Annotated in this window: 31 protein-coding genes (1 of these 31 running past the window's edge); 21 read left to right on the top strand and 10 right to left on the bottom strand. The window is 31.0% G+C overall.

Annotation, left to right across the window (positions count from 1 at the left end; genetic code table 11):
- The 8 genes from FDT66_RS06065 to FDT66_RS06030 all read right to left on the bottom strand — a co-directional run.
- The coding region (locus FDT66_RS06065; protein WP_222927909.1) for a LamG-like jellyroll fold domain-containing protein at window positions 1-7,805 on the bottom strand (7,805 nt) is incomplete at its 3' end.
- Between the two features lie 297 nt (window positions 7,806-8,102).
- Window positions 8,103-8,282 (bottom strand): hypothetical protein, encoded by a 180-nt coding sequence (locus FDT66_RS06060; RefSeq protein ID WP_138535252.1) that lies wholly within the window; start codon window positions 8,280-8,282, stop codon window positions 8,103-8,105.
- 25 nt (window positions 8,283-8,307) lie between these two features.
- A complete protein-coding gene (locus FDT66_RS06055; protein WP_138535251.1) occupies window positions 8,308-10,446 on the bottom strand; it encodes a T9SS type A sorting domain-containing protein in 2,139 nt (712 codons plus the stop codon).
- Window positions 10,447-10,462: 16 nt separating this feature from the next.
- Entirely contained in the window at window positions 10,463-13,354 is a 2,892-nt protein-coding gene (locus FDT66_RS06050; protein ID WP_138535250.1) for an alpha-amylase family glycosyl hydrolase, read from the bottom strand.
- A 69-nt stretch (window positions 13,355-13,423) separates the two neighbouring features.
- Complete coding sequence (locus FDT66_RS06045; RefSeq protein ID WP_138535249.1) at window positions 13,424-15,256, bottom strand: SusE domain-containing protein; 1,833 nt, start codon at window positions 15,254-15,256, stop codon at window positions 13,424-13,426.
- A 27-nt stretch (window positions 15,257-15,283) separates the two neighbouring features.
- The gene (locus tag FDT66_RS06040) at window positions 15,284-16,381 is read right to left on the bottom strand and encodes a SusE domain-containing protein (protein ID WP_138535248.1); all 1,098 of its coding nucleotides are present in this window, start codon (window positions 16,379-16,381) and stop codon (window positions 15,284-15,286) included.
- Window positions 16,382-16,402: 21 nt separating this feature from the next.
- Complete coding sequence (locus tag FDT66_RS06035; protein WP_138535247.1) at window positions 16,403-18,013, bottom strand: RagB/SusD family nutrient uptake outer membrane protein; 1,611 nt, start codon at window positions 18,011-18,013, stop codon at window positions 16,403-16,405.
- Between the two features lie 17 nt (window positions 18,014-18,030).
- Entirely contained in the window at window positions 18,031-20,955 is a 2,925-nt protein-coding gene (locus tag FDT66_RS06030; protein WP_138535246.1) for a SusC/RagA family TonB-linked outer membrane protein, read from the bottom strand.
- A 201-nt stretch (window positions 20,956-21,156) separates the two neighbouring features.
- Between FDT66_RS06030 and FDT66_RS06025 the strand changes: the two genes are divergently transcribed.
- The 17 genes from FDT66_RS06025 (at window position 21,157) to FDT66_RS05940 (ending at window position 51,385) form a co-directional block, all read left to right on the top strand.
- Entirely contained in the window at window positions 21,157-22,179 is a 1,023-nt protein-coding gene (locus FDT66_RS06025; protein WP_138535245.1) for a LacI family DNA-binding transcriptional regulator, read from the top strand.
- Between the two features lie 145 nt (window positions 22,180-22,324).
- Entirely contained in the window at window positions 22,325-23,695 is a 1,371-nt protein-coding gene (locus tag FDT66_RS06020) for an MFS transporter (protein WP_138535244.1), read from the top strand.
- Window positions 23,696-23,703: 8 nt separating this feature from the next.
- Window positions 23,704-24,360, top strand: a complete 657-nt coding sequence (pgmB, locus tag FDT66_RS06015) for a beta-phosphoglucomutase (RefSeq protein WP_138535243.1) — start codon at window positions 23,704-23,706, stop codon at window positions 24,358-24,360.
- A 58-nt stretch (window positions 24,361-24,418) separates the two neighbouring features.
- The gene (locus tag FDT66_RS06010) at window positions 24,419-26,725 is read left to right on the top strand and encodes a glycoside hydrolase family 65 protein (protein ID WP_138535242.1); all 2,307 of its coding nucleotides are present in this window, start codon (window positions 24,419-24,421) and stop codon (window positions 26,723-26,725) included.
- Between the two features lie 60 nt (window positions 26,726-26,785).
- Complete coding sequence (locus tag FDT66_RS06005; protein WP_138535241.1) at window positions 26,786-28,735, top strand: glycoside hydrolase family 13 protein; 1,950 nt, start codon at window positions 26,786-26,788, stop codon at window positions 28,733-28,735.
- A gap of 56 nt (window positions 28,736-28,791) precedes the next feature.
- Window positions 28,792-29,748: an alpha/beta hydrolase gene (locus FDT66_RS06000; protein ID WP_138535240.1), complete on the top strand. Its 957-nt coding sequence runs from the start codon at window positions 28,792-28,794 to the stop codon at window positions 29,746-29,748.
- Between the two features lie 2 nt (window positions 29,749-29,750).
- Entirely contained in the window at window positions 29,751-32,177 is a 2,427-nt protein-coding gene (locus FDT66_RS05995) for a glycoside hydrolase family 31 protein (RefSeq protein WP_138535239.1), read from the top strand.
- Between the two features lie 9 nt (window positions 32,178-32,186).
- Window positions 32,187-34,061, top strand: a complete 1,875-nt coding sequence (locus FDT66_RS05990) for an alpha-amylase family protein (RefSeq protein WP_138535238.1) — start codon at window positions 32,187-32,189, stop codon at window positions 34,059-34,061.
- 11 nt (window positions 34,062-34,072) lie between these two features.
- Entirely contained in the window at window positions 34,073-35,725 is a 1,653-nt protein-coding gene (locus FDT66_RS05985; RefSeq protein WP_138535237.1) for an alpha-amylase family glycosyl hydrolase, read from the top strand.
- Window positions 35,726-35,727: 2 nt separating this feature from the next.
- Window positions 35,728-37,839: a glycoside hydrolase family 97 protein gene (locus FDT66_RS05980; protein WP_138535236.1), complete on the top strand. Its 2,112-nt coding sequence runs from the start codon at window positions 35,728-35,730 to the stop codon at window positions 37,837-37,839.
- 481 nt (window positions 37,840-38,320) lie between these two features.
- Window positions 38,321-41,113, top strand: a complete 2,793-nt coding sequence (locus FDT66_RS05970) for a helix-turn-helix and ligand-binding sensor domain-containing protein (protein ID WP_138535234.1) — start codon at window positions 38,321-38,323, stop codon at window positions 41,111-41,113.
- A gap of 209 nt (window positions 41,114-41,322) precedes the next feature.
- Window positions 41,323-44,364, top strand: a complete 3,042-nt coding sequence (locus FDT66_RS05965; protein ID WP_138535233.1) for a SusC/RagA family TonB-linked outer membrane protein — start codon at window positions 41,323-41,325, stop codon at window positions 44,362-44,364.
- Between the two features lie 10 nt (window positions 44,365-44,374).
- Window positions 44,375-45,862: a RagB/SusD family nutrient uptake outer membrane protein gene (locus tag FDT66_RS05960; RefSeq protein WP_138535232.1), complete on the top strand. Its 1,488-nt coding sequence runs from the start codon at window positions 44,375-44,377 to the stop codon at window positions 45,860-45,862.
- A 10-nt stretch (window positions 45,863-45,872) separates the two neighbouring features.
- Window positions 45,873-48,023: a hypothetical protein gene (locus FDT66_RS05955; RefSeq protein WP_138535231.1), complete on the top strand. Its 2,151-nt coding sequence runs from the start codon at window positions 45,873-45,875 to the stop codon at window positions 48,021-48,023.
- Window positions 48,024-48,034: 11 nt separating this feature from the next.
- Window positions 48,035-48,952, top strand: coding sequence for a glucan endo-1,3-beta-D-glucosidase (locus FDT66_RS05950; protein WP_138535230.1), 918 nt, complete (start codon window positions 48,035-48,037; stop codon window positions 48,950-48,952).
- A 5-nt stretch (window positions 48,953-48,957) separates the two neighbouring features.
- Complete coding sequence (locus FDT66_RS05945; protein WP_138535229.1) at window positions 48,958-50,055, top strand: glycoside hydrolase family 16 protein; 1,098 nt, start codon at window positions 48,958-48,960, stop codon at window positions 50,053-50,055.
- A 316-nt stretch (window positions 50,056-50,371) separates the two neighbouring features.
- Window positions 50,372-51,385: a glycoside hydrolase family 2 TIM barrel-domain containing protein gene (locus FDT66_RS05940; protein WP_138535228.1), complete on the top strand. Its 1,014-nt coding sequence runs from the start codon at window positions 50,372-50,374 to the stop codon at window positions 51,383-51,385.
- A 45-nt stretch (window positions 51,386-51,430) separates the two neighbouring features.
- Here the strand turns inward: FDT66_RS05940 and FDT66_RS05935 are convergent, their stop codons facing one another.
- Window positions 51,431-52,051 carry a metallophosphatase domain-containing protein gene (locus FDT66_RS05935; RefSeq protein ID WP_138535227.1) on the bottom strand — a complete coding sequence of 207 codons (621 nt, stop codon included), beginning with the start codon at window positions 52,049-52,051 and terminating at the stop codon, window positions 51,431-51,433.
- Between the two features lie 22 nt (window positions 52,052-52,073).
- Window positions 52,074-53,072, bottom strand: coding sequence for a helix-turn-helix transcriptional regulator (locus tag FDT66_RS05930; protein ID WP_138535226.1), 999 nt, complete (start codon window positions 53,070-53,072; stop codon window positions 52,074-52,076).
- A gap of 259 nt (window positions 53,073-53,331) precedes the next feature.
- Between FDT66_RS05930 and FDT66_RS05925 the strand changes: the two genes are divergently transcribed.
- The 4 genes in view from FDT66_RS05925 to FDT66_RS05910 are tightly spaced (at most 48 nt apart) and all read left to right on the top strand, a layout consistent with a single transcriptional unit that may run on beyond the window.
- Window positions 53,332-54,732, top strand: coding sequence for an RtcB family protein (locus FDT66_RS05925; RefSeq protein ID WP_138535225.1), 1,401 nt, complete (start codon window positions 53,332-53,334; stop codon window positions 54,730-54,732).
- Complete coding sequence (locus FDT66_RS05920; RefSeq protein WP_138535224.1) at window positions 54,671-55,306, top strand: hypothetical protein; 636 nt, start codon at window positions 54,671-54,673, stop codon at window positions 55,304-55,306. Before FDT66_RS05925 ends, FDT66_RS05920 begins: the two co-directional genes overlap by 62 nt.
- Window positions 55,307-55,354: 48 nt before the next feature.
- Window positions 55,355-56,515, top strand: a complete 1,161-nt coding sequence (locus FDT66_RS05915; RefSeq protein WP_138535223.1) for an ABC transporter ATP-binding protein — start codon at window positions 55,355-55,357, stop codon at window positions 56,513-56,515.
- 17 nt (window positions 56,516-56,532) lie between these two features.
- Window positions 56,533-57,628, top strand: the 5' portion of a protein-coding gene (locus FDT66_RS05910) for a hypothetical protein (RefSeq protein WP_138535222.1). 554 nt of this gene lie beyond the right edge of the window; 1,096 of the gene's 1,650 nt are visible here — the first part of the coding sequence; its start codon is at window positions 56,533-56,535; the stop codon falls past the right edge of the window.

The raw sequence follows: 57,628 nt of genomic DNA, 5'->3' as shown, positions 1-57,628 counted from the left end.
CTATAAAGTTTTCCTGTTCCTTCAACATTGGAAAGACCAACATGAGTTTGTACTAATTGTCCATCACCTACCAATCTCATTTCTCCATCTAAAATAAAATCTTCATCAAACTCTAAGTACATATTATCTGGAATTATCAGTTTAGAGTTTTCTTTTATCCAAACACATTCTACTCTTGCATCTTCTGGAAGAACTGCATTTGTTAGAGATGTTTGTGCGTCTATGACCATTACTTTGTCTCTATCTGCAGCATTTCTACTTGGACCATTTAAGTTTACCCCAGTTAAGGTGCTGTTACCACCAATCCAAGATCCAGAAACGCCAGCATCTCCATTCCAGAAAATACCGTTGATTTCTGAGTATGTAAAATATTTTACACCTTCGAAATCGTAATCTACAAGATATAAACCAGCTAAATCACCTGAACCAATGGTTAGTGGAATGTATTCTACATTACTTGTAAAAGAATCGTTATCTGCAACTTTAAAAACTTTCACTGTGTTTTCTGTAGTTAGTGCATTATCTATAGTGGTTTTATCTACAGCGATTTGTGTTGTACCTACAGAACCTGTTTCTTTTGCTTTCCAAATTCTTGCCAATGTTTTTTCTGGAGCACAAATTAATTCTGTTTCTGTAACATCAGCTTCAAGCAAACTTTCGTTATTATTACCCCATACTAAAAAATCTTTGTTAGATTCAAAACCTGCACCAGGAGGATTTGTATCTGTTATGGTACCTGAAGGATAATTTGTGTTGTTTTTATTAGAAGTTGCTATTGCAGTTAAACCTATTGTAATGATTGCATCGTTATTTATAGATTTAGATTGGTATTGACCTAACGCCATTGCATCGTCTCTACCAATACCAGCAATATCATTAGAATAATTTGCACAAGTAGTATAGTTCCAAATTTTTGTATTTTGATCTGCTAAGATATAATCTCCTTCTACAATATCTGGGTCATTATCTGTAGCATCTAATGTAATACCATACTTAATAGCTAAATAAGACTCTATCTGTTGTTGTTTTAAAGATGTTGGTGTTTCGTTTACAATAATAATTTCTGCCAATTCACCATTGAAAAAATCTGATGAATTGTTAAAACTACCCAAATCAAAATTATCGTTTGTACCCGTAAAAGAAATAGACTGATTTTGAGTTCCAATTAAAAGTCCGTTTTTAGATATTGCTTGATTAAAACCAAAAGGAGTAGTTCCTCCACTATTTGAAGAACCTAAAGTATACAAGCCGAATTCACCTGTTAAACTAGGTATTGTTTCTGAATGACTAGATGCAGGAGTACCAATTTGTTGATTTAAATCTCCAGCTATAATCCCAGTAATGTAATTATCTGTAGCTGCATTTTCGTATGCTATATAATTTGTTGTGGCTGTTGTAGGATTAATGACATAGTAGGTCCACAGGTTAGTATATGTTTCTACACCAAAAATTCCTCCAAGTATTCTCATTCTATCATTTGTACCGTTAAAATCTATGGTTGGATTAAAATTAAGTCCAGCATCTATTTTTGTTGGTTCTACTCCAGAATCACCAGTTGCTGTAAAGCCATTACTAGATTGGTCTACCCAAGATGTTACGTCTGTAGTTCCTGTAACATCAATATCTGCTCTAAGCCATAAAACGTTACCTAGATCTCCAGGTGTAACAACATCATCATCTAAATCTCTATAATCTACATCATCTGTTGCTACATCTGAATCTGTGTCTGGTAAATCTGTTGATGGTGTGTTAATTTCATCATTAACATCGTAACCATCATTTACATCAGCACCTTCAAAATTATCATCTAAACCATCGTTGTCAGAATCTGTTCCGCTTACAGAATTGTCTGAATCTCCATTTTCTTGAATATCTGGAGTACCATCATTATCTGAATCTAAATCTACAAAATCTGGATTATCAGTTCCATCGTTATTATTAGTTACAGATAAGTCTACGCCAGTAATACCTCCACAAGGTGTACAATCTGTATCATATGCATCATCTAAACCATCATTATCTGTATCTACACCAGAAGGAGTAACATAGCCTAAGGTTGTTTGTGCTTCTACATTGTCTGGTATACCATCATTATCTGCATCAATATCTAAACTGTTGATGATTCCATCACCGTCAAAATCTGAATTATTAATTTTTGTTGCTTCTGTTAAAACATCTGCCGATGAAAAGGTTGTTGTATTTGAATATCTTACAGCATCCATAAGACCATCATAAAAACCACTTATATTTCCTGAAGTTCCACCTCCAATAGGACCTCCTAAACCTCCATCACTTCCATGACCTGGTATTGTTGTATAATCTGCACTTACATCTATACTTGAGGGAACACCATCTAAATACACTGTTAAAATACCACTACTAAAAGTTGCAGCTACATGATGCCACTCACCATCTACCGTTAATGATGTTGGGTGTGTTATATTTCTTTGATTACTTCCATTTCTTGTCGAAAATGTAAGAACACCATTGTCTATCCAAAGTGTAGCACCATGAGTACTTCCACCTTCTTCATAAATTATTCTTTGCCCTGTAACTACATCTGGTTTTATCCATGCAGAAAAAGAAATTTCTGTATAGCTAGATTCCATAAAAGTACCATCTTGACTGTATCTTATGGTATTTGTTGTACCATTAAAATCAGCAGAATTTGTTCCTTGAATTGCGTCTGTAGAATAACTAGGTGCTGCACCATTTGCTCTTTCATCGTTAGAGTTAATTGCATCATCTGTATTACCATCTAATGGCCAGTAGGCATCAGATGATGTTACAAAAGAAATAATTTGACTGTCTTCATTTACATCAGGAATTCCATCATTATCATCATCTATATCTATAGAATTTACTATACCATCTCCGTCTGAATCTACACCAACAATATTGTCTCTATAATCTAAATCTCCTCCAGAGTTTACATCTCCATCTGTATCTGTAAAAACACTTGTAAAAGTATTGTCATATTCTCCATTTACATCTGTATATCCTAAATCTGTATCACCAGTTTCTAAGGTGTTTATAAGTCCGTTAATACCAAACGCAGAAGGTGCTCCATCTGCAACTCCATCTGTATTAGCATCTGTTAAACCAGCACCAGATTCTACAATGTCAAAACCTCCTTCATTATCGGAATCTAAATCTAAATAATCTGGAAGATCTGTACCATCTGTATTTACAGGGGTTAAACCAGTACCATAAGCCAAATCTATTCCTGATAAGCTGTAACTGCCAGAAGGTGCTATATATCCAGCTGTTGTTTGTGCTTCAATATTATCGGGAATACCGTCGTTATCAGCATCTAAATCAAAGTGATTTGGGATTCCATCACCATCAGAATCTATATTAGAAAAAGCAAATGCTTCATCAAAATTTATATCTTCCTCTAAATCTGCTACTAAAGAGTAAGTTCCTGCTGGTAATGTGACTGAGTTACCAATTTTTAACCATATAGAACTAGATGATGCAACTTTAGGACCTGTACTTGATAGTTCTGTGCCACCAGAACCTGTGCCTGAATAAATACTTAATTTTCCAGTTGCTGTATTACCATTTCTTGCCGAAATAAAGCCTCCATAATCTACAATTGTTGTTTCTGTAAGTGTAAATGTTTGGTATAAAACACCATCTGATCCGTTTATTGTAAAATAATTTCCTGCAACACCTGTTGCATCAAATTCTGGACCACCATTACCATACGTGCTTCCTCCAGCACCATCTACTTTTACAACGTTGGTATTTGTTCCAGATTCTAAAATCCAGGGTGTTATTGATAGTCCCACATTATCACCAAATGTTGGTGCTGTAAAATTATTAAAACCTGAGTTTGCAAGTAAAGTTCTTCTACCTTCATCTGTATCTAAAATACCATCATTATCATCATCTAAATCTATGGCATTGCTAATACCATCTTGATCCACATCTATATCAAAAATAGCATCTCTATAGTCTACATCACCTCCGTTGAAAACATCTGCATCTTGATCTGGAAAATTATCTGTCTGAGAATCGTCAAAAGAGCCATTCACATCTATATAATTATCTCCATTATCATAAGCATTGTCTAAACCATTTATACCATAAACACCTGTTAATGTTAAATCTGCTTCTACGTTATCTAAAAAACCATCATTGTCTGAGTCTGTTTCTAAATAATCTGGTGTACCATCTAAGTCTGTATCTACAGGTGTTAAGCCTTCTGTATAAGCAGTGTCTACTCCAAAAATGTCAAAAACACCATCTGGAGCTGAATAGCCTTGAGTAGTTTGTGCTTCTATATTATCTGGAATACCATCATTATCTGAATCTAAATCTAAATAGTTTGGAATGCCATCATTATCTGTGTCTAAAATACAGGTAGATGGAATAACTCCTATGGCATCAATTTCAAAATCTACAATACTTGGAGGGTCATCTTTTGTGATTCTAATATATCTAAAAGCTACGTTTGAGGTGACAATTTCATCTTCAAAATTAACATCATCAGAATTTTCTGGTGGAGAAGGATGTGCTGTATAAGTAGCATCATCTGTAGATTCACTTAATACCATTATTGCTGTACCAGAACCTGCATTTCTTCTCCAGGTGATTTGATATTGTGTCCCAGCAGGATATTCTTGACCAAAATCAAGTACAAAAACATTACCATTTGTATTGATTTCAGCAGTGTTTCCATCTGGAGCTCCTGTAATATTACCTGGATTTGTTACTCCCGATTCAGATTCTAAAGTAGCGTTATATTCTGGAGGGCAAGTTCCACCAGAATTATCTTCTATAGTATCTAAAATTCCATCATTATCATCATCTAGATCTGTTGCGTCTGGAACTCCATCATTATCAGTATCTATAAATTGCGTTGTTGCATCTCTCCAATCTACTTCGTCTGGAGAGTCAGCAGCGTTTGTGTTTGGGAAATCATCATAAGGTGTATTGCCATAACTTCCATTCGTATCTATATAATTATCTGCGTTTTCTTGATTACTGTCTAAACCATTTAAACCTACAGAACCATTTAAAGATATATTTGCTTCAATTCTATCTGATGTGTCATCATTATCGGAATCTAAATCTATGTAATCTGGATTGTCTGTTCCGTCTGTGTTTTCAACAGTATAACTTGTTGCTCCTGAAGTGTCGTTGTTTTCATAAACGTCATACAACCCATTTGCACCAACACCACTTGTTGGTGCTACATAAGTTGCTGTACCTTGACCTTCAATATTATCTGGAATACCATCGTTGTCTGAGTCTAAATCTAAACGATTTATGATTCCATCGCCGTCGGTATCAACATCTAAACATCCAGTAAATGAGTTCCATCTCACGTGGTCTACTTCCGCTTCACCACCAGATTCAATGTCGTCTAAACTAATACGCAGATGCGTAGCCGAAGTACCAGTAATCGTATAGGTATATTCTACAAAAGATGTTGTTAAACTACTAATTACAAGAGGATTTGACGCATCTGAGCCATCTGCAGTATTGGCCTGTTGAATCCTAAACGTTGCAAAATCGGTAGTACCATCACCGTCTCTATCTGCTTCGAAAATTACGGTTGTACCCACAGGCAAAGATTGACCAAAAGCAACAACTAGTACGGAATTAGTAGTGTTAAATTCTGCCCCATCGTTGTCATTTGTTAAAATTCTATCTTGTACATCTACGTCTGAATTAAATGTAATTGCATCAACAGCATTGGTAGGAATTGCTCCTGCAGGAATGGTGGTGTTTTGACATTCATCAGAATCTAATATTCCATCATTATCATCATCAATATCTGTTATGTCTGGAATGCCATCATTATCTCTATCTAATTGACCTAAAACAGCGCTATCTCTCCAGTTTACATCATCAGGTAAACCATTTGAAGCATTATTACCATCATCTGGAAAATTGTCAGTTTGTGTATTGTCAAAGCTTCCGTTAACATCTGTATAACCATCTCCATTGTCATAAAAATTATCTAAACCATTTTCACCAACATTTCCACTTAGAGTAAGGTTTGCTTCGATAGTATCTGAAACATCATCTTCATCTGAATCTAAATCTAAATAATCTGGATTGTCTGTTACTGTAGCACTGTCTGAATTTACTGGGGTTATTGCTGTTCCTGAAGTTCCTCCAGAAACTATAGGATCGTAATTATCATCTAAACCATCTCCGTCAACGTCTGTAAAACCACTACCAACAGCACCACTTGGTGCTATGTAATCGTTTGTTGTTTGCGCCTCTATATTGTCTGGAATTCCATCGTTATCGGAATCTAAATCTAAATGATTTGGGATACCATCGTCATCAAAATCATAAACATCTGGTATTCCTCCAGTTCCTGTTGTGGTATAATTTGTTGTTGATCCATCACCAGTACCATCATCACTAGTATCTAAATAGTTTACTATTTTATCACCATCTTCATCTCCTAAAGGATTGTACGTTATGGCACCTATTGTTAATTCTTCTGTATCTAGAATACCATCATTATCGTCATCTACATCATTTAAATCTATTACTCCATCATTATCATTATCTGATGTATAACCTATATTACCAATATTTACATCTTGCCCTTCTATAGCTGATATAACTTTTGGATTGCTACCTTCTGACCTTGTGAAATTTGGTGGAAGATCTGGATCATTTTCATTTATTGTAATTGTGGTGTTTCCCCCTGGTACAAAACCTGTATAATTACCGTTTGAATCTGTTACAACTGTTTGGTAACCACCATCACTACCCAAAATAGAAACAGTAATGTTTTTTAAACCAGGTTCGTTACTATCTTTTGTTCCATTTCCATTTATATCTAAATAAACATTACCTGAAACTGTACCTATAGAGGTCGCAATTGCTCCTAAACCTCCAAAAATATCTGCTCCTCCACCATTTAAATTAGGAAAACTCGCTACATCTAATAAATCTGCATCATCAGCAACATTATCATCAAAGAAAGAAATACCATATACAATGTCATTAATTCCTATTCCTAAATCACTTAATGTAATTATAGTAATTCCAACAGATTGTACATTGTCTGTTATTCTAATTGGATTACCACCTTCGGTATTGTTAGCTAAAATATCGAAATCTAAATCTCCAGTAATAATTCCGTAATCTCCATTTTGTATGGTAATTACTGGACCAAATGTAAGAGGGTTTCCTAGTGCATCTACAGAGGTAATAGCTGCTGCTTTGTATGAACTATTACCATCTTTTTCTGAAGCAATAAAACCTACTTTATCTAAATTAGGTAGGTTAGGTACTTTAAAAGGTACATATGTAACATCTATACGTTCTATGTTTTGAGCTGTTGATGTTGCATTTTTAAATACATCATTTGCACCTCTGTTTATAATAGGTTCATCTAATAAATCTTCCATAGAATAGGATCCAAAAGATCCAGGAAGTGATGGTGCATAATTAAAATTACCTGTATTTTCTTGTGCGAAAATTCCAAACCTCTCATAACTAATACCTCCATTACCATTTACACGAACTATACTGTAGTTTGTTTGAGAAAATGTGTTGTCTAAAAAAAACTCTTCTCCATTAAATACTATTTTATCTAAAATAATATTATTTCCTTGTCCCCATTCGTATAATTGTCCACCTTCTGTATAAGTTGATGGAGTTGCAGGTTGTAAGATAGTTGTTGCGCTTGTTATTGGATTTTGAGCGAAAGATTGAAAACTTATAAAGAGAAGTAATGTAAAACTAAAAACTAGTCCTTTACTTATTTTTTTATTTGTTTGTAGAATTTCCCCAAATTCTAATACTTTGAAAAATTTTTTTTTCATTTGTATTTTTTATAAATTAATGGGGGAGTCTTCAAAAGTATGAAAATTAATTTTAAAGTTTTATTTTCCCCAAAAAACAGCACCTTTTAATTAATTTTTATACATGTGTTTTGTTTAATATCTTTTTTATTTAGATACTATTTTATTTATTGTTTTTCAGTTGATTATAAGTCATATAACTGCAAAATTAACATTTGTTTATAATATATACGTAATTTTTGATATTATGGTTTTGTTAAAAAAGAAAAAAGAGCAGATTTCTCTGCTCTTTTTTTAAATTAAAATATATTTTCAATTTTAAAAACCTGTTCCTGGTGCTTCAGGACTTTGTGCCTGTGCTTTTTGCGGATTTAAAATCAAGTATGTACCTAATGCAGTTAAAGCTGCATATTTTCCGTAATTACCAATCTTTTTTAGAGCGTCTTTACGAGAAATTTCTTGAGTATTTTCTACTTTATTTTTGATATTTTTTTTCATCTTTTAAAAATTTTAATTCTCGTATTTATTCTAAAATTATTTTTTTGTTTAGTTTACCATTTTCAGTTTCTAAGTTTACTAAATAAACTCCAGTAGCTAATTTTGGTAATTTCACCTCATTAGAGTCGCTAGAATTAAAAGTTGTATTTACTAACTTTTTACCTATTAAATTGTATAGTGATACAGTAGTTTTTCCTTCAGGTAAACCAGAAATTTTTAAAGTAGAACTATTCGTTTTAAAAATTTTAATAGAATTTAATAATAATTCATTATCTGTACTTAATACTGCTGATGTTTTTGTGTGTAAAAAGAACCTTCCTGTACCATCAACTTTTTCAGATAACGTTAGTTTGTATTCAGAGTTTACTTCATCTAAACGAGTTATGGTATTTGTAGTTTTATCTTCTAAGTAAACTTTTAAATCCGTTGGTAAATTTAATGCATCTGCAGTAAATGTAATTTCTTTACCAGCTTCTGCAGTTACACCTACTGGAATAATCATAGATTCAAAATCTTTATTTGGTAATGCTTGACGAACGAAATTAATTCCATTATTATCTTCTAACAGCTGTGTAAATACTGCTAGATTATTTTTGCCATTATTAGAAACTCCTGTAAAACTACCAATATCAAATCTACGATCTAAACCTTTTGTTTTGTTTGCAAAATAATTTATTTCGGTGTTTGCATTTTTAGTACCATCAGATATTTTTAAGTTGATAGAGGTATTAACGCTTTTGTAAAAAGTAACACCAGTTTGATGACTTTGCATTGCTTCTGTAATGCTAATGTTATCAGTTAAACTTATCACGTCAGAATTTACAAAAAAGGCTTGTCCAGGATGTATGTAGCCTGTTGTTAATGGTGTAAATGAAGTACCATTATAAACATAAATAGATTCATTTGGACCACTCAGTTGAGAGGCGTTTGCTGTTAAAAACGCATCAATATCAATATAAGAAGGATAAGGGTTTCCAATTAAATTCCACTTGTTTGCTCCAGAAAAACCTTGAGTGATTGTTAAAGGAGTATCATCAGTTTTTAAAGTTCCAGTAAAAGTATAAATACCAGAAGCACTTCTTAACATAGAATATCCTAAACCTGATGCAAATGGCGTATCTGCACCACCAGCTGTATAATATACCCAATTTCCATTAGCATCAACATCATTGTCATAAGTAGAAATACCTCTGTTAGTTGCTACTGAAACACCAGAGGCTATTGAGTTTGCTGTTATCCAAGCATCATTATATTCTTCACCAACAACTGGAGAAGAAATTAAATGCCAATTTGTATCTGCAATGTTTAAATTGTAAGAAATGTTTCCTGTTGAAGTACCATTTACAATTAATGAAGCACCAGAGTTAATATTAAAAGAAGACCCATCATTAACTAAATTATTTAAAATAGTAAGTGACTTATCAGAATCAATAATTACACTACCACCAGCAGCAATTGTTAACGATTTAATTGTTACGTTTTCAGAAATTTGTAAACTACCATTAGCTCCAACACTTACATCACTGCTTGTTAAATCACCTTCTAATACTAGTAGTCCGTTATTTATGTTAGTAGCTCCAGAGTATGTATTGTCTGCTTTGTATATAAGAGAAATATTTAAATTTTCTTTCGTAACTCCTCCTGTACCACTTATCACTCCATTAAATATAGTAGATGAAGCTGTTGCTGTACTTCCATTAATATCTAACCATCCTTGATTATTTATCGTTCCACCAAAAGTTAACCCACCAGTTCCATCAATTAAAATTTTTAAAGGATCTGTTACATCTGGGTCACCAATAATAGCATTATTTATTATATGAGTTGCAGAAGATTGATTTAATATTTGTGGGTCATCTCCACTAAAATCAAAAAAACTTATTTGATTCCCTGTAAAAGTATGAGGATCTGAGGCTCCTGCTTTATATAAGAACCTCCAGGTGCTGATATCTGAAGAGTTAACTTGCTCAGGCAAATGATTGTTGTCCCATTCTTGTTGTCCAAATACAATAGGTGAAGGATTTGGGAAATTCCACCAATTTACTGAGTTTTGCCATGAATTATCTCCTGTGCCAGAATCATTTCTCCAAGTTTGAAATGTTTGAGCTTGGAAAGCATAGCAAAAAAGTATACTAGCAATTGTTAAAAAGTAGTTTTTCTTCATGTTTTAAAGTTTTAAGTTAGTTAATAATTAATTTTTTTGTGTGAATACTATTTTTATCATTTTTAATTCTAACAAAATAAATTCCTGTATTTAAATCAGTAGTTGAAAATAAGTTATTTTTAATAGAATTTTCCGTGAATTTTTTTACTCTTTTACCCGTAATATCAAAAACTGAAACTTCAGAAACATTTTGTGATATACTAAAGTTTTTACTTGTTGGGTTTGGGTATAAGCTCATGATATTGTTTTCTAAAACATTATTTTCCGTAGATAATGTTGCTTGCTGATTTCCAAATACTTTAAATTCACCTGGTTGTAATGTTATAGTGCTTGCAGAATATGTAGTATTGTTAGTTTCATCCATTAAGTCAATCCAATTTCCAGTAAGAGGAAAATTTGTGTTTACTGTTTTTTGAACAACATCAAAATTGGCTAAAACAATTACATTTCTTAATTGTGTAGTTGGAATGGTTGTATTAAAAATATCAATTCTTGGTGTTAATGAACCAGAAGTAATTGTATAATCTCCTTCAAAAACAGGTTCATTTATTTTTAGTACATTCATTCTTGCCCAATCATCATAAATTTTCTTTCTATTTACGTTTGAAATCCAATTTTCAGACCATTGTGGTTGAGGTTTTGTATCTAATTTACAGTCTCCATCTGTTCCTCCTGGTTCATTCACAATTCCGTTGTTACAAGTAAAAATTGAATTTTGCATTCCTAAATCTGCAAAATGCCATAACATTTTTGGTCCTGGAATTGTTATGCTAAAAGCACCAATTGCAGACATTCTAGACAACGCTGTATTTAAGTCTTTTACATTATGGCTAGATACTGCACTGTTACCAAAGTTAACAGCTCTGTACATGATTCTTTCTTCGTCATGACTTTCAGGATAACCAATAAGTCTTGGTCCGTTAAATTGCGAACGAGATTTATGTCCAATTCCGCTAATATTAGAGTTTGAGCTATATCCCATTAATAATTGACTGTAAGGATCTGTCATTTTTCCCCACATCATAATTCCTTTTCCTTCTGCAAGACGATAATTTGCCCACTCTTTTTCTTCATTTTGTCCACCTAAATGTTCAAAAATAACATAATGTTCTGGGTCTAAAGACCATGAATAATCTGCGTAAGATTTTAAGACATCTACACGATCTTGTTGATAAGCGTTTGTACAAGTTTCATCACTTCCTGAGCAGTTTTGTGTAAAACCTTTGGTAAGATCCCATCTAAAACCATCAATATTAAAATTTTCTATCCAGTGTTTTACCACTCTTTTTGTGTATTCTTGTGTTAAAGCACTTTGATGATTAAAATCACTACCAACATTGTAGCTATGTCTTGCGGTTTCATTAAAATATGGGTTTTCACTACTTGGATCTCCCCAACCATCGTTATCTGGATCGTTCATCCACATTCTAACTAATGGATTTCTACCAAATGCATGGTTTAAGGCAACGTCTAAAATAACAGCAATTCCGTTTTGATGACAAACATCAATAAATTCTTTAAACTTAGCTTCAGTTCCATAAAATTTATCCAATGCCATATGAAATGACGTATTATAACCCCAACTTTCATTTCCTTCATATTCCATTACTGGCATTAGTTGAATAGCATTGATGTTTAAATTCTTAAAATAATCGATTCTATCTATTAAATCTTGATAATTTCTGTTTGCATCAAAATCTCTCACTAAAACTTCGTAAATAATTAAATCTTCTTCTTTTGGCGCATTAAAGTTAGTTACTTGCCAATTGTAAGGTGTTTGACCAGTTTGTAAAACAGTAACCTCTCTTTCTTGACCAGAAGGATAACTTGGTATGTTTGGGTATGAATTTGAAGAAATTCCTGGGTCATCAAAAGGTGATAAAACTAACGTTGAATATGGGTCTGCAGTTTTTACAATAGAAGGTGAATTTGCAATTGGTGTTTTATCGAAAACCCAATATTGATATGTTTCGATTTTTCCTGAAGTTAATCCGTTAATTTCTAACCAATATTTTCCTGTACTAGGATCTCTTTTCATTACATCTACAGCAGTAGGAGTGTAGTTATTAAAACTACCTGCAACTTGTACAAAATCTTTATTAGGTGCAGTTACAACTAATGTTGCTTTTGTAGCATCTGAAGAATAATTAATACCGTCTAATAATCCGCTTGGAATTGCTTCTTCAACAACGGTTGGAGCTACAATCACTTCAAAACTAGCCTCACCACTTTCTGTGGAGCTTGGTGCTGTACCTACAAATCTTACAGTACCACTTTCTGTAATGTTTGTAATGGTTGCATTACATGCAGGAAAACCACATGTACCAGTTGCAACAGAAACACTATTATAAAAAATTTCAAAAGTACCTTGAACAGTAACTGAACCTTGAAAGCTAATCTCCGCAGAAACAGTTAAGTTGTCTCCAGAGCTAATTAAAACTTGGTTTTTTGTTGGGTTTTTTATGGAAATCTGTACTTTTCCTACAGGAAAAATAAAATCATTACAACCTGATGCTTTTAGTTCTTGAGAACCGTCTGCATTTCTAAAAACCATTCCTATTTGAGCAGCATTATCTGCTTGTTCTTGTGTTAAGCCATAATATGTTTGTGGTGTAATTGTGATACTATACGTACCATCTCCATTAGGTGTCATTTCACCAACACCATCATCTTGCCCCCAGTTTCCAACAACGCTAAATCCAAAAGCATTTGTTTTGTCTCCAATACCAGAATGCATGTATACTTTAGAAGGATTGCTTAAACCATTACAATTACTATCTGTACTATTAATATCTACAGTAATTGTAACAGGTTCATCAACTTCAATAGCACTAACATTTAGTGATACTTGAGCTTTTAAGAGAAAAGAACTTATAAAAAAGGTGAAAAAAAGTATTTTTTTAATCATATTTATTAGTTTTAGTTTTTTAAGAAAAAAAGGCTATAAACATATGTTTATAGCCTTTTTGAACTACTTTTAATTTAAAACGATTGTTTTGTTTACTGTATCTATAGTTAATGTATAGGTTCCAGCAGTTCCAACAAACTTAAGGTTACTATCTCCATCACTAGCATTTTCAAAATTAGCATCTATAGTATAGCCCTCATTTTCAAAATAAGGGAAATTATAGCTTGTAGAACTCCATTCTAAAGTTCTATCAGTAAAGAATCTAAACGCGTCATTTGCAAAAGTAACTTGACCAGAATAAACTCCTGCTCCTGTACAAGGTAATGCAACTGGAGAAGTCCATCCCCAACCAGCATCAGGAACACCAGCACCAACTAGCCATAATTGATCAAATTCACATAATTTAATAGGATCACTTAAAGTAATTGTTTTGTTTACATCATCTATTGTTAAACCATATTGACCAGGAGTTCCATTGAATTTAAAATTGCTGTCTCCATCTGAAGCGTTTTCTAACCTAGCATCTATTGTATATCCTGCATTTTCGTAGTAAGGATAGTTGAAACTTGGTGAACCCCATTCTAAAGTTCTATCTGAGAAAAATCTAAAAGCATCGTTTGTTAAGTTGATGTTTCCTTCGTAAACACCAGTTCCAGTACAACTAATTTGTATTGGATTACTCCAACCCCAACCAGCATCTACAGCACCAGCACCAACTACCCAAAGTTGATCAAAGTTACAATTTGGACCAACAACTGCAGGACCTAAAGTAATTGTTTCAGCTTCCGTGTCTATTTCTAAGAAATATTCTCCAGCAGTTCCTGTAAATAAGAAGTTAGAGTCTCCATCATTTGCATTTTCAAAGTTGCTATCAATTGTGTATCCTCTATCAGAAAAATAAGGGAAATTATAACTTGGTGAAGCCCACTCTAAAGTTTTGTCTGTAAAAAACCTGAAATTTCCACCATTATCTGGACTTAATTTTATGTTTCCAGAATATGTTTTTCCTTGTAAAAGTAGTTCTACTGGAGAAGTCCATCCCCAACCAGCATCTACAGCACCAGCACCAACTACGTAAAGAGCAGGAGGTAAGGCAACGTCATATGGAGTTATTGTAAGTGTTATTGCATCTGAAGTTCTAAATAAATCACCAGCTGCAGTTTTTGCAGTTGCTTTTATTCTAAAGTCAAAGTCAGATGCTGTTCCAGCTGTACCTCCGTTATCTAAAACAAAAGTGTTTAATTCACCATGTTTCAAATCCAAAGATAGCTCAGAGGTGTTTCCTAAAATAACAGGATTGTTAAAACCAGCTCCACTACTTACCATTTGTAATTCATAAGATATTTCAATGGAACTCGTGCTTGTGATTTCTGGATCTTCCCAAGTAACAGTAGTTGCTACCAAATCTGGATCTACGTCTGATAATACAATACCTGTTGAACTATCAGGACCTGTAACTGTAGGCATTTCTACAGCGTATTTAGATACCTGAAATAAAATTACGTTAGATACTGCAGTTCCAGTATTTAATCTAAGAAAAATTGGCGTTGGTAAAAATGATTTTACATTCGCATTATTTAAAACAGTATTTAAATTATCTACTGTCATTGAAAAATTATTTTTCTCAGTTGTACCCAATACAATTGGACTTGCAAAATCTGCATCCAAAGACATTTCAACATCGTAAGTTGCTCCTGTATTTACTTCATCACTCCAAGTAATTGTAAATGCAGGGTTATTAGGCAAAGCAAAATTTAGGAAAATGTTGCTGATTCCTGGTGTGTCTAAAACAAACTCAGCTTCTGGGCTTGTTATTGTTAAGCTCTCTTCAGCATCACAAGCACTTAGTAAAAGTGTTAATGATAAAAACAAGTAGCTTAATCTTTTTATATAAATATTCATTTTTGTTTTTTATAAGTTATTTTGATATTATAAATTTAAAGGAATTAAGATATAACGACCTGTTAAATCATTAAACCATACATCGTAATTATCTTCCACAACAACAGGAATTACGCCACCTCCATCTGTAGCAATTCCAGAAAAAGAAGTAGAACTACCCCATTTAGCCCCAGCACCAGTTTCAAACTCTACATTTCCAGGAGTTAATTTTACGTTTTTAGCATACCATATATGACCATCAAATGCCAAGGCATTCATTGCGATATCTGTTGTACTAGAACCTTTAAGTGTTAAAGAAGCAGGACTTGTTTTTCCTGATGCATCAAAAACTTCAAAGGAAAAGGTATTGGTTGCAAAGTTTATCTCAAATGTATAAAAGCCTGCAGGAATTCCGTTTCCACCTCCATAAGGAAATCTTTCTGGATCTGTTCCTCCACCTAAATTTGCACCTACAGTTGTACCATCATCTGTACCATATTGCGGTTGCCATTCTCCAGGTGTTGATAATACTTTAAAGTGTCCGTTTTCTGCCCAAAAACCAGTGTAAAAATACCTGTTTGCATCATTAGGATCTCTAAAAAGTGCTGGATTATTATTGTTGTTGTCCCAACCAGGAGCTGTTGCATCTCCTACTAAATAATAATCATTAAAGGTATAATTAAAGTATGGGTAAACTTCTAGTAATACTGAGTTTGACGGTACTTTTTGACTATCTTGTGTTCCTAAACTTGCATTTACTCTAATGTAAACATTCTCCCAATTAAAAGGGTTTAAACCTGCATTACCTGCAGCTGTATTTACTTCACTTACAGATAATGTTACTGATGTTTTTCCAGTAACTGTTGTAGCTACAGTTGATTCAGCAAAATCTTCTGTTTTAGAAAATTCTATTGAATAGTTTACAGATGCTTGTTGTCCGTAGTTTGCCTCAGCCCAGTTTAAAGTAACTGCTGGGTTATTTGTGTTTACTGCATCTAACTCTAACCTTGCAAAGTTTAGTTCTTGTAAAACTGGGGCATCTGGTGTTCTGATTTCAAATTTTTCAGAACTATCGTCACAAGAATTGAACACTAATAATACAAGTGCAATTGTTGTAATAATTGAAAATCTTTTTATATTTTTCATTGTTTCAAAATTGTTTTAGAATTAATATCCAGGATTTTGTTTTAACTCTGGGTTTGATTTTAAACTTGCAGAAGGTATTGGATATAATTTTAAATCTGCAGATAATGCAATTCCATTGGTACCATTACCTTTCCAAGCCCAGTTGTAATTTCCACCAGTAAAGCGTCCAAAACGAATTAAGTCTTGTCTTCTATGAGCTTCCCAATGCAACTCTCTTGCTCTTTCATCAATTATAAATGATAAATTGATATCTGAAATTGTTAAATTATTTTGTGGGTTATTAGCTCTTGTTCTTAATGCATTGATGTAACCTTCTACATTTGCAACTGTAGCTCCAGCACCACCTCTTAAATGTGCTTCTGCGTACATTAAGTATACATCAGCTAATCTAAATAAAGGAAAATCTGTATCTACAAATGTTTGGTCTACACCAAAACCTCCTGTTGATTTTGCATTAGAAAATTTTTCTAAAATATATCCTTGATCTTTGTTTGAAATATCTGTAATTTCTTTACTTCTTCCTCCTGAAATTATTCCATTTCTGGTATCGTTGTTGTAAATACTAGCTTCAAATAATTCTACAAATTGTTTTCTTAATCTAAGTGCGCCTCCCCAGCCACCAGCGCCAACTCCTAAAGCTGCACCATTTACTTCTAAACTACCTACAGATCCGTTAACCATTACTGTAGTTGGTCCAAAGTTTTGTGTGAAAGTACCATCAGAAATTAATGGAAAAATGATTTCATTTTTAGCAGAATTTACATCATTATCTGCCATGAAATTATGAGAATATTGTGTTGCCAAAGTGTATCCTCCAGCAATTATTTTTTTACAATAATCTATACATTCTGTATATTTATCTTGACCAATATACACTTCTGCATTTAAGTAAATTTTAGCTAAAATCATCCAAGAAACTCCTTTGCTGGCTCTACCATGTTCGTTTAATAATGGATCTGGTAAATCAGCTTCAATTGCTTTTAATTCAGATTCTATAAAGTCAAAAAGTTGTGCTCTATCATATGCTTTTGGTGGCGTGTTAATTGGGTCTTCTTCTGTTGTGAAGTTTGCTTGCCCAAATAAATCCATCATGTAGTAGTATGACATTGCTCTTAATAAACGTGCTTCTGCTCTATAAGTAGTTATTTCTGCCTTAATTGCATCAGAAACATTTCTTTCTGCTAGTTTAGCATCTGTTGTTTCTCTTAAAAAGTTATTTGCAAAAGCGATTGTTACATGGCTTCTACCAAACATACCTAAAATAATAGGATCGTTTGCATTCCAAATATTACGTTGTATTTCTCTTGTACCTGGGTCATTTTCGTATGACCAAATCATTTGATCTGCAGATAATGTTTGTAGGTATAATAGTACTCTACCAAACTGACTTGTACCAGCATCTAAACCATCAATAAAAGAAGAACCTGGACCGTCTACACCCGTTAAAGAAAGGTTTCCATAAACTCCACCCAATAATTCTTTGTAAGCAGTTTCTTTTGTGAAAAAATCTTCACCTAATAAATCTTGATCGTCTTTTGGAGTTATGTCTAAATCTTTTGTACAAGATGACATTGCCATAACTATTACAAGAAATAACGTAGCTATTTTTTCTATTTTAAATATTTTTTTCATCATTAATTCTTTATTAATTAAAATTTAATGTTTGCACCCACCAAAAATGTTCTTGGTCTTGGGTAAATAGTGTTATCTATACCATTAAATACTTCTGGATCTAAACCAGAGTAATTTGTTACGGTAAATACATTTTGCATACCAGCCCACAAACGTATGCTGTTAGATGCAAATTTTTTGATTGGTCTATCAAAAGTGTAACCTAAAGTAATATTGTCCATTCTTAAGAATGATGCATTTTCTAAATAAATATCAGAAAGTATTACATCTGAAGTTCTTTGGAAATTAGTTTCTAACACAGAGGTTGGTAAATTTCCTAAAACAGCATTATCTTGTAATAAATCATACTGTGCTAATGATGAATTTACGTTGTTGTAATTATAATTTCCAATACTTGCTCTTAAGTTAAATGCTAAATCAAAGTTTTTATAATTGAAGTTAGATTGAAAACCTAAAGTAACATCTGCTTGTGGGTTTTCTTTCAAATATCTATCATCATTATTTATAATTCCATCTCCATTTAAATCGGCATAAGCTCCTTCAATTGGTTGGCCTGCATTATCATATAGTTGCTTGTAAACAAAGAATGAATTTGGAGCGAAACCTTCACTGTAAAGTTGAATAAAGTTTCCTGTACCTCCAGCAATACCTCCAGTTGTAATATCTTGATTTAATGCTAGTTTTTCAATTTCTCTATCCAAATATGTTGCGTTAAAGTTAATGTTCCAATCAATATCTTCTGTTTTAATAACATCTGCATTTAATGTGAATTCAATACCATTTACTTGTAAATCTCCAACGTTTTGTAAAACTCTGTTTGTAAAGTTAGAACCGTCTGCTACTGGAGCGTCAGATAATAAATCTGTTGAGTTTTTTTGGAAATAGTTAATAGAACCTGTTAACTTATTGTTGAATAAACCGTAATCTAAACCAAGTTCAATAGTTGCTGTATTTTCCCATTTTAAACTACTTCTTTCTAAAGGAAATGTTGCTTGAATTGGGTTTCCTCCAAAGATATATTGTGAGTTTTGGTTTCCAAAACGGTATCTGTCTAAATATAAATCTCCTGCAATACCATCTTGTTGTCCATTAACACCATAAGAAGCTCTTAATTTTAAGTCGGAAATAACATCGTTTCCTTTCAAAAATTCTTCATCACTTATTCTCCAAGCTAAAGCAGCTCCACCAAAATTACCCCATCTATTTTCAGGACCAAATCTTGATGTTCCATCTCTTCTGTAGTTTAAAGTTAATAAGTACTTTTCATTATATGTAAAATTAGCTCTTCCTAAAAAACCTACTAAAACTACAGGTGTATTTGCATAGGTAGTGGCTCCTTGATCGTTTGGATTTCTTCTGTTTCCAGTATCGCTACCAGAACCATTAAAAGTTTGGTAAGAATAACCAGCAGTAATATCTGCTTTAATTTTACCAAAAGTATTTACGTAGTTTAAATATCCATCTAAAGATTCGTTTAAAACTTCGTTTCTATATGCTGAGTCATTACCTACAAAAACGTCGTTAAAACTTGCAGGACTTTGTAAAGAACTTATATTTGTTCCTTCTCCAATAGATTTATCGAAACCAAGATTAACAGTTGCTGTTAACTCAGGTAAAAAGTGAAATTTATAGTCTACTTTTAAATTTCCATAATGTCTAAAAACATCTGAACTGTTATTGTTTTGTAATAAAGCAGCAACAGGGTTTCGTGTACCATTTTGCATGATTACTCTACCTTGAGCATCTCTTGTGAAATGTTGATAAAAGCCACCAAATGGAGATGAAGCATCTCTTACAGGTTGTGATGGATCATAACGTAAAGCAGCGCCAACTTGTCCTGCATCAGCAAAACGATTATCTTCAAAAGCTCTGTTATAGTTTAAGTTTACTTTTAAATGGTCATTAAAAAAACTAGGATTCATAGATAGAGATATTGTAGCTCTATCATATTGAGAAGTTAATATGTTTCCTTCAATATTTGCAAAACCTACAGATAGTCTTGTTGGAAGAAATCCAAAAATTTGACCTCTTGCAGTTAAGTTGTGTTGTGTAGAAACAGATTTTTGATAAATTTCATCTTGCCAATTTGTACTAGCTGTACCTAATAAACCAGCATCACTTGGTCTTCTATTATTTACTAAGTTTCTAAACTCATCTCCATTAAAAACACTTACACGATCTTTAATTTCACCAAAACCCATTTGGAAATCGTAATCTAAAGAATACTCACTTCTACCTTTTTTTGTAGAAATGATAATAACCCCATTTGCACCTCTAGAACCATAAATGGCAGTTGCAGAAGCATCTTTTAAAACTGAAAAAGACTCAATATCATTTGGGTTAATACTTGCTAAAACACCTCTAGATCCTCCAGCAGTTCCAGACATTGGTAAACCGTCAATAACAATTAATGGGTCATTAGAAGCGTTTAAAGAAGAACCACCACGAATTCTAATTAAAGAACCAGAACCTGGAGCACCACTTGTTGTAATGTTAACACCAGCAACACGTCCGCTTAATAAATTTTCTGGAGTAACAATATTACCCTTTGTAAATTCTTTAGCAGTAATAGCCTCAACAGAACCAGTAGCATCTTTAACAGTTGTGGTTCCGTAACCAACAACTACAATTTCATCTAATTGCTCTGCAGAATCCTCTAATAAAACTGTTAAGTTTAAATTAGTTCCAATAGTAATTTCTTTGTTGGCATACCCTAAATACCTAAATACAAGAATATCTCCTGTGTTTACTTTGGTAATTTGAAAGTTTCCATCAAAATCGGTTTCAGTACCTTTTGTTGTACCTTTAACTACTACACTTACACCTGGTAAAGGCTCTCCAGATGTTTTTTCTTTTACAATACCTTTTACTGTTTGTTGTGCAAACATGCTAAAAGATGTAGTTAAAAGAAGTCCAATTAACAATAATTTAAATTTTTTCATGTATAATTTGTTAAATAATAACTGTAAATTTGATTTTCTGTTCTTAACAATAAATTTACATTCCACCTTGTAAATATATATATAGAACATGTATTTTCAATATTTTAAAAGTTACGAAATCGGTTTCGTGTTGACAACTTTTTTCTTTAAATATCATTAATTCAGTAAAAAAGAACTTTAAAATTTTACTTTTCATAAAAAATGAAGCAAAAAATTACCATAAAAACAATTGCAAAGGAATTAGGTGTTTCGACCTCTACAGTTTCCAAAGCTTTAAAAGATAGTCATGAAATTAGTTCTGAAACAAAAGAAAAAATTCAGGCATATGCAAACCACTATAACTATAAACCAAATAATCTAGCACTTCAACTTCGTAATCAAAAAACAAAAGTAATAGGAGTTATTTTGCCTAAAATAGTTCATCATTTTTTCTCTACAGTGATTATGGGTATTGAAGATGGGGCAAATGAAAGAGGCTATAATATTATGGTTTGTTTCTCAAACGAATCTTATAAAAAAGAAGTAGAAACTTTAAAAGTTTTATCAAATGGTAGTGTAGATGGTTTAATTGTTTCTATTGCAAGTGAAACGCTTGAAAATAAAGACTTTAATCATTTTAAAGGATTGGTAACAGAAGAGATTCCTTTAGTACTTTTTGACAGAGTTGTAGACGAAATTTTGTGTGATAAAGTAGTTGTAGATGATGTTGGTGCTGGCTACAAAGCAACAAAACACTTATTAGATAATGGAAACAAAAAAATTGCATTAATAACAACACCAAATCACGTAAATGTCGGTGCTTTAAGGAGACAGGGATATGAAAAAGCCTTGATTGAAGAGTATATAAAAACCAATGAAAACTTTATAGTAGAGGTTGATGAGAAGAAAGATATTAAAAAACAAATAGAAAAAGTATTTGATGAAGATATTGATGCTGTTTTTGCTGTAAATGAAATTTATGCAGCAAATGCAATGAGAATAGCAAAAGAGAAAGGTTTTAAAGTACCTGAAGATATGTCTATAATAGGTTTTACAGACGGTTTGATATCAGAATATTCTTCTCCTTCAATAACTACGATTGCACAACATGGTTTTACAATGGGTAAACAAGCAGTAGCATTATTAATAGATAGAATTGAAAATGAGTCTGAAGTTTTTAAACCTAAAAAGATTGTAATTTCTAGTGATTTAAAATTGAGAGAATCTACGAAACCGTCGTCGTAACTTTTTTACTACATTTTTATCAATACGATAAAAAAAATATATATTTGTTGCATTATTAAGATTTATCAATAAATTACATTCCACAAAATTTATTAATTGATAAGTCGAAAAAACTTATCGTAATATTCATTTATAATATTCGATAATGGAAAAGCGTAAATTAAGCTTCTGGCAAATCTGGAACATGAGTTTTGGATTTCTAGGAATACAATTCGGATTCGCCCTTCAAGGTGGATTTATGTCAAGAATTTTTCAAACTTTAGGAGCAGGAAAGGAAGATATTCCTCTACTGTGGATTGCTGCACCATTAACAGGTTTATTAGTACAACCAATAATTGGTTATATGAGTGATAGAACCTGGAGTGTTAAGTGGGGTAGAAGAAGACCTTATTTTTTAATTGGAGCAATTTTAAGTTCTATAGCCTTGTTCTTAGTTCCTAATTCACCAGCTTTATGGGTTGCTGCTGGATTTTTATGGATTTTAGATGCTTCCATTAATATTTCAATGGAGCCATTTAGAGCCTTAGTAGCAGATAAATTACCACAATCACAACGTTCTTACGGATTTGTAGTACAAACATTAATCATTGGAATAGGAACATGGGTAGCTAGTAATTTACCTTGGATGGTATCTCAATTTGGAGTCAGTAATTCTGCTGAATCTGGAGTTGTACCAATGTCAGTTAAAGTTGCTTTTGCTATTGGAGCTTTTGTGTTTTTAGCGAGTATTTTATTCACTGTTTTTACAACAGATGAATATCCGCCAGAAGATATGGAAGAGTTTGAGCGAGAAAAAGCCAAAAAGAATAATTTTATTCCAGATATTTTAAATAATATCGGCAATATGCCAAGTACCATGAAAAAGTTAGGAATTATTCAATTCTTCTCTTGGTTTGCATTTTTTACAATGTGGAGTTTGGCAAATCCTGCTTTAACAGAACATGTTTATCGTTCACCAGCACCAATAGAAACAGACTATAACATGTCTGATTTAAGTGAAAAAGGAGCTTATGACATTGCAAACACTAAATTTCAAGAATCTTCAAACAGTGTTGGTTCTGCAATGGGAGTTTACGGTTTGTCTTCTATGGCTTTTGCGCTATTATTAACTTTATATACTTCCAAAAGAAATATCAACAGAAAATATGTACACATGGTTTCCTTATTATTAGGAGGTTCAGGTTTTTTATTAATGAATTATGCCTCACCAGAAAGCTTAAAGTATTGTTTTGTATTAATTGGCTTTGCTTGGGGAAGTATTTTGTCAATGCCATATGCCATGTTATCAAGTGCTGTTGATCCAAAGAAAATGGGTGTTATTATGGGGATTTTCAATATGTTTATTGTTATTCCACAAATTATTGCTGCTTTAGGTGGTGTTAACTTTGTTTCTGGTTTATTAGGAGAAGAAGCCATAAACGCAATGACAATTGCAGGAATTAGTTTGATAATTGCAGGGTTATGTAACTTTTTAATTACTGATAAAAATGCAATTCGTTATCAAGAAGAAATTTAATATTTAAAATGAAAAAAGGATTTATATTCGATTTGGATGGTGTTATTGTAGACACTGCCAAATACCATTATTTAGCTTGGAAAAATTTAGCCAACGAATTAGGTTTCGAATTTACCAAAGAACAAAATGAATTATTTAAAGGCGTTAGTAGAAAACGTTGTTTAGAAATTCTGTTAGAAATTGGTAAAGTTGAAGCAACACAAGAACAATTTGATACTTGGATGATTGAGAAAAATGTCGATTATTTAAAGTATATAGAAAATATGGACGCTTCTGAAATACTACCAGACGTTCCAAAAATATTAGATTATTTAAAAGAAAGAAAACATCCAATCGCATTAGGTTCTGCGAGTAAAAATGCACAACCAATTTTAGAAAAAGTAGGATTATTATCTTATTTTGATGCAATTGTAGATGGAAACAATGTTACAAAAGCAAAACCAGACCCAGAAGTATTTCTTTTAGCTGCAGAGCAATTAGGTGTAAATTCACAAGATTGTGTGGTTTTTGAAGATGCTGTTGCGGGTGTGCAAGCTGCAAACAGTGCAAAAATGATTAGTATAGGAATTGGAGACGATAAAGTTTTATCGGAAGCAGCATATAACTTCAACGATTTCACAGAAATTGAAACCAGTTTTATACAAGATTTAATCAATAAAAATTAAAAAACAAGAAAATAAATATAAAACTCTTTATATCTTTTCTTAAAATAAAATATATAAAATGAATCAAGATTATATCATACCCAATGATTGGTCAATCATCGAAGAAGGTTTTAACCCAAAAATGGTAAAATCGTCAGAAAGTCTTTTTAGTATTGGTAATGGTGCTATGGGACAGCGTGCTAATTTTGAAGAAAATTACTCAGGTGAAACTTTTCAAGGAAGCTACATAGGAGGTGTTTATTACCCGGATAAAACACGTGTTGGTTGGTGGAAAAATGGTTATCCAGAATATTTTGCAAAAGTACTAAATGCACCAAATTGGATTGGAATTAATGTTACAATTAATGATGAAAATTTAGATTTAAATCAATGTAAATCTGTTTCAAAATTTAAAAGAGAGCTCAATATGAAAGAAGGTTGGTTGTCTCGTAGTTTTGAAGCCGAATTACAAAACGGAATTAAAATCAAGGTTGATACAAAACGTTTTTTAAGTCTAGAGTTAGATGAGGTTGGTGCTATTAATTACAATGTTACACCTTTAAATGCAAATGCCACAATAACTTATTCTCCATACATAGATGCAGGTATAACCAATGAAGATACCAATTGGGATGACCAATTCTGGGATGTTTTAGAGGTACATCAAAACAACCAGCAATCATTTATAGAAGCTCGTACAATGAAAACACATTTTTACACGTGTACTTTCATGCAATCTCGTTTATTTGTTAATGATGATGAGGTTTTAACAGATTGTAATAACTCTAAAACAGATAAAACAGCGAGTTGTTCATACACTCAAAATATTAAAAAAAATCAAACCTATAGCATTCACAAATTTGGTGGGTATGTTGTAGATAGAAATCATAATAAAAATGAACTGGTTTCAGTTGCTAAAGATATATTAGACAAAGCTGTAAGTTTTGGCTTCAATGCTTTGCTTGAAATGCAAAAGCAGTCTTGGGCACAAATCTGGAACATGTCAGATATTACTATAAAAGGTGATGTAAAAGCACAACAAGGTATCCGTTTTAATATTTTTCAATTAAATCAAACGTATTTAGGTACAGATGCAACTTTAAATATTGGACCAAAAGGATTTACAGGAGAAAAATATGGAGGAAGTACCTATTGGGATACTGAAGCCTATTGTATTCCATTTTATATGGCAACTAAAGATCAATCTGTAGCAAGAAAATTATTAGAATACAGGTATAATCATCTAGAAAAAGCAATTGAAAACGCAGCAAAACTTGGTTTTAAAAACGGAGCAGCTTTGTACCCAATGGTAACTATGAATGGTGAGGAGTGTCATAATGAATGGGAAATTACTTTTGAAGAAATTCATAGAAATGGTGCCATTGCATTTGCAATTTTTAATTATCATCGTTTTACAAACGACTATTCTTACATTCCAGAAAAAGGATTGGAAGTTTTAATAGGAATTGCTCGTTTTTGGCATCAGAGAGTAAACTTTTCTACAGATAAAAATAAATACGTAATGTTAGGTGTAACAGGACCTAACGAGTACGAAAATAACGTAAACAATAACTGGTATACAAATTACATTGCAAAATGGTGTATTGAGTATGCTTTAGAAAATATTGAAGTTGTAAAAACAGACCATATTTCAGACTATATCAGAATTAAAGAAAAAGTTGCCTTTACTGATGACGAATTGATGGGATGGAAAAAAGTGGCAGACAATATGTACTTTCCACACTCGGAAGAGCATAATGTTTTCTTACAGCAAGATGGTTTTTTAGACAAAGAATTAATAACAGTTGCAGATTTAGATAAAAGCCAAAGACCAATTAATCAAAAATGGAGTTGGGACAGGATTTTACGTTCACCATACATAAAACAAGCAGATGTTTTACAAGGTTTTTACTTTTTTGAAAATGATTTTTCTACGGAAGAATTAGAACGTCATTTCGATTTTTATGAGCCATTTACAGTTCATGAAAGCTCACTTTCACCTTGTGTACATAGTATTCAAGCTGCAAAGTTAGATAGAATGGAGCAAGCGTATACATTCTATTTAAGAACCTCTCGTTTAGATTTAGACGATTACAATCACGAGGTAGAAGAAGGTTTACATATCACTTCTATGGCAGGAACTTGGATGAGTATTGTTGAAGGTTTTGGTGGAATGAGAGTATTAAATAACACACTTTCTTTTGCTCCAAAAATACCAAAAGGATGGGAAACATATTCATTTAAGGTAAACTTCAGAAACCAAATTATTACGGTAAATGTTTCTCAAAACGGATCTGTTTTTGAAATTGATGGAAACGAAGAAATAAACATTTTAGTTAACGGGAAATTAATTACAGTTTCTCCTAATAATTTAGTAACTGTTTAATCAGAATTTAAATAAAGACCTTTCAGTTTTTCAAAACTGAAAGGTCTAAATACACAATTGATGAGAAACGTAATCTTCTTTTTTTTATTAATCGGTTTAATTTCTTGTAAAAATGAAAAAACCAAAGAAAACATCTCTAAAGTTTCTATTTCAAACACAACTTTAGAAAGAGTTGAGCCACTAAATTGGTTTATTGGTTTTAAAGACACTTCACTTCAATTATTAGTAAAAGAACCTAGTATTGGTAATTTTACACCCTCAATTTCTTATGAAGGAGTTTCCATTGAAAAAGTGCATACTGCAAAAAGTGAAAATTATTTATTTATCGATTTAAATATTGATTCATCTACAAAACCTGGCAAATTTGATATTGTATTTACTGATAAAAACGGAACAAAAAAAACACATACTTACGAACTAAAACCAAGAGAAAAATCTGCTGAAGAATATGTGGGTTTTAATAGTTCAGATGTTTTGTATTTAATTACGCCAGATCGTTTTGCAAATGGAGATTCGTCAAACGATATTGGTTCTAAAACTTCAAAAATTAATGAAACTGGAGAATCTGTTCAATTTTTAAAAGAAAATAGTATCAACAGAAATGATGATTATGCACGTCATGGAGGAGATATCAAGGGAATTACCAATCATTTAGATTATATTAATACAATGGGTTTTACTGCAATTTGGTCATCTCCGTTGTTAACAAATGACATGCCAAAACAGTCTTATCATGGTTATGCAATTACAGATTTATATGAGATAGATCCAAGATTTGGAACTCTTGCAGATTATAGAGAATTGGCAGATAAAGCCAGAGAAAAAGGTATTAAATTAATTATGGACCAAGTTGCCAATCATTGTGGTAGCGAACATTGGTGGATGAAAGATTTGCCTTTTAAAGATTGGGTAAATTATCAAGAAAATTTCGAAAATAATGGCAATTTAATTACCTCAAATCATAGAAGAACTACCAATCAAGATTTGTATGCTTCAAAAATTGATAAAAAGCAAAATGCGGATGGTTGGTTTGTTTCAACGATGCCAGATTTGAATCAAAAAAATCCATTTATGGCAAAATACATCATTCAAAATAGTATTTGGTGGATAGAAACTATTGGTTTAGGTGGAATTAGACAAGACACTTATCCTTATCCAGACAAACAATTTATGAGTGATTGGGCAGGAGCAATTATGAATGAATATCCTAATTTTTCTATTGTTGGCGAAGAATGGAGTTACAATCCTTTATTAATAGGTTATTGGCAAAAAGGTGCAAATAATAGAGATGGTTACGAATCTAATTTAACATCTTCAATGGATTTTGCAATGCAAAGAAAAGTAGTAGAAGCGTTAAATGAAGAAGAATCCTGGGACAAAGGTTTGGTAAAAATTTATGAAGGTTTGGCAAATGATTTTCATTATGCATCACCAAAAGATATTATGGTTTTTCCAGACAATCATGATATGAGTAGAATTTATACTCAATTAAATGGCGATTTTGCAAAAACACAAATGGCACTTACTACATATTTAATGATGCCAAGAACTCCGCAAATTTATTACGGAACAGAAATTTTAATGGACGATTTTAAAAAACCTGGAGATCATGGTTTAATTCGTACAGATTTCCCTGGAGGTTTTAACAATGATGAAATAAATGCATTTACAGGTGAAGGTTTAACCTCTCAGCAAAAAGAAATGCAATCTTTCTTAAAGAAATTTTTAAATTATAGAAAGGATTCAAAAGCAGTTCATGAAGGAAAAACTGTGCATTTTGCACCTTTTATGGGAACTTATTTCATGTTTAGAATTTTAAATGATGAAGTTGTTGTAAGCATTATCAATAAAAATGAAAAACCAATTACCATTGATTTAAAACGCTATGCAGAAATTGGTTTAGAAGGTAAAACATTAAAAAATATAATTACTGACGAACAATTTATTTGGGGAGATGATATTGACTTAAAACAAAAAGGAAGCATCATTTTAACCACAAAATTGAATTAACTATCGCCTTAGGCACAGTCAAAAAGGTATTAAAATTATATTGAGAAATCTTACTTATGAAAAATCTAATTACTCTTTGCTGTTTGCTTTTTATATTTTCTTGCAAAGCTCAAGATACAGCAACAAAAAAATATGCTAATATTTCTGCAACAGTTTTAGAAAAAGCAGTTTTAGCAGGTGGAAAATTAATTCGTGTAAAAGATTTTCCTTCAGAAAACATATCACCAAGACCTGTAGATGTTTGGTTACCAGAAAATTATTCATCAAAAAAAAAGTATGCAGTTTTATATATGCATGATGGACAAAACTTATTTGATGCTACAACCACTTGGAACAAACAAGAATGGATGATTGATGAGGTAGCTACCAAATTAATGAAAGAAGGAATAACTAGAGATTTTATTGTGGTGGGTATTCATAACATTCCTAAAATTCGTTGGCAAGATTTGTATCCAGAAAAAGCTATGGATTTTCTAAAAAAAGAAGACAAAGAAGCTTTGTACTCGGAAGCAGCAAAAAACAATTTTAGTACCAATTTAAAAGGTGATGAATATTTAAAATTCTTAGTTCAAGAATTAAAACCTTACATAGATGCTACCTATTCTGTATACATCAATAAAGAAAATACTTTTGTTATGGGATCTTCAATGGGTGGTTTAATGTCTATGTATGCAGTAGCAGAATATCCAGAGGTTTTTGCAGGTGCTGCTTGTGTTTCAACACATTGGGTTGGTGCTGTTCCTAAAGAAAACAACCCTTTACCAGAAGCTATCTTTAGCTATTTAGAAAACAATTTACCAGATGCAGGTTCTCATAAAATGTATTTTGATTATGGCAACCAAACATTAGATCAATTTTATCCAAAATATGCTCCCAAGGTAGATACCATTTTTAAAAAAGGAGGATATTCAGATACCAATTTTAAAAACTTATTTTTTGAAGGAACCAATCACTCTGAATTGTCATGGCAAAAAAGAGTACACATTCCATTAACCTTTTTATTGAAAAAATAATAATGAAAATAAAAATTCTTTGCTTTTTAATTTTTACATCAATATCTTTTTTTGGTCAAAATGAATCTAGGTTTTTAGAAGATTTTATAAAAAAAGAAAACAAGGTTACCATTAAAGTGAATGATGGAGTTTATCATATTACTTATTACACTCATCAAATTGTAGAAACAACATTTATTCCTAAAAATCAAAGCATTAATAAAGAGTCTCATGCTGTGGTTTTAAGTCCTGAAAAAATAAAACTTGTTGCACATACTTCTAATAATAGAACAGTGGTTATTTCTGATGGAATTTCTTTAGATATTACGCACAAACCTTTTCAAATCAGTTATTCAGACAAGCAAAATAATTTAATTACTTCAGAAAAAAGAGGCTTTTTTACTTCAAAACACAATCCGTTAGAATTTGTAAAAGGGAATTTTCCTTATGAAAAAACAGAAAAAATTGAGTTCAATTTAACTAGTGATGAAATTTTATACGGAACAGGAGCAAGAGCTTTGGGTATGAACAGACGTGGAAATCGTTTGCCACTGTATAATAGAGCTCACTATGGTTATGAAGCACATTCAGAGCTAATGAACTTTACAATTCCTTTAGTAATATCCTCAAAAAAGTACATACTTCATTTTGATAATCCGTCCATAGGATATTTAGATTTAGACAGCGAAAAAGACAATTCTTTGACATACGAAACCATTTCTGGTCGTAAAACGTATCATATTATCATTGGTAATTCTTGGGAAGAATTAATTGAAAATTACACAAATCTTACTGGAAAACAACCTTTACCTCCAAGATGGACTTTAGGAAATTTTTCAAGCAGATTTGGCTATCATTCTCAACAAGAAACCGAAAACACGATTGCTAAATTTAAGTCAGCAGAAATTCCTGTAGATGCTGTAATACTAGATTTGTATTGGTTTGGAAAAGGTATTCAAGGAACTATGGGTAATTTAGAAGTAGATAAAGACTCTTTTCCAGATATGAAAGAAATGGTTTCTCGCTTAAAAGATAAAGGTGTAAAAACAGTTTTAATTACAGAACCTTTTGTTTTATCCACTTCTAAAAAGTGGGAAGAAGCTAATAAAAAACAAGTATTAGCCAAAGATACTATTGGTAACTCTGCTAAATATGATTTTTACTTTGGAAACACAGGTATTGTAGATATTTACAAAAAAGAGGGTAGAGATTGGTTTTGGAACATCTATAAAGAAATTTTAGGTTACGGAGTAAAAGGTTTGTGGGGCGATTTAGGTGAACCAGAAGTATTACCTTCTTGGGTAAATTTTGGTGAAGATAAAAAAGCAGATGAAATTCATAATATTTATGGTCATGATTGGGCTAAATTAATTTTTGAAGGGTATCAAAAAGATTTTCCCACTGAGCGTCCTTTTATTTTAATGAGAGCAGGTTATTCTGGTTCTCAACGTTTTGGAATGATTCCTTGGTCTGGAGATGTCAGTAGAAGTTGGGGAGGTTTACAATCTCAACCAGAAATTGCGTTACAAATGGGTATGCAAGGTCTAGGCTATATGCATTCAGATTTAGGTGGTTTTGCTGGAGCAAATTTAGATGATAATTTATATGTGAGATGGTTACAGTATGGAGTTTTTCAACCCATTTTTAGACCACATGCACAAGAAGATGTTGCAAGCGAACCTGTTTTTAGAAGCGATTTTGCAAAAAAACATGCTAAAAAAGCCATTGAATTACGTTACAAAATGTTGCCTTACAATTACAACTTGGCATTTGAAAACAATCAAAAAGGAACACCCTTAATGCGTCCTATTTTCTTTGAAGAAGATGATAAAAAATTAATGACAACTTCCTCTACGTATTTATGGGGAAAAGATTTTTTAATAACTCCAATTCTAAAAGATTCCATTAAAAATACAGAAGTAGTTTTTCCAAAAAATGCGAACTGGTTTAATTTTTATTTTGATGAAGAAAAAATTGAAGGAGGGCAAACAAAAACCGTAAAAGTTAAGCAAAAAGCAATACCAACTTATGTTAGAGGAGGTGTAATTATTCCACTAACTAAAATTGTACAAACTACAGATAATTACAATGGAAATTATTTAGAACTACATTATTGGTTTGATGATAGTGTAAAAGAATCTGAAAGAACAATGTATAATGATGATGGTTTAACAGCAAATGCTTTTGAAAATGGAGCATATGAATTACTAGAGTTTGAAGCTGAAATCGAAAAAAAATATTTAGAAATAGATTTAGAGGCTGAATTTGGTAAAAACTGGAAATCAACAGAAAAAGAAGTTGTTTTAGTACTTCACAATATCAATTGGAAACCAAAAAGAGTAAAAGTTGACAGTAAAAGAAAAAGAATTGATGTAGCTAATAATACATTAAAAATTCCTGTGAAATGGAATACCGAAAAAGAATTAAAAATAAAAATATCATTAAAATAGCAATCAATTATGAGGAAAATTTATGGTTTAGTTTCAGCTTTAGTTTTATCAATAAGTATTGGTTGTTCATCTGAAAAAAAGATAGAAAAGAATAAAATGCAAGAGGATAATCATAAGAAAACTGTTGTTTATCAGGTGTTCACTCGTTTGTTTGGTAACACAAATGCAACCAACAAACCTTGGGGAACTATTGAAGAAAATGGAGTAGGGAAGTTTAACGATTTTACAGACAAAGCTCTCAAAGAAATTAAAGATTTAGGAGTAACACACATTTGGTATACAGGTGTTCCTCATCATGACGTAATTCATGATTATACAAAATATGGAATTTCAAATGATGATCCAGATGTGGTTAAGGGTAGAGCAGGTTCACCTTATGCTGTAAAAGATTATTACAATGTAAATCCAGATTTGGCTGTAAATGTAGAGAATAGATTAGAAGAATTTGAAGCTTTAATTAATCGTTCACATAAAGCCAATTTAAAAGTAATTATAGATATTGTACCAAATCACGTGGCTCGTAATTACCAAAGTGTAACAAACCCTAAAGGAACAAAAGATTTTGGTGCAGATGATGATACATTAGTAGCTTATCATGTAAACAATAACTTTTATTATGTGCCTAATACACCTTTTGAAGTACCTGATTTTTTAAACGGATACAAACCTTTAGGTGGAGAAAATCATCCACTTTCTGATGATAAGTTTGATGAGAATCCTGCAAAATGGACAGGAAATGGTGCACGTTCACCAAAACCTAGTTTTTACGATTGGTACGAAACTGTAAAAGTAAATTATGGTATTTCACCTGAAGGAAAAAAAGACTTTGATGAACTTCCAAAAGGATTTGAAAACGAAGATTACAAAAAACATTTTGAATTTTGGAAAGACAAAATAGTCCCTAATTCTTGGATAAAATTTAGAGACATTGCTTTGTATTGGTTAAAAAAAGGAGTAGATGGTTTTAGATATGATATGGCAGAAATGGTACCTGTTGAGTTTTGGAGTTATTTAAACTCAAATATCAAAATGAAAAATCCAAATGCTTTTTTATTAGCAGAAGTGTACAATCCAAAAGAATATAGGAATTATATCAAAAAAGGAAAGATGGATTATTTGTATGATAAAGTTGAGTTGTATGATACCATAAAGCATGTAATGCAAGGTCATGGTTTAACAGATAACATTCCATCAATTCAAGAAGGTTTAAAAGATATTGAGCATCATATGTTACACTTCTTAGAAAACCATGATGAACAAAGAATTGCAAGTCCAGAATTTGCAGGAGATGCAAATAAAGCAAAACCAGCAATGGTGGTTTCTGCAACCATTTCTACTGCACCAACAATGGTTTATTTTGGTCAAGAGTTAGGAGAAGATGGTTCTGAGGATGCAGGTTTTGGTAGTCCTTCTAGAACCTCAATTTTTGATTATGTAGGAGTACCAGCATTTCAAAGATGGGTAAATGATAAAAAATTTGATGGAGGTCAATCTACTAAAGAAGAACTTAAGTTAAGAGATTTCTATAAACGTTTATTAAATTTTACAATTTCTTCTGATGCTTTAATGGGTGAATATGCAGATATACATCAATACAACAGGCAAAAAACATTAAACTATAATCAAAAAGTATTGTCTTTTGCACGTTGGTCAGAAAATGAAAAACTCATTGTTATTTCTAATTTTGATGCAATTGGTAATCATAGATTTGTATTAGAAATTCCTGCTGAGGTTATTAAAAAAATGAAAATAAAAGATGGTAATTATATGATGTTAGATCAATTATATCAGCAAAAATCTTTCAAATTAACAGTTAGAGATAACATAGGATTATTAACAGTACAATTAGCACCATTAGAATCTTATATTTTAAAACTTCAATAAAAAATCAAACCATGAAAAATATATTTTTATTATTTGTTTTTGCAACAATTATTAGTTGTAACGAAAAATCGTCAGACAAAAAAACTGAGAGTGAAACTAAAAAAGAATTTGTCTGGGAAGGTGCAAATGTGTATTTCTTACTCACAGATCGTTTTAATAATGGAGATACAACAAACGACCTTAACTTTGATAGAACAAGAGAAACAGGTGTTTTACGTGGATTTGAGGGTGGAGATATCAAAGGAATTACTCAAAAAGTTAAAGAAGGGTATTTTACAGATTTAGGCATCAATGCCATTTGGATGACACCTATAGTAGAACAAATTCATGGAGGAACAGATGAAGGAACAGGAGTTACTTATGGTTTTCATGGATATTGGACCAAAGATTGGACTAGTGTAGATCCTAATTTTGGTACCAAAGCAGATATCAAAGAATTGGTAGATGAAGCTCATAAAAGAGGAATCAGAATTTTATTAGATGCTGTAATTAATCATACAGGTCCTGTTACAGAAAAAGACCCTGTTTGGCCAGAAAGTTGGGTAAGAACAGAGCCACAATGTCAATATTCAAATTACGAGAATACAATAACTTGTACTTTAGTTAAAAATTTACCAGATATTAAAACAGAAAGTAACGAAAATGTGGAATTGCCTCCACAATTAGTTGCAAAATGGAAAGCAGAAGGACGTTATGAACAAGAAGTTAAAGAATTAGATGAATTCTTTAAAAGAACGGGTTATCCAAGAGCGCCTCGTTTTTACATCATAAAGTGGTTAACAGATTATATTACAGAATTTGGTATTGATGGTTATAGGGTTGATACAGTGAAACATACTGAGGAAACTGTTTGGCAAGAATTTAGAACAGAATGTGACTATGCTTTTGAGCAATACAAGAAAAATAATCCAGAAAAAGTTTTAGATGAAAATGATTTTTATTTAGTTGGTGAAGTGTATAATTATGCAATTTCTCATGGAAAAGCTTTTGATATGGGAGACAAGAAAATAAACTATTTTGATAAGGCTTTTGATGCACTAATCAATTTTGAGATAAAGTGGAATGCAAAACAATTGGAACAAAGTCAAGTTTTTGAACGTTACGATTCTATTTTACAAAACAATTTAAAAGACTATAGTGTTTTAAATTATATGACATCTCATGATGATGGTCAGCCTTTTGATAAGGAAAGAGGTATGCCATTTAAAACAGCAACCATGTTAATGTTAACTCCTGGAGCTTCACAAGTGTATTATGGAGATGAAACAGCAAGAGATTTAACTATTGAAGGCGCAGTTGGTGATGCAACTTTACGTTCTTTTATGAATTGGGACAAGCTTAAAAATGATGAGTTGACTCAGAAAATTCATAAACATTGGCAAAAATTAGGACAATTTAGAGCAAATCATCCAGCAGTTGGTGCAGGTAAACATACTAAATTAGAACATTACAGAGGACTTATTTTTTCAAGAGTATACAAAGAAGATAAAGTATTAATTGGTTTAGAGGTAAGTGCTTCAGAGCAATATGTTAATGTTTCTTCAGTTTTTAATGATGGAGATTTGTTAAGAGACGCTTATTCTAAACAACAGTATGTGGTAAAAAACGGACAAATATTGGTAAAATTAGGAGATGCTAATATCTTCTTATTAGAAAAAATATAATTATGAAGAAGTTAATAGTTTTAGTTTTTAGTTTATCAACATTACTATCTTGTAGCGTTGCTTCATCAGGAGTATCATCTCCAAATGAAAATATAAAAGTCAATTTTCACTTAAATGAAATTGGTAAATTCTTTTATACAATTACTTATAAAAACAAAGCTATTATTGATACTTCATTTGTTGGGTTTGAGCTTACAAACGCTCCAAATTTAACCAAAGGTTTTATTGCGAAAGTTAGAAAACCAGAAGAAGTAAGCGAAACTTGGCAAATGCCTTGGGGAGAGCAATTAAACGTTGTAAATCATTATAATGAGGTTTTAATAGAACTACAAGAAAGAGACAGTTTACAAAGAAAAATAAATCTTGTTTTTAGAGTTTTTAATGATGGAGTTGGGTTTCGATACGAATTTCCAGAACAAGAAAATCTAAAAACAGCATTTATTAAAGAAGAGCATACTGAATTCAATTTAACCAAAGATTATAAAACATTTTGGATTCCTGGAGATTGGGATATTTATGAGCATTTGTATAGTACAACAAAACTATCAGGAATCGATGCAAAATCTTACATCCCAAAAACCAATTTAGCACAATCTTATATTCCAGATAATGCAGTAAATACACCAGTTACTTTAGTTGGTGATGATGGATTGCATTTAAGTTTTCATGAAGCAGCCTTAGTAGATTACTCTGGTATGACTTTAAAGGTTGATACTCAAAACCTTTCTTTTAAAAGTCAATTGGTGGGTTCAGAAAATACAGACTATAAAGTGAAAAGAGAATTACCTTTTCATACACCTTGGAGAACTATTCAAATTACAGATAATGCACCTGATTTAATTACATCAAACTTAATTGTTAACCTAAATGAACCAAATAAATTAGGAGATGTTTCTTGGTTTACTCCATTGAAATATACAGGCGTTTGGTGGGAAATGCACTTAGGTAAATCTTCATGGGATTATGGAATGGAAATGGTTGATGGTACATGGAAAGATACAGGAAAAGCACATGGTAAACATGGAGCTACAACTGAAAATGTAAAACGATTTATTGATTTTTCAGCAAAAAATAATATTGGAGGTGTTTTAGTAGAAGGTTGGAATACTGGTTGGGAAAGATGGATTGGATTTGAAGATAGAGAAGGCGTATTTGATTTTGTAACTCCATATCCAGATTACGATTTAGAAGAAGTAACTGAATACGCAAAAGAAAAAGGTATTCAAATTATCATGCATCATGAAACATCTGCTGCAACAGAAACCTATGAAAAACAACAAGATACTGCTTATGCTTTAATGCAGAAATACGGTATGCATGCTGTAAAATCTGGTTATGTAGGTAAAATTTTACCAAAAGGCGAATATCATCATGGACAGTATATGGTGAATCAATACAATAGTGCAGCAATAAAAGCTGCTAAATATCAAGTAGCTGTAAATGCTCATGAACCAATTAAAGCAACAGGTTTACGTAGAACATATCCAAATATAATTTCAAGAGAAGGCTTAAGAGGACAAGAATTTAATGCGTGGTCTGGAGATGGGGGTAATCCTCCTGAACATCTACCAATTGTTGCCTTTACAAGAATGTTAGCAGGTCCAATAGATTTTACTCCAGGTATTTTTAATATAAAATTTGACAAATATCGAAAAGATAATCAAGTAAATACAACTCTTGCGCAACAATTAGCTTTGTATGTAGTAATTTATAGCCCTGTACAAATGGCTGCAGATTTGGTAGAGCATTATGAAGCAAATCCAGCACCTTTACAATTTATAAAAGATGTAGGTGTAGATTGGTCTGAAACTAAAGTTTTAAATGGTGAAGTAGGTGATTTTGTAACCATTGCAAGAAAAGAAAGAAAAACCGAGAATTGGTTTTTAGGCAGTATAACTGATGAAAATGCAAGAGAAATTGAAGTGAATTTTAATTTTTTAGATGCAAATACTACTTATGAAGCTAAAATATATAAAGATGGAAAAAATGCTCACTGGAATGATAATCCTTTAGATTTAGAAATAGAAACTATAGAAATTACTAAACAAGACAAACAAATCTTTAGCTTAAAAGCAGGAGGTGGTCTAGCAATTAGTATTAAGAAAAAAAATTAATCCTTAGTTACTTTGTTGTATTCATTAATCATAAAATACGCCCAAATAATAACGCACAAACCAACGAAAATAGAAAAATATAAAACAATATTATCTGCGCTCACGATTTATAAGTTTTAAGTAAATCATTACGCCTAATAAAGTTGGAGCCCAAAGTCCAAGAAAAATACCATGTAATTTATTACCAGTTAAAAAAAGATATTCTGCAACAAGTATAATTAAAATGCACAGAAGTAGCATAAGAAAGTTGGAAGTTCCAATTTTTTTAATAAAATTCATTCAGTAAAAATATTTTTTTAAATGTACTTATAATTTTTTCATTATAAAATTTTATTTTTATTTGCCTACAAGTTAAAATTAGGTTTTTAAATATGTTCTTTGTAATTTCATCATATTAAAAACCATACAATTCTTTTCCGTTTATATTTACTTAATTGTTTTACAGGTTTTTATGTTTTATTTAAACCAAACATTTATATAAATGAACTCTTTAAAGCAATTTTTATCACTGTGTGTTTTTTTATTAATAACACAAATTTTTGTTTGTCAAGAAATATCTCCAATAAAAAACTTTACTACAGAAGATTACAAAGCACAAAATCAAAATTGGGGAATTGCACAATCTAAAGACAATTTAATTTACGTTGCAAATAATGCAGGTCTTTTGGAGTATAATGGAGAGCATTGGCAACTGTATTCTCATTTTCCAAATCCAGCATTAAGATCTGTTCAAATTAAAGAAGATATAATTTATACAGGTTCTTTTATGGATTTTGGCTTCTGGAAAAAAAACAACAAAGGCTTATTAGAATATACATCTATAGTTGAAAAATTTCAAATTAAATTAAAAGAAGGAGAAGAGTTTTGGGAAGTAAACTTTTATCAAAATTGGATACTTTTTCAATCTAAGACAAGAATATACTTTGTTAATATTGTTTCTAAAGAAATTAAAATCATAGATTCTGAGAATATAATTTCTGATCTTTTTGTGTTAAATGACAAAATATTTTTCCAAAAGAAAAATGTAGGCTTATTTACACTAGAAAATGGTGAAGAAAAATTACTTTCTGATGCACTTTTTTTTAAGGAAAATAAAATTATTAACTGTTTTTATGAGCGCAAAGAACTTGTTTTTTTATCTGAAGAAAATGGCTTTGTAACTTTAAAAGAAAATGGTGTAAAACAAATACAGTCAGATTTAGATACCAACAATTTTTCCATTTTTACCGCAATTCAGCTTTCAGATAAAAGCTTTGCAATTGGCACAATTTCTAACGGAATTATTTTTATGAATTCTAAAAAAGAAATTACATCAGTTATAAACCAAAAAAATGGCTTGAGTAATAACACAGCACTTTCGTTATTTCAAGACAATGCAAATAATGTATGGGTTGGTTCAGATAATGGAATTAATTTTATAAATATATCATCTGCATTTAAAATTTTTGAAGACGATGATGGTTCTTTAGGTACTATTTATACTTCTTTGTTTTTTGAAAATGTTTTGTATTTGGGTACAAACCAAGGATTGTTTTACAAAAACGAAAACAAAAAATATACATTAATAAAAGGAACAGAAGGTCAAGTTTGGTTTCTAAAAGAAATTGACGGAAATATTTTCTGCGGACATGATAAAGGAACATTTATCATAAAGAATAAAAATATTGTTAATGCTTTAACAGATGCAGTAGGAACTTGGAGTATTAAAAAAGTACCAAATAAAAGCTCTTTATTAATTCAAGGAAATTATCAAGGAGTATCTATTCTAAAAAAACAAAATGGAATTTGGCAGTTCAAAAATAAAATTAGTGGTTTTAATTTTTCAAGCAGGTTTTTTGAGTTTTATGATGATAAATTATATGTAAATCACGAAACAAAAGGGTTTTACGAGTTAAGTATTAATGAGGATTACAACAAAATTCTAAACAAAAAGCAAATAGAAGTTCCAAGAGAAGGTTATGGATCTAATGTTTTTTCTTTTGGTAATAATTTATTTTATTCGTCTTCTTCTGGAATATTCAAAAAACAAACAAATGGAAATTTTGTAAGAGATACTCTTTTTACAAACATTTTAAAAAACACAAAAAATTTATCAACTATAAAAAAGCTTCCTTTTAAAAACAACGTTTTATATAGTTTTTCAAATAACAATATCATATTTATAACATCAAATACAATAAGTTTAAATCCGCAAATTAAAAAAGTACCAGTTTCAGGATCTATTAGAAACAACGTTTTAGGGTTTGAAAACTTAACTCCAATTAATGAAGATGTTTATTTAATAGGAACTTCCCACGGATATTTACTGTTTGACGATTCTGTTGAACAAACCAATGAAAATGTTTCTATATCATTCCAATCTGTAGTAGTTAATAAAATAGACGATTTAAAAATTAATTTGGTATTAAATGAGAAGGCTGTTTTAGAAAATAAACAAAACAACATACAGTTTACTTTTAGCATTTCTAAATACAATAAAATTATTAAAAATGAATATCGGTATCAATTAGAAGGCTTATCTCAAAACTGGTCAAGTTGGAGCGAGAATTCTACACAATTATTTGAAAATTTACCTTATGGCGATTATAAATTCAATGTGAGAGGAAAGTATGGAAACATAGTTACAGACGTAGAATCATTTTATTTCTCGATACAAAGACCTTATTACCTAAGTAATTTATTCGTTATTTTTTATCTTTTATGTATCAGTTTTATAATTTTATTAATAAATATTTATTACAAAAGAAGGTATAAAAGAAGAAATTCGCTCTTATTGGAAAAGGCTAAAAAAGAATTAGAATTAAAGGAATTAGAAAGTACTCAGAAAATCATGAAACTTAATAATGAGAAATTAAGAAATGATATAGAAAGTAAAAACAGAGAATTAGCAACCTCAACAATGAGTATTATAAAAAAGAATGATTTTTTAAATACCATAAAAACCGAATTAATTGAAGGAGGTCAAAGAAACATTACCAAAGTCGTTAAAATTATTGACGATAATTTAAATAATACGGATGATTGGAAAATGTTTCAAGAGGCATTTAACAATGCTGATAAAAAATTCTTAGATAAAATTAAAGCAAAGCATCCAGAACTAACACCAAACGACTTAAGACTCTGTGCTTATTTACGTTTAAATTTATCTTCTAAAGAAATTGCACCACTTTTAAATATTTCTCCTAGAAGTGTTGAGGTTAAAAGATATAGGCTAAGAAAAAAAATGAATTTAGATCACAATGCCAACTTAACAAATTATATTTTGGAAATTTAGCACCTTATCAGTACTTATTTTCACCTATACATTACCACAACATTGCTGTTTTATTGGCTTTTAAAGAAAAAATAAATCTCTTTATTAATAGGCTTAAACGTTATTTATTTCTTAAAATATTGCTGTGTATGTTTTTTGTTGTGGCTAATTTTATGTATTTAATAATAATTAGGCTGTAAATTTATCAAAAATTAAAACTCTTTAAATTCATGAGAAAACAAATCACATTATTACTCTTAATTTTTATAGGTTTTTGTGCAACTGCGCAAACTGTTAATGTAAAAGGAGTAGTTAAAGACTCTTCAACTGGAGATTTACTTCCAGGAGTAAGTATCATAATCAAAGGAACAAATAAAGGAACACAAACTGATTTTGATGGAGCTTACAGCTTAACAAATGTAAATACTGGTGCTATTTTAGTATTTAGATATTTAGGTTATAAGCAAAATGAAGTTGTAGTAAATAGTACTACAATAAATGTTTCTTTAGATGTTGAAGCACAAGCTTTAGACGAAATTGTTGTAATTGGTTACGGTACACAACGTAAAAAAGAAGTAACTGGTGCAGTTTCTGTAGTTTCTAGTGCTACAATTGAAGACTTAAAACCTACAAGAATAGAGCAAGCACTTCAAGGGCAAGTTGCTGGTGTGAACATTACTCAAAACTCTGGTTCTCCTGGAGCTGGTTCTAATATTAGAATTAGAGGTGTTTCTACAAATGGAGATAGTAGACCTTTAATTTTTTTAGATGGAAGAGTTATTGAAGATTTAAGTGTAGTAAACCCTTCAGATATTGAGTCTATCAATATTCTAAAAGATGCTGCAGCTGGTATTTACGGAGTTCGTGCAGCAAATGGAGTTATTTTGGTAACCACAAAATCTGGTAGAAAAAATACTGATTTTAGATCTACATTAAACATGTCTGTAGGTTTTCAACAAACAACAAGAGAAATTCCTTTATTAAATGCAACAGAATATGCTTTGTTAGCAAATGAAGCTTTTGCTGCAAACGGTGAAGCTTTACCATTTTCTAATATTAGCAGTTTAGGGCAAGGTACAAATTGGCAAGATCAGGTTTTTGAAACTGCTCCAATGTATGCTATAGACTATACTTTAAATAGAGGAACTGAAAAATCTACATATTCATTAGGTTTATCAGTTTTAGATCAAGACGGAATTGTAGGTGGAGGAAAATCAAATTTCAACAGAAGAAATATTAGATTTAATTTTGATACAGACATTACAGATAATTTAAAACTAAGTTCATCAACGATTTATACAAATACAAATAAGAAGAATTTAATAGAAAATACTTTAGGTTCAGTATTATTTAATGCTGCAAATATGCCTCCAACAACTCCTGTGTTTACAAATGGTGATTTCTCACAACCACCAGCTATAGGAACAGGTATAGAAGTAGCAAACCCATTAGCTCAAATAAGTAATGCAGAAAATAGAACAACAGTAAATAAAATTTCAGGAAGTTATGGTTTAAACTATACATTCTTAGATTATTTTTCTGCAGAAACAAGGTTTCAGGCTAATTATGCAGTTTCTAGTGCAAAAACATTTAACCAATTATATAACTATGGGAATGGAAACGTTTTTAATGTAGATATACCAAATCTTGTAGATTTTGAACAAAGTTTTTACGATTATACTTTTGATACTTTTTTCAAGTACGAAAGAGTTTATAATGATGTTCACGATGTAAAAGCAATGATAGGAACATCCGTTTTTAAAACTACAGGTAGGTTTAATAGAATACTTACAAGCAGTGCAACAGGAACAAGTTTAAGCAATGTTGTTACAAATGGAACAATTGCAAATGGTGATGGTTTAGAAATTTTTAAAAATAATAATAACGGTTCAAACCTAAGTTTCGATAGTCGTTTATTATCTTACTTTGCAAGATTACAATATGGTTACGATAATAAATATTTAGTTTCTGCAGTAATAAGAAGAGATGGTTCATCTAATTTTGGTCCAGAGAATAAATTTGGATTTTTCCCAACAGCATCTGTTGGTTGGGTTGCTTCTGAAGAAGATTTCTTAAAAGATTCAGAAATGTTAAACTTCTTAAAATTCAGAGCAAGTTATGGTATTATTGGTAATGATAGAATTCCAGGTTTTAGATTTATATCTGTACTAAATGGAGAAGCTGAATATGTTTTTGATGATACACTAGTACAAGGTACTGCAATTGGTCCTATTTCAAATCCAGAAATAAAATGGGAACAACAAATACCATTAGATATTGGGGTTGATTTAGAATTATTCAATAAAGTAAATATTACGATGGATTATTTTAAGAAAACCACTAAAGACCTTTTAGTTCAAGCGCAAACATCTGGTATTATTGGTGTTTCTGCACCAGGTTCTTCAGTGCCAGTTATTAACGCAGGAACTGTAGAAAATAATGGTTTTGAATTTTCAATAGGTTATAAAGAAATCATCTCAGAAGATTTTAACTTTAATGTAAACTACAACTTTACAACTTTAAATAATGAAGTTACTTTCGTTGGAAACTCAACAGGAATTATTGAAGGAGGAAGTTTTGGAGTAGGTCAAGAACCACCATCAAGAATGGAAGCAGGTTTTCCTATAGGATATTTCTACGGATATAAAACTGATGGATTATTTCAAACACAAGCAGAAGTAAATGCTCACGCTCCTCAAACAAATGCATCTCCTGGAGACATTCGTTTTGTAGATGTAAATGAAGACGGAGTAATTAATGCAGATGATAGAACTTACATAGGTGATCCAATTGCAGATGTAACTATGGGATTAAACTTCTCGTTCAATTATAAAAGATTAGACTTTAATGCTTACGCATTTGCTTCAATTGGTAATGAAATTGTAAGAAATTACGAAAGAAACCTACCATTAACAAACAGACCAACTTATTATTTAGATAGATGGACAGGCCCTGGAACAAGCAACTCTTTTCCAAGAGTTACAACAGGAGCTACTGGTAACGCTTTATTTTCTGACTTTTATGTAGAAGATGGTTCTTTTTTAAGATTACAAAGTGTTCAGTTAGGTTATAGTTTAGGAAATGAAACGTTAGAAAAATTAGATTTTGATAAAGTAAGATTTTACTTATCTGCAAGTAATTTATTTACACTTACTAAATATAGAGGTTATGACCCAACTACATCAAATGGAGCACCAATTGGTGGAGGTATAGATCAAGGTTTTTATCCAAATCCAAAAACCTTTTTATTAGGTATAAATGTTAATTTTTAATACAAAAAAGATGAAAAAAATAAACATAAAAATATATACAGTATTAATTTTACTAGTAACAATAAGTTACTCTTGTAGTGATGATTTTGTAGATGTAAAATCACCTTCAGATAACTCAGAAGATTTTTTCAATACTCAAGAAGATTATGAAAATGCACTAATTGGTGCTTACGATTTATTGCAAACTACTTACTTAAATGTTCTTTTAGGCGAAATTGCTTCAGACAATACATTGGCTGGAGGAGAAAGCGCAACAGACGTTTTAGGAATCCAAGAAGTAGATGATATGACACATACTCCTTTAAATGCTCAATTAAGAGACATTTGGGGATGGATGTTCTCAGGAGTAAACAGAGCAAATTATATTTTAGAATTTCAAGATAATATAGATTTTTCTGGAAAAGATCAAATCATCGCGCAAGCAAGATTTTTAAGAGCTTACTATTATTTTGAGTTGGTAAAATGGTTTGGCGATGTTCCTTTAGCTGTAGATAAAAGATTATTATTTGGTGATCAATTTGAAGTAGATAGAACTCCGAAAGCAGAAATATATGAACAAATAGAAAAAGATTTAATGTTTGCCGCTGCAACTTTACCATACATTCAAGCAGAAACAGGTAGAATCACAAAAGGTGCAGCTCAAGCTTTATTAGGTAAAGCATACTTATATCAAAATAAATTTGATAAAGCTGCAGATGTTTTAGAAGATTTAATTTCAAACGGACCACATGCTTTGGTAACAGACGCTACAAAATTCATGAACTTGTTCGAAAATGAAAATGAAAACAGTATAGAGTCTGTATTTGAGGTACAATATACAGAAACTCAAGGAGCAGGTTTTGGATGTTTACAATGTAGTGAAGGAAATGTAGCTGTTGGTTTTAGTGGAGTTAGAGGTTATAACGGACCAGATTTTTCATCAGGTTTCAGTTTTAATGTTCCTGTACAAGAATTAGTAGATGCATTTGAAATGGGAGATAGAAGAATAGATATTACAATTTTAGATATTGAAGCTTGGTCTCAACAAACTGGTGCAACTTTCGAAAAAGGATATGAGCACACAGGATATTTTAACAGAAAATACTTACCAAGAACAAGAAGCGCTGAAGCTCAGGGAGACAGAAATTTAACAAACCCTAATAATTACAGAGCAATTCGTTTTTCAGATGTTTTATTAATGGCTGCAGAAGCATTTAATAAAAGTACAACACCAAATGACGTTAAAGCACAAGGATATTTAAACCTTGTTAGACAACGTGCTTTCGGTGATATGTTGCACAATGTTTCTTCAACTGGAGCAAACTTAACAGAAGACATTTATAAGGAAAGAAGAGTAGAGTTAGCAGGAGAAGGACATCGTTTTTTCGATTTAGTTAGAACTGGTAGAGCTGCTCAAGAAATAAACGGTTTTGTAACCGGAAAACATGAAGTATTTCCAATTCCAGCAATCGAAATTCAGTTAGCTGGAAATAGATGGGCTCAAAATCCTAATTACTAAAAAATTAATGATGAAAAAAATTAAAATAATATACAAAATTGTAATTGCACTTTTAGTAATAAGTGCATGTACAGATAACGTTAGAGACTTAGATTTTTTAGACTCTATTCAGCCACCAACTAATGTTGCTGCAACTTACAGTATTACGCAAGATAATTCAGGTTTAGTTACAATTACACCAACAGCAGATGGAGCAAAAGAACTTCAAGTATTTTTTGGAGACGGAACTACAGATTCTGAAACTGTTACTAACGGACAAAGTGTTCAAAGAACTTATAGCGAAGGTACTTTTGATGTAAAAGTAGTTGCTTACAATGCTCTGGGTGATACTTCTGAGGTTACACAACAATTAATTGTTTCTTTCAAGGCACCACAAAATTTAGTTGTAGTTATAGAAAATGATAAAGCAGTTTCTAAACAAGTAAACGTAACAGCAAATGCTGATTTTGCAACCACATTCGAGTTTATCTCAGGAGAAACAGGTGCAACATCTGTTTCAGGAAATATTGGTGAAACAATTTCATACCAGTATCAAACAGCGGGTACATATTCTGTAAGTGTTATTGCAAAAGGTGGTGCTATTGCAACTACTGAGTATACAGAAGAATTTGTAGTAACAGAAATTTTAGATCCAACAACTGAAGCGCCAGCTCCACCTTCAAGAAATGCAGCTGACGTAATCTCACTATTTAGTGATGCATATACGAATGTAAATGTAGATACTTGGAACACGTCTTGGAGTCAAGCTTCATTTGAAGATGTGATGATAAACGGTAATGCAACTAAAAAGTATACATCATTAGGTTTTAATGGTATCGAAACAACATCAAATCCTGTAGATGCAAGTGCAATGACGCATGTTCACTTAGATGTTTGGACTCCAAATGCTACAGAAATCAAATTGAAATTAGTAGACTTTTTAGGTGATGGTTTTGATAACGGTACAAATAACTCTGAGGCAGAAATAGCTGTTGCAACAACTACTGGCGAATGGACTAGTATAGATATTCCATTAGCAGATTTTACAGCTGCAGGAATAACATCTTTTGCAGATATTAATCAATACATAATTACTGCAACTCCATTTGGTTCTTCTATAGTGTTTGTAGATAATTTTTATTTCCACAAACCACCATCAGAATTACAAAAATTACCAGTTAATTTCGAGTCAAGTACTTTAAATTATACTTGGACAGGTTTTGGAGACCCAGGTTTTGGACCAATACCAACAGCAATTATATCAAATCCAGATAAATCTGGAATCAATACTACAAATACAGTATTAGAAATTGAAAAACCTTCTGGCTCTCAGGTTTGGGCAGGTGCTTCTATGCCTTTAGACCAAGCAATAGATTTTTCTGCAGGAACAACAATTACTGTAAAAGTTTGGTCTCCAAGAGTAGGAACAGATATTTTATTAAAAATGGAAGACCCAACTTCACCACCAGATGGTAATGGAAATCCTACAGTTTTTGCAGAAGTAAAAGCAACAACAACAGTTGCTAACACTTGGGAAGAATTATCTTTCGATATGACAACTTTTGCGAATTTTAGTACTAGTATTCCTTATAAGAATGTAATTTTATTTCCAGATTTCGGAAATATGGGACAAGGTGAAAAGTTTTATTTTGATGATATTGAAATTGCATCCATAAAATTACCAGTAAGTTTTGAAGTTCCTGGTTTAACATATACTTGGGTAGGTTTTGGAGACCCTAATTTTGGGCCACTTCCAACTGCAATCATCTCTAATCCAGATGCAACTGGAATTAATACGAGTGCAACTGTTTTAGAAATCCAAAAACCATCAGGTTCGCAAGTTTGGGCAGGTGCTTCAATGGCGTTAGATGGTCCAATTAACTTTGACTATGGAACTAAAGTTAAAATTAAAGTTTGGTCTCCAAGAGTAGGAACTAAAATTTTATTTAAAACAGAAGACCCTAATTCTCCAAAAGACGGAAATGGAAATCCAACTGTTTTTGTGGAAATTGAAGCAACTTCAACAGTTGCTGGTCAATGGGAAGAGCTAACTTTTGATTTAACAACTTCAGCATCTTTTAACACTTCCATAAATTACGAAAATGTAATTTTATTTCCAGATTTCGGAAATGGAGGTCAAGGTGAAAGCTTTTATTTTGACGATTTAATTTTAACAAACTAAAATTTTATAAAATGAAAAAAATAAAAAATCTATATATAATACTATTTTCTTTAACTATTGGTTTTTATGGTTGTCAAGAAAATGATTATGAATTCGGAGAAATTGTAGCTCCTTCCAACATTGTTATTACAGCTAATATTGTAGGAGCAGATTCAAACAATCCAAATGGAGATGGAAGTGGAGTAGTGAGTTTTAAAGCAACTGCTGATAATGCAGTATCTTATCAGTATATTTTTAATGGAAATACAAACGTAGCAACTTCAGGAGAATATACCTACAGTTTTAGTACGTTAGGTTTAAACACTTATACAGTTACTGTTGTAGCTACTGGAATTGCAGGTACTAGTTCAAGTAATTCTATTCAAGTAGATGTTTTATCAACATATTCACCACCACAAGAATTATTAGATAAATTGTATGGAACAGGTTCTAAAACTTGGAAAATTCAATCAGCAAAACCAGGACATTTCGGTTTAGGTTCTGTAGGTGGACCTATGAACGAATTTTATGGAGCTGGACCTAATGAAAAGGCAGGTGTTGGAATGTATGATGATAGGTATATTTTTAATTCTGATGGAACGTTTACTCATATTACAGACAGTACAAATGATGCAACAGGTTTAAATACAGATGGAACCATTTTTGGGCGTGATCCATATATTATAGACGATTTAGGGTCAACAAATGTATCTCCAAATGGAGCAGATATCGAAAACTACGTATACAGTGATTATACAGCAACATTTAGTTTAACAGCTCCTGGAGGAGTTGAAACAATCAATTTAACAGGAATTGGCTTTATAGGATACTATACAGGTGGTTCTCATAGCTATCAAATTGTAGATAGAGGAGTTCCTAACGAACTGGTATTAAAAACTACAGATGGTAATGGACAGTTTGATTGGTGGTTTATCATTGTTTCAGAATAAATAACATGAAATTACTAAACGTAAAACATTATTTAATAATAGCACTTTTCTCTTTCCTTTCTTGCGGAAGCTCACAAGGAGGTGAAGGTGTTGTTATTGATGATACTGTAATTCCCACAAACTTATCTATAAACATTACAGTTGTTGGAACAAATTCAGCAAACCCTTTAGGTGATGGTTCTGGAGATGTAAAACTAGCTTTATCTGCAAAAGATGCTGTTCGTTACAAAGTAAAGTTTGGAGATGGAAACGAAGTTGAATCTACTTCTGGAAATTTAGATTATACTTACACGACTTCTGGAACAAACAAATACACAATAGAAGTTATCGCTTTTTCAAAAACAGATAATTTCGTGAGTGATTTTATACAAAAAGAAATTTATGTTTCTCCTGGAGGCTTAAAGTTAGTTTGGTCTGATGAATTTGATACAGATGGAGCTCCTGACCCAGCAAAATGGACCTATGATATTGGAACGGGTAGTAATGGTTGGGGAAACAATGAATCTCAATATTACACAGATAGAACAGAAAATGTTACAATTAGTAATGGAACTTTAAAAATTAAAGCAAAAAAAGAAAATTTTTCTGGAGCAAACTACACATCAGCAAGATTAAAAACTCAAGGTTTATTTGATTTTACATACGGACGAGTAGAAATAAGAGCAAAATTACCTTCAACAGGTGGAACTTGGCCTGCATTATGGATGTTAGGATCTAACATTAATTCTGTTAGTTGGCCAGCTTGTGGAGAAATTGATATTATGGAGCATATTGGAAACGATATTGGAAAAGTACAAAGTGCAACTCATACACCATCTAGTTTTGGAAATACACAAAATAAAGGTGCTATCAATTCAAACACTACTACCACTCAGTTTCATGTTTATGAATTAAGATGGACTGAAGAAAAACTAGAATTTTTATTTGATGGAGAGCTTTTTTACACTTACAATCCATCTGTAAAAAACTCTAACACTTGGCCATTCAATAAAAACCAATTTTTAATTATGAATGTTGCTATAGGTGGTACTTTAGGAGGAGCAATAGATGCTTCATTTACTGAAGATGTTATGGAAATAGACTATGTGAAAGTTTATAAATAGTTGATTTTTATTTGATTAAAAAAGGTCGAATACTTTTTGTTCGGCCTTTTTATTAAAATTCCAAATTCTTTTAATTGATATATAAATACACTTTTATTTAAAAGTAGTATTGTATTTCTATACATATTTTTCAAATGTTTTATTGAATATTTTTTAAATAGTAAATACAATTTAATCAAAAATCAATTTCAAATAATTTTTAGCAAGCTTTAAAAACAAACAATTTAATTTATTGAATAATAGGTGGTTATAAGTTGTTGGTTTACACCAGTATTTAAAACAACATTTAAAATATAACTAATACCAAATAATACGTATGAGAACGAGTTTTACAATTTTAATTCTTTTTTCCATTTTAACTATAAATTACAGTTGTAATAAAAAAAATAAAAGCGATGTAGTTTCAGTTTCTGGTAGAAAAATTATGGTTAATCAAAAACCTTATATCATAAAAGGAATTTGCTACCATCCAGTACCAAAAGGAAGTGATAAAAGAGATTTTAGCAATCTTACACAAGATTTATCCTTAATGAAAGATGCTGGCATAAATACTATTAGGGTTTATGAACCTATTGATGATGTTAATGTTTTAGACGAAATAAATAAAGCAGGAATAAAAATTATAATTGGTTTTGGGTATAATCAAAATGGAAAATATGATATTCTTTCAGGAACGTATATCGATTATGTGAATAAGTACAAAAATCATAATGCAATTTTGATGTGGGAACTAGGCAATGAATATAATTATCATCCAGTTTGGTTTGAGAATGATATTAAAAATTGGTATAATGCTATGAACACTGCAGCAGAAATAATTCATCAAAATGATAATCATCATCCAACAACCACTGCACATGGAGAATTACCAGATGCTTTAGCGCTTGAAATGAGTCCAAATATTGATGTTTGGGGAATGAATGTTTACAGATGGGATACACCTGAAGAAATTTTTAAACAATGGAGTGAAATAAGTACCAAACCTATGTATTTATCGGAAACAGGAGGTGATAGTTATATGACAATATCCAAAAACACCTATAAATTTGGAATTAATGAAAAAGCACAAGCAGATGCTACTTATAATATTTTAAGAAAATCATTTGAAAATACCGCTATAAATTCTGGAGTAACTTTATTTTCTTTTACTGATGGATGGTGGAAAGCAGGTAGCAATCATACACAAGATGTTGGAGGTTGGGCTCCAAATAGTTCTGGTGTTCCTTATGATGGTACTCCAAACGAAGAGTTTTGGGGAATCGTAGATATTGATAGAAATAAAAAACAAGCATTTAAAGTTGTTCAACAACTTTATAAAGAACAGCAGTAAAGTAAGTTTTAAAAGGTTATGAAAAAAACGTTTTTTAGTGTTATTTTAAACTTCAACTAAAATAGGAGTATTCGCACTCTTATATTTATGATCTAATAAAGAAGCATTCACAAAAATAGTTTCATTTCTAATAGTTTTTCCATACGCTTCATGAATATGTCCAAAAACATGTAGTTTAGGTTTAATTTCTAAAACTTTCTTTTTGAGTTCTTCACAACCAGCGTATGTTTCATTTTTTGTAAGATCTAAAACTTTATAAGGAGGTCCATGAGTTATTAAAACATCTATATTATTTGGTATTAAATCCCAATGTTTTTTTATTTCTTTACCTCGATTTCTATTGAAAGCCCAATTAAAAAATGTAGGTTGAATAGGAGAGCCCCAAAATTTTATTCCATCAATTTCACAACCAGAATCATTTAAATAAATAAGATTCGGATAATTTACTGCGATATTATTTTGAGCGGCTTCTTCAAAATAAAAATCATGATTTCCAGCAATAAAAATTTTGTGTTTGTGTGGTTGCTTTTGAAACCATTTTACAAAAAGATCAATTTCAGCTTTTCTGCCTCTTGAAGAAACATCACCAGCGTGAATTAAAACATCACCATCAGGAATTCTAAAATTATGGACACCATGTGTATCTGAAATTAAAACGATTTTCATATAAAATCAAAATTAGAACTTTTTATTTGTAATTTCTAGTTGCTTGATGTAATTTTCCTAAAATTCTGTTACGGAATTTTTCTGGTTTTAAAACTTCTATCAGCTCCCCAAAACCAAGAATTTTACGTTCTAATTCAAAATTGATTTGTACAAAAATGTTAAAAATAACTCCATCATCTGTATATTTTATAACTCTTTGCGATTTATGAAAAGGTTTCGTAATAACATAAGGGGCATTCTTTTTTTCTATCCAAAATTGAATTCTTTGTGGTCTTGAATTTGAAACTGTAGCTCCAATTACATCTTTATAATAAATGTCTCCATCAACATTATTATCAACATATTCTATATTTTCCTCTAAAGAAGTTTCAATAATTCTATCTAAAGCCAATGTGTAATATTTATTTTTATTTAAGCATAATAAAAACCAACGATTGTTAAATTCTTTCAATAATTGAGGGTGCACAATCATATTACTTGCATTATGTGCTTTAAAAGATTGATATCGAATTTTTAAAACTTTTTTTTGCTGAATAGCATTGTAAAGAGGGTCTATAAATTCCAATCCTTTAAGTTGTTCATTTTTGTCTAAATGAATAATCGATTTTTTGTCTTTTTGTGATGAATAAACAGAATCTTCCAAACGTTGTAAAACACCATTCATTTCTTTGAATAATGAAAAATCTTTAAACTGACGCAATAATTGAATGGCGTCATTCATAATTTTTACATCATTATCTGTCACAGGAATGTTCATAATACTATAATCTTTATCAGTATATTTATAAAAACGTCTATTGTAAACTTCAATTGGCGCATTATAACCTAATTTATCACTTCGCATTAACTGAATATCTAACTGAATAGTACGTTTGCTCACGTTTACATCTTTGCCTTCATACTCATACAAAGCGTCAGAACAGGCTTCAATTAAATCCTCTAAAGTCCATTTTTTAAACTTGTTCCGCAAACAATAATCTATGGTTTTATATCTGATAAGCGCATTTTTGTTTGATGCCATTTTATTTGTTTTATACTTTACAGACTGTCAGTTCGAGTGATTTCGCTTTTTTTGCGAAATTGTATCGAGAACAATTTAATTGTAAAATTTTTAATAAAAATAGAAAATAAACTTAACTACGCAAAAAGATTGCGTATTTGTGTAAGATGTTTGTATCGGAATCATGAAAAAGAAGTTTTTTTATGAAAGTAATCGCTCTGTGAAACGAGGAGTTCACAGAGCTTCCTAAGGGAATAAAAACATTAAAATGGAAAATAAAATGAATATATCAGGAAAAGAAATTATCGAATTAGGTTTTAAACCAGCAAAATGGTTTCCAGAAGCTATTGAATTTATCAATGCAAACAAATTATCCGAAATTGAGATTTTAGATTATTTGAAACAGTTTAAACCAGCACCAACAATTGGTTTATTGGAAAATCCTGCTGAATTGATTATCAATATAAAAGCAGAAAACGAGTTGGAAGAAATTAATGTGAACTCTGTAGTAACTTCTATGGAAACATTAATGAAAACACCAACCGTTGTAAATGGTGCAATTATGCCAGATGCTTGTCCAACAGGACCAGAAGGAACAGTTCCTGTAGGTGGAATTGTGGTGGCGAAAAATGCCATTCATCCAGGAATGCATAGTGCAGATATTTGTTGTTCTGTACTATTAACAGATTTCGGAAAAGCAAACCCAAAAGATGTTTTAGATGCAGCACATTCAATAACCCATTTTGGACCAGGAGGAAGAGATAGAAATACGCAATTTCGTTTTCCTATGGATTTATTGGCAGAAATTGAAGGAAATACTTTTTTGAACAATCAAAAATGTATTTCTGCAGCAAGAAGTCATTTAGGAACACAAGGAGATGGAAATCACTTTTTGTTTGTAGGGAAATCTAAAAATACAGGAAACACGATGTTAATTACACATCATGGAAGTAGAGGTTTTGGCGCGAATTTATATGGAAGAGGAATGCATATTGCAGAAAAATTTCGAAAAGAATTATCTCCACAAACCTTAAAACAAAATGCATGGATTCCTTATGAAACAGAAGAAGGAAAAGCATATTGGGAAGCTTTGCAAATTATTAGAAAATGGACGAAGTTAAACCACGAAGTTTTACACAACGCAACTTTAGAAAAGTTAGGAATCGAAAAAGAAAATAGATTCTGGAATGAGCATAATTTTGTTTTTAAAGACGGCGATTTGTTTTATCATGCAAAAGGTGCAACTCCTTTAGATGCAAAGTTTATGCCAGATATTACAGGACCAAGATTAATTCCATTAAATATGGCTGAACCAGTTTTAATTGTAGAAGGAAAAACAACTAAAAGCAATTTGGGTTTTGCACCTCATGGAGCAGGAAGAAATGTAAGTAGAACACAACATAGAAAAAGTAAAACAGGCACAAATGAAGAAATTTTCGAACAAGAAACCAAAGATTTAGATGTGCGTTTTTTCTCAAATGAAATTGATATTACAGAATTACCATCCGCATATAAAAATGCAGAAACCGTAAGAAACCAAATGGAAGTATTCGGTTTAGGAACTGTTATTGATGAAGTAATGCCTTATGGTTGTATTATGGCTGGAAACTGGCAGAAAAATGCGCCATGGAAAAATAGGAGAAGACAAGATAAAAGGAATAGAAATAATGGAAGAAGTTAAAGAAAAAGCGATTGAACTTTTATTAGACATCATCTCAAAAGAAGATTTTGAGATGATGCTTTATGAAAAAGTAAAATCTGAAGATTTAATCAAAAATAGCTTGCTTTTTGAGTTGGTAAATATCAATTATAGATTAGAAGGTTTTAAGAAACCATTATTAGAAATTCTTAGAAAAGAAATTTCTGAAGAAGTTTTTATCATTTACAATATTAAGTTGTATTCAGAAAAAATAAAAGATGAAAATAATACTAAAACTATACTTCATTATTTTAGTAAAATTTATAATTTATTTGATTTTGACCAAGAATATAGCTTAATGTGGGATTTTTATAATATCAATGAAGAATTAGATTTAGTTGAATTTGGATATGAAAATGAATCTGAAGTTATTATGAATTTAAAGAAAATATGTTCTTTAGTTTGTAAAGAATTTGATAGATTATCAACATTAAGTGGGAAAGTAACTTTTTTGATTAATGGTTTTGAAAAAGAAGATATAGAAATTTTATCTATAAAAAATAAATTTATGACTAAAACAATTCCTCATAAAAAATGGTATGAATTCTGGAAGTAAAAATATATTTCACTACTTTTAAATCAAAATTGCAAGAATTCCAAAAACATGATACATTCTCAAGAAGAACTCATAGAAAAAGCCATTTTATTTTTTAAAAGAGGCGATTTTTCTCTGGGTTACAGAACCCTTTTAGATGCTGGTTTAAATACAGATTCAGAAAATATATTTTCTAAAGTTTTAGACTTTGTAGCCATATATGAACAAGAAAGTAGTGAAAATAAATCTTCACTACTTTCTTTGTTTGAAAAATGTGCGACTGAAATAAGAAGCGTTAAAATTGAAAACAAAAAATTACTTGGGCAAACAATTTTAAAAGCAGAGAATATTACTAAAAACTATAATAAAGGAAGGTTTGTTTTAGGTCCAGTAGATGTTACCTTAAAAAAAGGAGATATTTTTGGTTTGGTTGGAGAAAACGGAAATGGTAAAACCACTTTATTAACTGTTTTAGCTTCTTTGATAAAACAATCTTCAGGAAATTTATCGTATTCATTTTCTACTGAAAATAAAGACAAATATGATGTTTTATCCAAATTAGTTTACATACCACAAAGAACACCAGTTTGGTATGGAAGCGTTTTAGATAACTTAAAATTTGCATTGATTCATCATGGAGTAAAAGGAAATAAAAACGATTTATTGGTTTTAATGATGGTTGCCAGATTTGGACTTTGGAAATACAAAGATTTAAAGTGGAGCGAACTTTCCTCAGGTTATAAAATGCGATTTGAGTTGGCAAGAACCATGCTCCGAAAACCAGAAATTATTTTGTTAGATGAACCTTTGGCTAATTTAGATATTTTAGCACAACAAATTATTTTAGAAGATTTAAGAATGATTTCTAAATCACCAGTAAACCCAATTGCAATGGTGTTTTCTTCACAACAATTATATGAAGTAGAAAAGGTTTCAGATGAAGTTATTTATTTAAGAAATGGAAAACCTTCCGAAAATTTAAACTTAGATGAAAAAGAAAATCAGCATGTAATTATAGAAATTGATACCGAAAATTCAAGAGAAGAAATTGAAAGTGTTTTTAACGAAAATCAATTAGAAAAATTAGAATTTAATGGTGGTGTTTACATTCTGTATTTTAAGGAAGGTTTTTCTTTTAATGATTGTTTAGCAATTATTGCTAAAAATAATTTCAGTGTGCAATACATAAGAGATATTTCTAAATCTTCAAGACGCTTTTTTGTCTACTAATCTTCTAAAATTACAAAATGAATTTCATCAATAAAATTAACAAATACCTTTTAGAAAATTATCCGCTAATTTGGAACACACGTTTGGCTTGGATGCTAGTTGCGAATATATTCATCCATTTGCTGTTTTTTATCATTGGTTATTCTTCAGCAAATACTATTGGAGATTTAAAAGAATTTAGATCTTTAGAAAGTTTCTTTTTTGAAACTTCTGCAGTTTACTACAACTTTTTAATTTCTATTTTTATCTTATTAATTTGGATTATATACTACTTAAGAAATAACGCATTTAAAAGTTTGTATGCTTTTAAAAAATGGATGTTGTTCAAACAATTTTGTATTATTTTTATAATACTTTTTATTAGCGGAACACAATATTTTTCTTTCAAAAAAGGGCTTAGAACCAAAATAAAATCTTTGTATAGTTGGCAAGAAGTAAATAATGATATTAAAACATTTAATAACATTAGTTTATTTTTTATCCAAAATCAAAGAGATTACGAAATAGATAAAAAAGCGTACCCAAAACCATTTCCATTAAAGGTTGCGAATAATTTTAATAAATCAACTGATAATATTGATGAGACAAAGCCATATATAGAGTTTAACAACTCTAAGTTTCAATTTTATGAAATTAACGAAAAACTTTGGCAAGAAGATTTGAAACAAAATGAATTTTTAAACATTTATGCCAAAAACAGTTTTAAATATAGAATTGTAAAAGATGTAAGTGAATTTAAAATTTTTCTAAATCCTTCTTTATATAATTATGCTGCAACAAAATTTACCATTGGTCAAGATTCTACAGACTATAAAAAGCAGTTAATTTATTTTAAAAATATACTAGATAGTCAAAACGATTTTCAAATAAAAGAAGATTTAAAAAAAGGAATTTCTTTAGCAAACAAATATGAATTAAATCACAATTTAACTGTAGATAATTGGTTTCAACTTTTAAACAATCGACCTAATTATTTATTAAAAGAGCTAATAAATACTTCCAATCCTATAATTGATAATTATAACGAATTTGACAATAACAACAGTAGGTTTTCAGATGAAATTCCATATTCAAAAACATTGTATTTAAACTTTAGTAATTTAGATAATTTAT

This window comes from Polaribacter aestuariivivens, from assembly GCF_005885675.1.
Lineage (GTDB): Bacteria > Bacteroidota > Bacteroidia > Flavobacteriales > Flavobacteriaceae > Polaribacter > Polaribacter aestuariivivens.
This window is presented reverse-complemented; position numbering and strand designations above follow the sequence as displayed.

Coding starts and splice junctions, on each gene's coding strand:
- FDT66_RS06060 (WP_138535252.1), bottom strand. CDS start 8,282: ATGAAAAAAAATATCAAAAATAAAGTAGAAAATACTCAAGAAATTTCT.
- FDT66_RS06055 (WP_138535251.1), bottom strand. CDS start 10,446: ATGAAGAAAAACTACTTTTTAACAATTGCTAGTATACTTTTTTGCTAT.
- FDT66_RS06050 (WP_138535250.1), bottom strand. CDS start 13,354: ATGATTAAAAAAATACTTTTTTTCACCTTTTTTATAAGTTCTTTTCTC.
- FDT66_RS06045 (WP_138535249.1), bottom strand. CDS start 15,256: ATGAATATTTATATAAAAAGATTAAGCTACTTGTTTTTATCATTAACA.
- FDT66_RS06040 (WP_138535248.1), bottom strand. CDS start 16,381: ATGAAAAATATAAAAAGATTTTCAATTATTACAACAATTGCACTTGTA.
- FDT66_RS06035 (WP_138535247.1), bottom strand. CDS start 18,013: ATGAAAAAAATATTTAAAATAGAAAAAATAGCTACGTTATTTCTTGTA.
- FDT66_RS06030 (WP_138535246.1), bottom strand. CDS start 20,955: ATGAAAAAATTTAAATTATTGTTAATTGGACTTCTTTTAACTACATCT.
- FDT66_RS06025 (WP_138535245.1), top strand. CDS start 21,157: ATGAAGCAAAAAATTACCATAAAAACAATTGCAAAGGAATTAGGTGTT.
- FDT66_RS06020 (WP_138535244.1), top strand. CDS start 22,325: ATGGAAAAGCGTAAATTAAGCTTCTGGCAAATCTGGAACATGAGTTTT.
- pgmB (WP_138535243.1), top strand. CDS start 23,704: ATGAAAAAAGGATTTATATTCGATTTGGATGGTGTTATTGTAGACACT.
- FDT66_RS06010 (WP_138535242.1), top strand. CDS start 24,419: ATGAATCAAGATTATATCATACCCAATGATTGGTCAATCATCGAAGAA.
- FDT66_RS06005 (WP_138535241.1), top strand. CDS start 26,786: ATGAGAAACGTAATCTTCTTTTTTTTATTAATCGGTTTAATTTCTTGT.
- FDT66_RS06000 (WP_138535240.1), top strand. CDS start 28,792: ATGAAAAATCTAATTACTCTTTGCTGTTTGCTTTTTATATTTTCTTGC.
- FDT66_RS05995 (WP_138535239.1), top strand. CDS start 29,751: ATGAAAATAAAAATTCTTTGCTTTTTAATTTTTACATCAATATCTTTT.
- FDT66_RS05990 (WP_138535238.1), top strand. CDS start 32,187: ATGAGGAAAATTTATGGTTTAGTTTCAGCTTTAGTTTTATCAATAAGT.
- FDT66_RS05985 (WP_138535237.1), top strand. CDS start 34,073: ATGAAAAATATATTTTTATTATTTGTTTTTGCAACAATTATTAGTTGT.
- FDT66_RS05980 (WP_138535236.1), top strand. CDS start 35,728: ATGAAGAAGTTAATAGTTTTAGTTTTTAGTTTATCAACATTACTATCT.
- FDT66_RS05970 (WP_138535234.1), top strand. CDS start 38,321: ATGAACTCTTTAAAGCAATTTTTATCACTGTGTGTTTTTTTATTAATA.
- FDT66_RS05965 (WP_138535233.1), top strand. CDS start 41,323: ATGAGAAAACAAATCACATTATTACTCTTAATTTTTATAGGTTTTTGT.
- FDT66_RS05960 (WP_138535232.1), top strand. CDS start 44,375: ATGAAAAAAATAAACATAAAAATATATACAGTATTAATTTTACTAGTA.
- FDT66_RS05955 (WP_138535231.1), top strand. CDS start 45,873: ATGAAAAAAATTAAAATAATATACAAAATTGTAATTGCACTTTTAGTA.
- FDT66_RS05950 (WP_138535230.1), top strand. CDS start 48,035: ATGAAAAAAATAAAAAATCTATATATAATACTATTTTCTTTAACTATT.
- FDT66_RS05945 (WP_138535229.1), top strand. CDS start 48,958: ATGAAATTACTAAACGTAAAACATTATTTAATAATAGCACTTTTCTCT.
- FDT66_RS05940 (WP_138535228.1), top strand. CDS start 50,372: ATGAGAACGAGTTTTACAATTTTAATTCTTTTTTCCATTTTAACTATA.
- FDT66_RS05935 (WP_138535227.1), bottom strand. CDS start 52,051: ATGAAAATCGTTTTAATTTCAGATACACATGGTGTCCATAATTTTAGA.
- FDT66_RS05930 (WP_138535226.1), bottom strand. CDS start 53,072: ATGGCATCAAACAAAAATGCGCTTATCAGATATAAAACCATAGATTAT.
- FDT66_RS05925 (WP_138535225.1), top strand. CDS start 53,332: ATGAATATATCAGGAAAAGAAATTATCGAATTAGGTTTTAAACCAGCA.
- FDT66_RS05920 (WP_138535224.1), top strand. CDS start 54,671: ATGCGCCATGGAAAAATAGGAGAAGACAAGATAAAAGGAATAGAAATA.
- FDT66_RS05915 (WP_138535223.1), top strand. CDS start 55,355: ATGATACATTCTCAAGAAGAACTCATAGAAAAAGCCATTTTATTTTTT.